The organism is Streptomyces sp. NPDC005485 (assembly GCF_040606085.1).
Taxonomy (GTDB): Bacteria; Actinomycetota; Actinomycetes; order Streptomycetales; family Streptomycetaceae; genus Streptomyces.
The window spans coordinates 1-57,671 of record NZ_JBEXDZ010000030.1 but is presented as its reverse complement, the minus strand read 5'-3'; the positions used below and the strand labels follow the sequence as shown (position 1 = coordinate 57,671).

General features: G+C 71.0%; 47 protein-coding genes, 1 tRNA gene and 1 pseudogene. 12 read left to right on the top strand and 37 right to left on the bottom strand.

Features of this window, described 5'->3' with window-relative positions; genetic code table 11:
• Positions 1-150: 150 nt before the first annotated feature.
• Positions 151-417, bottom strand: a complete 267-nt coding sequence (locus ABZS97_RS13250; RefSeq protein ID WP_356136943.1) for an alpha/beta hydrolase fold domain-containing protein — start codon at positions 415-417, stop codon at positions 151-153.
• Between ABZS97_RS13250 and ABZS97_RS13245 the strand changes: the two genes are divergently transcribed.
• The gene (locus tag ABZS97_RS13245) at positions 362-592 is read left to right on the top strand and encodes a helix-turn-helix domain-containing protein (RefSeq protein ID WP_356136941.1); all 231 of its coding nucleotides are present in this window, start codon (positions 362-364) and stop codon (positions 590-592) included. The genes ABZS97_RS13250 and ABZS97_RS13245 overlap by 56 nt on opposite strands.
• Before the next feature lie 42 nt (positions 593-634).
• Here ABZS97_RS13245 and ABZS97_RS13240 read toward each other — a convergent pair whose 3' ends face one another.
• From ABZS97_RS13240 to ABZS97_RS13195, 10 genes are all read right to left on the bottom strand, one after another.
• The gene (locus ABZS97_RS13240) at positions 635-1,432 is read right to left on the bottom strand and encodes an SGNH/GDSL hydrolase family protein (RefSeq protein WP_356136939.1); all 798 of its coding nucleotides are present in this window, start codon (positions 1,430-1,432) and stop codon (positions 635-637) included.
• 133 nt (positions 1,433-1,565) lie between these two features.
• On the bottom strand, positions 1,566-2,621 hold the full coding sequence (locus tag ABZS97_RS13235; protein ID WP_356136937.1) for an enoyl-CoA hydratase/isomerase family protein: 1,056 nt from the start codon (positions 2,619-2,621) through the stop codon (positions 1,566-1,568).
• Positions 2,622-2,667: 46 nt separating this feature from the next.
• Positions 2,668-3,000: a metalloregulator ArsR/SmtB family transcription factor gene (locus ABZS97_RS13230; RefSeq protein WP_356136935.1), complete on the bottom strand. Its 333-nt coding sequence runs from the start codon at positions 2,998-3,000 to the stop codon at positions 2,668-2,670.
• A gap of 85 nt (positions 3,001-3,085) precedes the next feature.
• A complete protein-coding gene (locus ABZS97_RS13225; protein ID WP_356136933.1) occupies positions 3,086-3,976 on the bottom strand; it encodes a TIGR03620 family F420-dependent LLM class oxidoreductase in 891 nt (296 codons plus the stop codon).
• Between the two features lie 160 nt (positions 3,977-4,136).
• Positions 4,137-4,874, bottom strand: a complete 738-nt coding sequence (locus ABZS97_RS13220; protein ID WP_356136931.1) for a flavodoxin family protein — start codon at positions 4,872-4,874, stop codon at positions 4,137-4,139.
• Positions 4,875-5,127: 253 nt separating this feature from the next.
• Positions 5,128-5,802: an alpha/beta hydrolase gene (locus ABZS97_RS13215; RefSeq protein ID WP_356136929.1), complete on the bottom strand. Its 675-nt coding sequence runs from the start codon at positions 5,800-5,802 to the stop codon at positions 5,128-5,130.
• Between the two features lie 61 nt (positions 5,803-5,863).
• The gene (locus ABZS97_RS13210; RefSeq protein ID WP_356136927.1) at positions 5,864-7,813 is read right to left on the bottom strand and encodes a beta-L-arabinofuranosidase domain-containing protein; all 1,950 of its coding nucleotides are present in this window, start codon (positions 7,811-7,813) and stop codon (positions 5,864-5,866) included.
• Between the two features lie 60 nt (positions 7,814-7,873).
• Positions 7,874-8,695, bottom strand: coding sequence for a carbohydrate ABC transporter permease (locus ABZS97_RS13205; RefSeq protein WP_356136925.1), 822 nt, complete (start codon positions 8,693-8,695; stop codon positions 7,874-7,876).
• A 29-nt stretch (positions 8,696-8,724) separates the two neighbouring features.
• Positions 8,725-9,687 (bottom strand): sugar ABC transporter permease, encoded by a 963-nt coding sequence (locus ABZS97_RS13200; protein WP_356136923.1) that lies wholly within the window; start codon positions 9,685-9,687, stop codon positions 8,725-8,727.
• A 120-nt stretch (positions 9,688-9,807) separates the two neighbouring features.
• A complete protein-coding gene (locus ABZS97_RS13195; protein WP_356136921.1) occupies positions 9,808-11,121 on the bottom strand; it encodes a sugar ABC transporter substrate-binding protein in 1,314 nt (437 codons plus the stop codon).
• Between the two features lie 220 nt (positions 11,122-11,341).
• On the opposite strand from ABZS97_RS13195, the gene ABZS97_RS13190 reads away from it, so the two are divergent.
• The 3 genes from ABZS97_RS13190 (at position 11,342) to ABZS97_RS13180 (ending at position 17,337) form a co-directional block, all read left to right on the top strand.
• Positions 11,342-12,370 carry a LacI family DNA-binding transcriptional regulator gene (locus tag ABZS97_RS13190; RefSeq protein WP_356136919.1) on the top strand — a complete coding sequence of 343 codons (1,029 nt, stop codon included), beginning with the start codon at positions 11,342-11,344 and terminating at the stop codon, positions 12,368-12,370.
• A 165-nt stretch (positions 12,371-12,535) separates the two neighbouring features.
• Complete coding sequence (locus ABZS97_RS13185; protein WP_356136917.1) at positions 12,536-15,826, top strand: hypothetical protein; 3,291 nt, start codon at positions 12,536-12,538, stop codon at positions 15,824-15,826.
• A 14-nt stretch (positions 15,827-15,840) separates the two neighbouring features.
• Positions 15,841-17,337: a family 43 glycosylhydrolase gene (locus ABZS97_RS13180; protein ID WP_356136915.1), complete on the top strand. Its 1,497-nt coding sequence runs from the start codon at positions 15,841-15,843 to the stop codon at positions 17,335-17,337.
• A gap of 63 nt (positions 17,338-17,400) precedes the next feature.
• On the opposite strand, the gene ABZS97_RS13175 is transcribed toward ABZS97_RS13180, so the two are convergent.
• The 8 genes and pseudogenes from ABZS97_RS13175 to ABZS97_RS13140 form a co-directional block, all read right to left on the bottom strand.
• On the bottom strand, positions 17,401-17,982 hold the full coding sequence (locus ABZS97_RS13175) for an isochorismatase family cysteine hydrolase (protein ID WP_356136913.1): 582 nt from the start codon (positions 17,980-17,982) through the stop codon (positions 17,401-17,403).
• A complete protein-coding gene (locus ABZS97_RS13170) occupies positions 17,979-19,475 on the bottom strand; it encodes a cytosine permease (protein ID WP_356136911.1) in 1,497 nt (498 codons plus the stop codon). Before ABZS97_RS13170 ends, ABZS97_RS13175 begins: the two co-directional genes overlap by 4 nt.
• A gap of 54 nt (positions 19,476-19,529) precedes the next feature.
• Complete coding sequence (locus ABZS97_RS13165) at positions 19,530-20,207, bottom strand: Crp/Fnr family transcriptional regulator (protein ID WP_356136967.1); 678 nt, start codon at positions 20,205-20,207, stop codon at positions 19,530-19,532.
• Positions 20,208-22,076: 1,869 nt separating this feature from the next.
• A pseudogene (locus ABZS97_RS13160) lies at positions 22,077-23,513 on the bottom strand (SAV_2336 N-terminal domain-related protein); the annotation flags it as partial.
• 11 nt (positions 23,514-23,524) lie between these two features.
• A complete protein-coding gene (locus ABZS97_RS13155) occupies positions 23,525-24,559 on the bottom strand; it encodes a MoxR family ATPase (protein WP_356136909.1) in 1,035 nt (344 codons plus the stop codon).
• The gene (locus tag ABZS97_RS13150) at positions 24,556-26,535 is read right to left on the bottom strand and encodes a hypothetical protein (RefSeq protein ID WP_356136907.1); all 1,980 of its coding nucleotides are present in this window, start codon (positions 26,533-26,535) and stop codon (positions 24,556-24,558) included. The genes ABZS97_RS13155 and ABZS97_RS13150 overlap by 4 nt, the downstream gene beginning before the upstream one ends.
• Positions 26,532-27,758: a hypothetical protein gene (locus tag ABZS97_RS13145; protein ID WP_356136905.1), complete on the bottom strand. Its 1,227-nt coding sequence runs from the start codon at positions 27,756-27,758 to the stop codon at positions 26,532-26,534. The genes ABZS97_RS13150 and ABZS97_RS13145 overlap by 4 nt, the downstream gene beginning before the upstream one ends.
• A 152-nt stretch (positions 27,759-27,910) precedes the next feature.
• On the bottom strand, positions 27,911-29,725 hold the full coding sequence (locus ABZS97_RS13140; protein WP_356136903.1) for an ABC transporter ATP-binding protein: 1,815 nt from the start codon (positions 29,723-29,725) through the stop codon (positions 27,911-27,913).
• Between the two features lie 334 nt (positions 29,726-30,059).
• Between ABZS97_RS13140 and nadE the strand changes: the two genes are divergently transcribed.
• Positions 30,060-30,890 (top strand): ammonia-dependent NAD(+) synthetase, encoded by an 831-nt coding sequence (nadE, locus tag ABZS97_RS13135; RefSeq protein WP_356136901.1) that lies wholly within the window; start codon positions 30,060-30,062, stop codon positions 30,888-30,890.
• Positions 30,891-30,975: 85 nt separating this feature from the next.
• Here nadE and ABZS97_RS13130 read toward each other — a convergent pair.
• A tRNA-Pro gene (locus ABZS97_RS13130) sits at positions 30,976-31,049 on the bottom strand.
• A gap of 94 nt (positions 31,050-31,143) precedes the next feature.
• Entirely contained in the window at positions 31,144-32,067 is a 924-nt protein-coding gene (locus tag ABZS97_RS13125) for a LysR family transcriptional regulator (RefSeq protein WP_356136899.1), read from the bottom strand.
• A gap of 71 nt (positions 32,068-32,138) precedes the next feature.
• Here ABZS97_RS13125 and ABZS97_RS13120 point away from each other — a divergent pair, with 71 nt between their 5' ends.
• Entirely contained in the window at positions 32,139-33,026 is an 888-nt protein-coding gene (locus ABZS97_RS13120; RefSeq protein ID WP_356136897.1) for an SDR family NAD(P)-dependent oxidoreductase, read from the top strand.
• Positions 33,027-33,184: 158 nt separating this feature from the next.
• Here ABZS97_RS13120 and ABZS97_RS13115 read toward each other — a convergent pair whose 3' ends face one another.
• From ABZS97_RS13115 to ABZS97_RS13085, 7 genes are all read right to left on the bottom strand, one after another.
• Positions 33,185-33,994 (bottom strand): alpha/beta hydrolase, encoded by an 810-nt coding sequence (locus ABZS97_RS13115; protein ID WP_356136895.1) that lies wholly within the window; start codon positions 33,992-33,994, stop codon positions 33,185-33,187.
• 21 nt (positions 33,995-34,015) lie between these two features.
• Positions 34,016-35,131, bottom strand: a complete 1,116-nt coding sequence (gene paaE / locus ABZS97_RS13110; protein WP_356136893.1) for a 1,2-phenylacetyl-CoA epoxidase subunit PaaE — start codon at positions 35,129-35,131, stop codon at positions 34,016-34,018.
• Positions 35,131-35,652 carry a 1,2-phenylacetyl-CoA epoxidase subunit PaaD gene (gene paaD / locus ABZS97_RS13105; RefSeq protein WP_356136891.1) on the bottom strand — a complete coding sequence of 174 codons (522 nt, stop codon included), beginning with the start codon at positions 35,650-35,652 and terminating at the stop codon, positions 35,131-35,133. The genes paaE and paaD overlap by 1 nt, the downstream gene beginning before the upstream one ends.
• Entirely contained in the window at positions 35,646-36,479 is an 834-nt protein-coding gene (gene paaC, locus ABZS97_RS13100) for a 1,2-phenylacetyl-CoA epoxidase subunit PaaC (protein ID WP_356136889.1), read from the bottom strand. The genes paaD and paaC overlap by 7 nt, the downstream gene beginning before the upstream one ends.
• Positions 36,480-36,488: 9 nt before the next feature.
• Positions 36,489-36,830, bottom strand: coding sequence for a 1,2-phenylacetyl-CoA epoxidase subunit PaaB (gene paaB, locus ABZS97_RS13095; RefSeq protein WP_356136886.1), 342 nt, complete (start codon positions 36,828-36,830; stop codon positions 36,489-36,491).
• The gene (gene paaA, locus ABZS97_RS13090; protein WP_356136884.1) at positions 36,827-37,825 is read right to left on the bottom strand and encodes a 1,2-phenylacetyl-CoA epoxidase subunit PaaA; all 999 of its coding nucleotides are present in this window, start codon (positions 37,823-37,825) and stop codon (positions 36,827-36,829) included. The genes paaB and paaA overlap by 4 nt, the downstream gene beginning before the upstream one ends.
• A 103-nt stretch (positions 37,826-37,928) precedes the next feature.
• The gene (locus tag ABZS97_RS13085) at positions 37,929-39,152 is read right to left on the bottom strand and encodes a thiolase family protein (protein WP_356136882.1); all 1,224 of its coding nucleotides are present in this window, start codon (positions 39,150-39,152) and stop codon (positions 37,929-37,931) included.
• 224 nt (positions 39,153-39,376) lie between these two features.
• Here ABZS97_RS13085 and paaI point away from each other — a divergent pair, with 224 nt between their 5' ends.
• From paaI to ABZS97_RS13070, 3 genes are all read left to right on the top strand, one after another.
• A complete protein-coding gene (paaI, locus tag ABZS97_RS13080) occupies positions 39,377-39,811 on the top strand; it encodes a hydroxyphenylacetyl-CoA thioesterase PaaI (RefSeq protein WP_356136965.1) in 435 nt (144 codons plus the stop codon).
• The gene (gene paaK / locus ABZS97_RS13075) at positions 39,808-41,154 is read left to right on the top strand and encodes a phenylacetate--CoA ligase PaaK (RefSeq protein WP_356136880.1); all 1,347 of its coding nucleotides are present in this window, start codon (positions 39,808-39,810) and stop codon (positions 41,152-41,154) included. Before paaI ends, paaK begins: the two co-directional genes overlap by 4 nt.
• Positions 41,155-41,218: 64 nt before the next feature.
• Positions 41,219-41,827: a TetR/AcrR family transcriptional regulator gene (locus ABZS97_RS13070; RefSeq protein ID WP_356136963.1), complete on the top strand. Its 609-nt coding sequence runs from the start codon at positions 41,219-41,221 to the stop codon at positions 41,825-41,827.
• Between the two features lie 66 nt (positions 41,828-41,893).
• On the opposite strand, the gene ABZS97_RS13065 is transcribed toward ABZS97_RS13070, so the two are convergent.
• The gene (locus tag ABZS97_RS13065) at positions 41,894-42,823 is read right to left on the bottom strand and encodes a YceI family protein (RefSeq protein ID WP_356136878.1); all 930 of its coding nucleotides are present in this window, start codon (positions 42,821-42,823) and stop codon (positions 41,894-41,896) included.
• 315 nt (positions 42,824-43,138) lie between these two features.
• Here ABZS97_RS13065 and ABZS97_RS13060 point away from each other — a divergent pair, with 315 nt between their 5' ends.
• Entirely contained in the window at positions 43,139-43,573 is a 435-nt protein-coding gene (locus ABZS97_RS13060; protein ID WP_356136876.1) for an SMI1/KNR4 family protein, read from the top strand.
• Between the two features lie 148 nt (positions 43,574-43,721).
• Entirely contained in the window at positions 43,722-44,264 is a 543-nt protein-coding gene (locus ABZS97_RS13055) for a hypothetical protein (RefSeq protein ID WP_356136874.1), read from the top strand.
• A gap of 149 nt (positions 44,265-44,413) precedes the next feature.
• Here the strand turns inward: ABZS97_RS13055 and ABZS97_RS13050 are convergent, their stop codons facing one another.
• From ABZS97_RS13050 to ABZS97_RS13040, 3 genes are read right to left on the bottom strand one after another with little or no spacing between them, the layout of a single operon-like run.
• Positions 44,414-45,496 carry a maleylacetate reductase gene (locus ABZS97_RS13050; protein WP_356136872.1) on the bottom strand — a complete coding sequence of 361 codons (1,083 nt, stop codon included), beginning with the start codon at positions 45,494-45,496 and terminating at the stop codon, positions 44,414-44,416.
• Positions 45,493-46,488 (bottom strand): intradiol ring-cleavage dioxygenase, encoded by a 996-nt coding sequence (locus ABZS97_RS13045; RefSeq protein WP_356136870.1) that lies wholly within the window; start codon positions 46,486-46,488, stop codon positions 45,493-45,495. The genes ABZS97_RS13050 and ABZS97_RS13045 overlap by 4 nt, the downstream gene beginning before the upstream one ends.
• An 18-nt stretch (positions 46,489-46,506) precedes the next feature.
• A complete protein-coding gene (locus tag ABZS97_RS13040) occupies positions 46,507-48,255 on the bottom strand; it encodes an FAD-dependent monooxygenase (protein ID WP_356136868.1) in 1,749 nt (582 codons plus the stop codon).
• Positions 48,256-48,480: 225 nt separating this feature from the next.
• On the opposite strand from ABZS97_RS13040, the gene ABZS97_RS13035 reads away from it, so the two are divergent.
• Positions 48,481-50,241, top strand: coding sequence for a helix-turn-helix domain-containing protein (locus tag ABZS97_RS13035; RefSeq protein WP_356136866.1), 1,761 nt, complete (start codon positions 48,481-48,483; stop codon positions 50,239-50,241).
• Between the two features lie 61 nt (positions 50,242-50,302).
• Here ABZS97_RS13035 and ABZS97_RS13030 read toward each other — a convergent pair whose 3' ends face one another.
• From ABZS97_RS13030 to ABZS97_RS13010, 5 genes are read right to left on the bottom strand one after another with little or no spacing between them, the layout of a single operon-like run.
• On the bottom strand, positions 50,303-51,586 hold the full coding sequence (locus ABZS97_RS13030) for a type III PLP-dependent enzyme (protein WP_356136865.1): 1,284 nt from the start codon (positions 51,584-51,586) through the stop codon (positions 50,303-50,305).
• The gene (locus ABZS97_RS13025; RefSeq protein ID WP_356136864.1) at positions 51,583-53,373 is read right to left on the bottom strand and encodes an IucA/IucC family protein; all 1,791 of its coding nucleotides are present in this window, start codon (positions 53,371-53,373) and stop codon (positions 51,583-51,585) included. Before ABZS97_RS13025 ends, ABZS97_RS13030 begins: the two co-directional genes overlap by 4 nt.
• Entirely contained in the window at positions 53,373-54,566 is a 1,194-nt protein-coding gene (locus ABZS97_RS13020; protein WP_356136862.1) for an MFS transporter, read from the bottom strand. The genes ABZS97_RS13025 and ABZS97_RS13020 overlap by 1 nt, the downstream gene beginning before the upstream one ends.
• Positions 54,563-56,347, bottom strand: a complete 1,785-nt coding sequence (locus ABZS97_RS13015; protein WP_356136860.1) for an IucA/IucC family protein — start codon at positions 56,345-56,347, stop codon at positions 54,563-54,565. Before ABZS97_RS13015 ends, ABZS97_RS13020 begins: the two co-directional genes overlap by 4 nt.
• A complete protein-coding gene (locus ABZS97_RS13010) occupies positions 56,344-57,534 on the bottom strand; it encodes an ATP-grasp domain-containing protein (protein WP_356136858.1) in 1,191 nt (396 codons plus the stop codon). The genes ABZS97_RS13015 and ABZS97_RS13010 overlap by 4 nt, the downstream gene beginning before the upstream one ends.
• Between the last annotated feature and the right edge of the window lie 137 nt (positions 57,535-57,671).

Here is a 57,671-nt window from a genome sequence, read left to right as displayed (position 1 = left end):
GACGTACTTGGGGCTTTCGGCCGGTGCGGCGAGGGTGCGTGCCGGGCGCCGTGGGTGCTGTGCGGGACCTTCAAAACACCCCCTAGCTCCGACCACCCGTCGTGGTGACGGTCGACTCCGCGGCTGACCATATGGCCGCCCGCGGTGAGCTCACTCGGCCAGAGCGCGGCGCAGGACGGCGCCGAGTTCGGCGAGTTGGCGCTGCGAGACTTCGGCGGACTGGATCGCCAGCGATCCGTGGAAGGTGCCGGGCCACTGGTGCAGTTCGACCGAAACGCCCGCCTGGAGGAGGCGCAGCGCGTAGTCGATGCCTTCGTCACGGTTCGGGTCGAACTCCGCGGTGGCGATGTAGGACGCCGACGTGGCCGCCATCGCCCGAATCGCCGGCAACCCCGAAGACCTGGAGAGGCTGGACACCCACTGCGCCACCGGCTCCCTGCGCCGGGCCGCCCACCTGCTCCACCTGCACCACAGCAGCGTCGCCCGCCGAATCGAACAGATCACGAGGGTCCTGGGCATCGAACTCACCGACCCCACAGGTCTGTTACGCGCCAGGCTCGCCCTCACCGCGTGGCAGCTCCTCGACGACTGACGAACGGCGAACGGCGAAGGGCGAACGTCAGACGCCGTAACTTCAGGAGGACTTCCCGGCCGGCTCGGTCACCGGAAGCAGAGTGGGCCGCTTGGCCAGGCGGCCGTCGCCGGAGGACCGGCCGCGCAGCCGCCGAGCGAGCCAGGGGCCAAGGAAGGCGCCGGCCCAGCGCAGTTCGGCTCGGGTGGACCGCCAGAGCGAAGGGGTGTCAAGGGCGGCGGGCAAGGGCTTTGTCCAACTGTCGTCGCTGCCGGGCAGTTCGAGGGCGTGGGCCACAGCGGCCGCGATGCGCTCGTGGCCCAGTGGGCTCGCGTGCAGCCGGTCCGGGCTCCACAGCCGGGGGTCGGTCACGACCGGGTAGTGGGAGGTCTCGGCCACCACGACGCCGTGCCGCCGACCCGCCTCCCGGATACGGGCGTTGAGCGTCAGGACGCGGGCACTGATCGGCTTGGCCAGCGGGGTGATCCGGGCGACGTCGGGGAAGGTGAGCGTGGCGACGCGGGTGCCCTCGGCGGTGAGCGCGGCGAACATCGCCTCCAGGTGACCGGCCACCTCGTCAGCGTCGAAGCGCGGCCGCAGCAGGTCGTTGACACCGGCGACGACCGTGACAAGGTCGGGCCGCAACTCCAGGGCGGGGCCGAGCTGTTCGGCGTACACCTGCCCGGCCGTGCGTCCCCGTACGGCGAGATTGGCGTACCGGACGCGTGGGCTGTCCGTCGCGATCCGCTCGGCGAGCCGGTCCGCCCACCCGCGCAGGCCCCGGACGTCGTCGCCGTCCCCGAGCCCTTCCGTCTGGCTGTCGCCCAGGGCGACGTACCGCAGGTACCCGTCGACGGACATCGGGACCACCGCCTTTCGTCCTCACCTACGCGACGTCCGACCAGCCCATAGGCCGATCGACAAGCTGATGCACAACTAATGACCTAGTCGCATTGTTGAATATAGCAGGCGGGTCCCGGATGGCAGTCGCCGTTCACACGGCAGAGCTGCTCGCTCCCTCGGCCCAGGGTGCGCGTTGCCACTTCGGGGTGCGGTCCTTGTCGACCAGGGCCGCGCGGACTCCCTCCAGGAAGTCCGGCGTGCGGATGGTGGTGCGAGTGAGCCGGAGGTCGGCGTCGAGGCACTGGCGCAGTGTGCGCCGCCTGCCCGCCGTCAGCAGGTCATGGGTGATCTCCAGGCTCTGCGGGGAGACGGCGTCGAGGACGTCCCGCGTCGCGGCCGCCCATGCGCTGTCCAGACAGTGCAGGCGTTCCCTGATCTCGGTGAGGGTGGCGGCGCCGAAGACGTGGTCGAGCTCGCCGCGCACCTTCGCCAGGCCGCCGCTCCCGACCGGAGGCGGACCGCTGAGACCGCTGAGGAGGGTGCCGATCGGGACGCCTTGGCTGTCGGCCAGGGCATCCATGACCGTGCCGAGCCGGTCCGCGGGGATGAAGTGGGTGGCCAGCCCGGCGTACAGGGCGTCGGCCGCGTCGAGCCGGTGCCCGGTCAGCCCCAGGTACATGCCGATGGCGCCGGGAAGCCGCGGCAGGAAGTAGCTCGCGCCGATGTCAGGGAAGAAACCGATGGCGGTCTCGGGCATCGCCAGCACCGCGTTCTCGGTGACGACGCGGAAGCCGCCGTGCACGGACAGGCCGAGGCCACCGCCCATGCAGAGACCGTCGATCAAGGACACGATCGGGACCGGGTACTCGGCGATCCGGGCGTTGAGCCGGTACTCGGTGGCGAAGAACCTCTCGCTGGCCTCGGCGTCGCCCGCGAGGCTGTTCTCCCGAATCGCGCGGATGTCCCCACCTGCGCAGAACGCCTTCGGGTTCGTGGCGGCCAGCACCACGGCCTTGAGCGGCGTACGTTCCCAGGCGCTCAGGACGTCGTCGATGGCGGCGACCATGGACGTGGTCAGGGCGTTGAGGGCCTTGGGTCGGTTGAGCAGGATCCTGCCGACACCCTGGTGGATGTCGGCGAGGATCTCGTCCGGCGCCGGCGGATCGGTTTCGGTCATGGGGCTGCTGGTCATGGAGATGTCGTTCACGCACGTTTCGGTCGTGGGGATGCCGGACAGGGAAAGTCGGGCCGCTCTACAGCGTCCGCCCGAGCGTGGCGACCAACTGGGCGATGCGCTGCTCGTCACGCTTGTAGTGCGTCCACTTGCCCACGCGCGTCGACCGCACCAGCCCTGCTCGCTGCAGCTCGGCCATGTACGCCGACACCGTCGACTGGGCGAGCCCCGTCTTGGCCTGGAGATGGCTTACGCACACCCCTACCTCCACCGGGTCGGCGATCGCTTCCTCGGCCGGGAAGTGGCGTTCGGGTTCGCGGAGCCACAGCAGCATCTGCAACCGCATGGGGTTCGCCAACGCGCGCAACGCGTCGACCAGCTCAGGATCCGGTGAGGTCGCAGTGTCCGCCATGCGCCCAGGGTAGAGCCACCTACCGATGATTCGGAAAATCTCGATACGGGCGGTTTCGCGCACCGGCTCTCCACAGCACCGCAGCTCAGGCGCTGCCGGCTCCGGGCAGAAGCGCCTCACCGAGCATGCGCCAGTACGGCATCGCGGACTCGCCCGGCCCGATCCCGATCACCTGCACCGCGACGTGATCGGCCCCCGCCTCGACGTGGGCGCGGAGCTTCTCGACGATGGTGTCCAGATCGCCCCAGAACACGAGGTCGTCGACGATGCGGTCGCCGGCCCCGGCGATCTCCTCCTCCGAGTAGCCGAGGCGACGGAACTTCGCGATGTTGTAAGGGGAGTTCAGGTAGATGTGCAGGTGTTCCCGCGCGATGGCCCGGGCCCTGCCGGGGTCGGACTCGAACAGCACCGCGTGCTCGACACCGAGGAACGCGTCCGGCCCGAGGATCTCCCGCGCCTGCGCCGTATGTGCCACGTTGACGTGGTAGGTCTGCGCGCCGGCGGTGCGTCGGCCGGCCAGCTCAAGCATTTTGGGCCCGTACGCGGCCATGATGCGGCGCATCGGAGCCTTCGGCAGGGGGTTGGGCGTCCGGAGCGCGTCCATCTCGTCGAGATAGGCGCTCATGGCGGCCAGGGGCTTGATCCCCGGCCCCTGCCCGCCGCTGAATCCCAGACCGAGCACATGCCGGTCGGGGTAGGCGTCGGCCAGCAGGAGGCCGGCGCCGTAGGCCCACTGGGCTCCGCGTGACCAGATCTGGGCGATGCCGTTGATCACCCGCATCCGATCGGTACAGGACAGCAGGTATCCGGCGTGCGTGAACGCCTCGCGGCCGAGGAGCTCGGGAATCCACAGGGCCCGCCAGCCCTGCTCCTCGAGTTCCTGAGCCGACTCGCGTATCCGCGCCGCCGGTTGGACCTCGAAGTCGAAGGTGTAGACCCCGAACGTTCCGAGTTCCAGACCGTCAATGCTGCCCATCGAACCACTCCTCGTGTCGGCGATCGAGTACAACATATCGAAGTATCGCAGAATTACGATGCGATGTGTTGCGATCGCCGATCCACCGAACACCCGACGGACTGCCCGACTGCCGACCGCCCGACCGCCCGACTGCCCGACCGCCCGACTGCCCGACCGCTCAGCGGTAGTCGGGATTCGGTGCGTCGAAGCGGCAGCCGGCATCCCACTCGGAGCGCTGGTTGCCGTGGGCCGGGATGCCCTTGGCGTGCTTGAGCATGGCGGCCAGGTGCATGAGGTTCCAGGTCATGAACGTGGTGTTGCGATTGGTGAAGTCGTTCTCCGGGCCGCCCGATCCCGGGTCGAGGTACGACGGTCCCGGTCCCGCCGGGCCGATCCAGCCGGCGTCGGCCTGCGGGGGGATCGTGTAGCCGAGGTGCTGGAGGCTGTAGAGGATGTTCATGGCACAGTGCTTCACGCCGTCCTCGTTGCCGGTGATCAGACAGCCGCCCACTCGTCCGTAATAGGCGTACTGGCCCGCGGAGTTGAGCGTTCCCGAGCCGGCGTAGAGCCGCTCGATGACGAGCTTGGTCACCGAGCTGTTGTCGCCCAGCCAGATGGGCCCGGCGAGCACCAGGATGTCGGCCGCCATCACCTGCTCGTACAGTGCGGGCCAGGCGTCGGTGGCGAATCCGTGCTCGGTCATGTCCGGGTAGACGCCCGGCGCGATGTCGTGGTCCACGGCGCGTACGACGTCCGTCGTGACCCCTTGGCCGTCCATGATGGCCCGGCTCTTGTCGAGGAGCCCCTGTGTGTGGCTGAGCTGCGGAGACGGCTTGAGCGTGCAGTTGATGAAGAGGGCGCGCAGGTCGTCGAAGCGGTAGGTGGCGTCGGCGGACGGGACGGGCGAGGCTGCCATGTCGGAATCCCTTGCTGAGACGGCGTACCGAGGCTCGGGCGGCGGTGTTCACGCGCCGCTCCGACGGCAGCGTCTCGCACGGATCGCGGACCGTCCCCTTCCGACGCACCGGTATGCGGCTCTTCGGTCCTGATGGCAGCCCCGAAGCAGGCCCGATGTGAGGGCCGATGTGAGGGCCGATGTGAGGGCCGATGTGAGGGCCGATGTGAGGGCCGATGTGAGGGCCGATGTGAGGGCCGACGGCAGTCCCTTGTCAGTCCAGATACTTGAGCAGCCGGTCGACGAGCTCGACGGGGTACGACAGCGCTGCCAGGTGGCCGCCGGGGACCTCGTCGGCATCGACGCCGAGGCGGTCATGGGCGACCCGGCGCTGGAACTCCACGGGGAAGAACCGGTCCCCGGTGGCGGCGATCACGCGTGTCGGGACGTCCGGCCAGCGTTCTACGGCACAGGGCTGACCGAACGCGACGTCCGCCTCGGGCCCCTCGTGCGCCGCGCCGGCGGCGGCGACGTCATCCGGCACGTCGTGCAGGAAGTAGGTGTCCAGGTCGAACTCCGTCGGATACCCCCCTGCTTCGGCCGCCGCGAGACGCGCCGCCTCCGACCCGGTGTTCACCCACCACTCCCCGGGGGTCTCGCCCGGCAGCGGGACCATCGCGTTGACCAGCACCAGCAGACCGGCCGACGTGCGGGCGCAGGCCATCGGGGCGGTGAAGCCACCCATGGACTGGGCCACCACCACGACGTCCTCGTGATCGCCGATCGCGGCGACCACCGCGTCGGCGTACTCGGGCAGCCCCGCGGACTCGTCGGCGCCGGGCAGCTCGACGGCGACCCCCTCGTGCCCCCTGACCTGCAACTCGGGCACCACACGGTGCCAGAACCAGGCCGCGCCACCGGCTCCGGGAATCAAGACGAACCTGCTCATTCTCGTCCCTCCGTTTCGGTCTCTGAACACTAGGACCGTCGGGAGCGGCGAAAGTCATCGGTCACGGTGTGTACGTGGTCGGCAGCCATACGCGCATCGTCGAGGGTCCGCGATTGGCCCAGGAGTGGTAGGGAACGAGGACGATGCCCGTCCGGTCGGTGGCGGGCGCGGCGGCTCGGCCGGGCGGCCGGTAGGGCCAGGCCGCGTCGTCCGGGTCGCGCGGGACGGTCAGCTCACCGGGCGCCACGACTGTGTCGTCCGGTCCGTCCTGCGGTTCGGTGGACGGATCCACCCGTACGGCGTCGACCTCGTGTCCGCCCGGCAGGTCGACGGACTCGGCGCAGTACACCAGCGGACCGCGCTGGACGGCCACCGATCCGCGCACGGAGTCGATGCGGGGGTCGGGCTCGATCCAGCGGGGTGCCATGGGCAGTTCGAGCCGGATCTCGTCGCCGGGCCGGAAGACCCGGGTGACCGCGGCCGTGCCCGGCGCGACGGCCCGGCGTACCCCGTCCGCATCGACCAGCCATGCGGTGGCACCGTCCGTCCAGGCGGGGACGCGCAGCGAAAGGGTCCACGGGCGGTCCGGGGACCGGGCGATCCGTACGGTCACCGACCCGCCGGAGGGGTAGTCGGTGCGGACGCGCAGGGCGACGCCGTCGCCGTTCGCGAGGGTGGTGGAGATCTCCGCGTCGGCGTACTGGTGCAGTTGGACGCCGTTGTCGTCCGCCGTCGCCAGATACGCGGGCAGCAGGGCCAGGGTCCGCGCCACGTTGGTCGGGCAGCAGGACACCGCGAACCAGGGTGCGCGCAGGCTCGACTCGGCGCGCGGGCTGTCACTGTCCGCCGGGGGGACGGCGCCCCGACGGCGGCGGTGCAGGGTGTTGGCGTAGAAGAAGCTTCGACCGTCCTCGGACGGGGAGGTCGCGACGACGTTGAACAGGGTCCGCTCGGCGAGGTCGGCGAAGCGCGGCTCGCCGGTGGCCAGGAGCAGCCGCCAGCTGAGCATCACGGAGGCGACGCCGGCGCACGTCTCCGAGTAGGCGCGGTCGGGCGGCAGGACGAAGTCGTCGCCGAAGGACTCGTCGCGGTGGTGCGAGCCCATGCCGCCGGTCAGGTACGTCCGCCGGGCGACCGCGGCGTCCCACTGCCGTACGACCGCGGCGAGGAGGGCGTCGTCCCCGGTCTCCACGGCCACGTCGACGGCACCCGCCGCGAGGTAGAGGGCGCGGACGGCGTGTCCGCGCAGGACGGTGGCGTCCCGCACGGGTACGTCGTCCTGGTAGTAGGCGCGGCCGAACTCGATGTCGGCGAGCGTGCCGTGTCCGCGGCGCTCGACGAAGAGGGCGGCCTGGTCGAGATAGCGCTGTTCGCCTGTCAGCCTGGCCAGTTCGACCAGGGCCGTCTCGATCTCCGGGTGTCCGCAGACGCCCTCGATGCCGCCCGGTCCGAACGTGGCGCACACGTGGTCGGCGGCCCGCCGGGCGACTTTCGTGAGCTCGCCCTCGCCCCGGGCCCTGGCCTGGGCCACACCCGCCTGGATCAAGTGGCCGTAGCAGTACAGTTCGTGACCCCATTCGAGGTCGCTGTAACGGGGCTGCTGGCCGGGCCTGCCGAAGGCGGTGTTGAGGTAGCCGTCCGTCTCCTGGGCCGGGGCGATGGTGTCCGTGATGGCGGCGATCTGTGCGTCGAGGGCGGGGTCGGCACTGTCGCCGGCCGCCCAGCTCATGGCTTCGAGCAGCTTGTAGACGTCGGAGTCGGCGAACTCCCGGCCGCGCCGGTCCTGTTCGATGCGCCCCTCGACGGCGGCCCCGAAGTTGCCGATCCAGCCGACGCGTTCCATCCAGTCGCGGCAGTGCCCGAGTATCGCGGTCGTGTTGGTCTCCCGGCGCCGGGCCCAGAAGCCTCCGGTGATCCTGACCTCGTCGAGGCCCAGTGGCCGCAGTCGACCTCGGGCCGGCGCCACCGGCAGGGCGGGTGACCCCTTCGCGTTCTCCTTGTTCTCCTTCACCACTTCATGCCTTCGGTTCGTCCTTCCGGTTGTCCGTCTGGGTCATCCGGCACTGGCGGCTCAGCCCTTGAGCGCGCCCGACATGAACCCCCGTACGTAGTGCCGTTGCAGCAGCAGGAAGACGAGGAGACAGGGCACGGCGAGGACCACCACGCCCGCCTCGGTGGCCCCGTAGTCGACGGCGCCCATGCTCTGCTGCCGCAGGTTCGCGACGGCCAGCGGCAGCGGCGCCTTCTCGCTGTCGGAGATCAGGATCAGCGGTGCGATGAAGTCGTTCCAGGCCGCGAGGAAGGCGAAGAGCCCCACGGTGATCAGGCCGGGTCGCACCGACGGAAGGAGGATCCGGCGCAGCGCGCCCGCCGTGCCGCAGCCGTCGACGAGTGCCGACTCCTCCAGTTCACGCGGCACCGCCTCGAAGGAGATCCGCATCATGAAGGTGGCGAACGGCAGTTGGAACATGGCCAGTACGAGGCTCAGCCCGACCAGCGAGTTCTGCAGGTGCAGCCTGCCGAGCAGCACGTAGAGCGGAATGAGCAGCGTGGCGTACGGAACCATCAGGATGGCCAGCGTCAGCAGGAACAGCAGGTTCTTGCCCGGGAAGTCGAAGCGGGCGAAGGCGTAGCCGCCGAGCAGCGACACCGCGAGGGTCACGGCGACGGTGAGTGCCGAGACGAGGGTGCTGTTGAGGAGGTAGCGCCACAGACCCGCGTCGTAGTCGAGCAGCGTCCGGTAGTTGCCGAAGCCGTAGCCGGACTCCTGTGCGGTGCCGGGCTGTGCGCTGACCGATGCCCAGGCGTTCCACACCAGAGGGAAGAGGAAGATGACGGCCAGACCTCCGGCGACGACGTAGTGCGGTGTCCTGCCGAGGGCGCGGGTGAGCACCGGGTTCTCCCTTCTCCGGGTGGGACGAGTCATGACTCGTCGGCGCGGCGCAGGCCGCGGAACTGGAGGACGTTGAGCAGGAGCAGCGCGGCCAGCACGATGATCGAGAGGGCCGCCGCGGTGCCGAGGTTCAGCCGTTGGAACGCCTCGCGGTAGACCAACTGCACGACGGTGACGGTGCTGTTGTCCGGTCCGCCCTTGGTGAGCACGAAGAACTGGTCGAACGCGAGCAGCGAGCCGGTCACGCACAGCAGCAGGGACAGGGCGAGGGAGGGCCGCAGCAGCGGCAGCGTGATGGAGCGGAAGATCTGGCCGCGGCTCGCGCCGTCCATCCGCGCCGCCTCGTACACCTCGTGGGGGATGCGCTGAAGGCCCACGAGCAGGATCAGCATGTAGAAGCCGGCGAACTTCCAGACGACGAGGAACACCGTCGACAGCAGGGCGGAGTTCGGTGTGCCGAGGAATGACACCGGGTCGTCGGTGACGCCGAGTTTCTCCAGTACGCGGCTGAGCGGTCCGGTGCTGGGGCTGTACAGGCCCCAGAACAGCAGGGAGGCGGAGGCCAGTCCCAGGGCGCCGGGCAGGAAGTAGACCGTGCGGAAGAAGCCCGCGCCGGGGCGGGACTCCTGCACCAGCAGGGCGAGGAGGAGCGCGAGGCCGAGGAGGATCACCGTGACGATCACGGTGTAGAGGAGGGTGAAGCGGACGGCCGGCCAGAACAGGGGGTTGTCGGTGACGTCGGTGTAGTTCTCGGGCGTGTTGCCGCCCTGGTTCCCGACGAGCAGCGGCCAGTCGCTGAGTGACATCTGCCCGACGAGCAGCAGCGGGAGCAGGAAGAATACGGCGACGAACACGACGGTGGGGGCCGCGTAGCCGAGACCCTGGACCCTGCGGGATCGCCACCTGGGCGCGGTGGTGCGGGGTGGGCGGACCCGGCCTTCCGGCCGGGTCCGGGTCGCGGAGGCCGCCGGGTCGGCTGCCTTCACCTGCATGGCTCTCCTCTGCCGGGTGACGTGGGAGGGGGCGTGCGGGAGTGCGGGGTGGGCGGGAGCGCGTGCCTTCAGGTCGTGCGGGAGTGTGTGCCTTCAGGTCGTGCCGCGATGCGGTGCGTTTCAGTCGGCGAGCGAGTCGCTGACCGCCTTGTTGTCCTTCTCGACGGACGATCCGTTGCCGAAGACGGCGTCGCGCATCATGGTCAGCCAGGGCCCGTTGGGGTCGTTGAACGTCTGGCCGAACTTCAGCGCGTACGGCGTGCGGCCGTCCGCCACGAGTTGGTTGATCGTGACCAGCCGGGGGTCCGCCTTGGAGTACTTGTTGGACGCGAGGTCGGTGCGTGCCACCACGTCCTTGTGCGCGGCGACCACCTCGACCTGTGCCTTGTCGCCCAGCGACCAGGCGAGGAAGTTCCAGGCCTGGTCGAGTGACCTGCTGGTGGCGGAGACACCGACGGCGTCACCGCCGACGAAGGTGGACTTGCCGCCGTCGGGTCCGGGAATGGGTGCGACGCCGAGGTCGAGGCCCTTGGGCATCAGACCCAGGGTGGTCGACGGCATGGGCATGACGCCGACCTTCCCCTTCGGGAAGACGCCGGTCCATGTCGTGCCGGTCTCGTCGCGTGCGCCGGGGGCCACGATGCCGTCGCGGACCCACCCCCGGTAGGTCTCGTAGACCTTCTTCGCGGTGTCCGAGTCGAGCTTCGCCTCGGTTCCGTCCTTGTTCAGGACCTCGTCGCCCGCGGCCCAGATGGACGGCCACCAGGTGAAGACGCCGCAACCACCGCAGTTGCCGCCGAAGAACGTGCCGTCGACGCCGCCGCCCAGCGCGTCCACGGCCCGCGCCTGCCGGTCCCACTCGGCCAGCGTGGTGGGCGGCTTCTCGGGGTCGAGCTTCGCGCGCCGGTAGAGCGCCTTGTTGTAGAAGAGCACCGAGAGATCGAGGGTGTGCGGCACGACGTACTTCTTGCCCTCGTACGTACCGGCCTTGATGTGCGACTGGGCCAGGTGGTCGGCGAAGGGCAGGGCGTCGATGCGTGCGGTGAGATCGGCGAAGAGGTGGCTGGAGGTGTAGTTGGGGACGAACACGACGTCGGAGGCGAAGAGGTCGGGAAGATCCTTGGATCCGGCGGCCGCGCCGACCTTGGCCTGGTAGTCGTCGGTGGGGATGACGGTCAGCTTCACCTGGTTCTTGTGGCTCGCGTTGTACGCCTTGACCAGCGCCTCGCTCTGCGGCCGGGTCGCCGCACGCGTCCACATCGTCAACTTGGTGCCGTCGTCGACGCCTTTGGCGTCCGCCTTTCCGCCGCCGCTCCCGCCCGAGCCGCCCTCCCCCGACCCGCACGCCGTGATCAGGCTCGCGGCGGCGAGCAACGCGATCGCACCGGCGACCGAACGGCGTACGGTTCCACGTGGTTCGGCTGTGGTCCCCATGGCGATTCCCCCTCTGCGACGAACGTCCACGACGAGCTCTGGTGCAGAAATGAACCGAAAAGGCTTTCTGAAAGCTAGAACCCGACTGATTGCCCGTCAATCCCCTTGCAGAGACCAGCTGCAGAGGCACAGGCGCAAGACACGGAAACTCCGTGGACCCACCTCGACCGAAACAACTCGCGTACGGTTTACGTACGCGACGGCGACACAGGAGACACCCATGGCACAGGCCACCGGCCCCTCTCGTTCGCAACCCACCACGCTCAGCGACGTCGCACGGCTGGCAGGCGTGTCCATCGCGACCGCCTCCAAGGCCCTCAACGGACGCAGCCAGGTGCGTGCCGAGACCCGGCAGCGGGTGGTCGAGGCCGCCGAGCGGCTGTCGTTCCGGCCCAATCAGGTGGCCCGCGGCCTGCTGGCCGGGCGGACGGGCACCGTCGGTCTGCTCACCAGCGACCTGGAGGGCCGGTTCAGCATCCCGATCCTCATGGGCGCGGAGGACGCCTTCGGCGCGGGCGAGGTGGCGGTCTTCCTGTGCGACGCCCGCGGCGACGCGATCCGCGAGCAGCACCACGTCCGTGCGCTGCTCGGGCGCCGGGTCGACGGTCTCATCGTGGTGGGCAGCCGGACCGATCCCCGGCCGTCCCTGGGCCGCGAGCTGCCCGTGCCCGTCGTCTACGCGTACGCGCCGTCGGACGATCCGGCGGACCTGTCCATCGTCCCGGACAACGTCGACGCCGGCCGGATGGCGGTGAATCACCTGCTCGCCTGCGGCCGTACCCGGATCGCGCACATCACCGGCGACCCCGGCTACCTCGCGGCGCACGAACGGACCGAGGGGGTACGGGACGCGCTCGCCGACGCCGGTCTCACCCTGGTCGGCGAACCACGGTTCGGAGCCTGGTCGGAGGGCTGGGGGCGGGCGGCCACCGCACTCCTGCTCGACCGGCACGCCGACGTCGACGCCGTCCTGTGCGGCAGCGATCAGATCGCCCGTGGCGTCATCGAGGTGCTGCGCGAGCGCGGCCACCGGGTGCCCGAGGACGTGGCGGTCATGGGCTTCGACAACTGGCAGGTCCTGACCTCCGGCTCCCGCCCGCCGCTGACCAGCGTCGACATGAACCTCGAACAGGTCGGCCGCGCGGCCGCGCACGCCCTGTTCACCGCGATCTCGGGAGCGCACCGCTCAGGGGTCGAGACCCTGCCGTGCCGTCTGGAGATCAGGGGATCCACGGCACCGTTGTCCTGAAACCGTGCGTCGGCCAACTCGGGCCTCAGCCACCCCTCTTGACACTTCATCAGCTCGCTTCTACGTTGCGAAAACCTTTTAGGTCGTTTTTCAGCACTCCTCGGGTCATGAACACCGGTGCCATCGCGAGCCAACGCTTGTTGTCAACGGGACAGGGAGTATCCGATGAGCAAACCGCACACCCTCCTGGTACGACGCAGACGGATGAAGTGCCTCCTCATCGCGCTGCTGCTCGTCCTCGGCTCCGGCCTGACCGCGACCCCGGCCGCCGCCGCGCAGACCATCGGGTTCCCCACCTTCGGCGGACCCGCGATCCCGGCACCGCCCGTCGCCTACACACCGGGCGACATGATGCGCAGCATCTACGACGCGGAGAGCTCGGGAACCGACTTCTGGATGGACCGTCTGCTGGCCCGCTCCGGCGACGACCCGGCCGGCCCCTGGCTGATGAGCCGTGGCCGCGCGGTCTTCATGAAGGAGCACGACCCCTCCAAGCTCGGTTTCGCCGGCAAGGTCGCCTACTGGGAGAGCATCAGCGACAACAACGCCTACACCGTCGCGATCACCCCGGGCACCTTCACCGAACAGGTCTCCCAGCGCAGGCAGACGCCCAGCCACTGGAAGAGCGTGCACACCAGCGGCTCCGTCACCGTCGAACAGACCAAGTTCATCACCGACAACAACGTCGCCGTGACCAACCTGTCGATCAAGAACAACGGCAGCAGCTCGACCACCCTGCAATTACGGGCCACTTCGCCGTACGCCACCGCAGGCACCGGCAGCGAGCTGACCGGGCAGGTGAACGCCTACAACAACCTCACCACCATCAAGCCGCGGCTGACCGGCGACGGCTTCAGCGTCTCCAGCGGCGGCCTCAACCGGTCGGTGACGATCGCGGCCGGAGCCACCGTGACCGCCAAGCTGGTGATGGGCTTCGTCACCGACGAGATCCCCGAGTCGCTCACCGATTACAACTCCTACGCCGGCTACTCCAACGCGACCGCGTTCGCCACCCACGTCAGGGCCTACAACCTGTGGTGGGCGCAGAACGTGCCCTACATCGACGTGCCCGAGCCCGCGATCAAGAAGAGCATCTACTACCGCTGGTGGCTGATGCGCTTCAACAACCTCGACGCCGACATCCCCGGTCAGACCTTCCAGTTCCCGACCTCGACCGAGGGCGTCCTCGGCTACAACAACGCGATCGCGCTCACCCAGCCCATGCACATCGACGACCTGAAGTACCTACGCAACCCGGCCTACGCGTACGGGGACTGGCTGAGCGTCGGGCAGATCTCCAAGGGCGGCCGCTTCCTCGACAACCCGGGTGACCCGGAGAACTGGTCCAACAGCTACACCCAGTACATCGCCGAGGCGGCCTGGAAGAGCTACCAGATCCATGGCGGTCAGCCCGCGATCGCCGCCGGCCTGGCCCACTACGCCGAGGGCGACGTCAAGGGTCAACTCGCCACCTACGACCACGACAACAACAAACTCATCGAGTACGACTGGGGCGCCCTGACCGGCAACGACGCCGACGCGGTCTCCTTCCACTGGAAGCCCGGCAACATGGACCGCGCCGAGTCCGCCTACCAGTACAGCGGCGCACTGGCCGCCGCCCAGGCGTACGAGGCGACCGGCAACACGGCCAAGGCCACCGAGATGCGCACCCTGGCGACACAGATCAAGGACGCCATCGTCAACGTGCTGTGGAACCCGAACCGGCAGCTGTTCGAGCACCGCCTCAAGTCGACGAACGAGTGGGTTCCCTGGAAGGAGATCAACAACTACTACCCGTTCTCGGTCGGAGCCGTCCCCAACACCGCGACGTACAAGCAGGCGCTGCGCCTGTTCGACGACCCGGCGCAGTACCCCGTCTTCCCCTTCTACACGGCCAACCAGGTCGACAAGAAGGCGGCGGCCGATGCCGGCAACCCGGGCTCCAACAACTTCTCCACCATCAACTCCACCGTCCAGTTCCGGCTCTACTCCTCGGTGCTGCGCAACTACCCCAACTCCTGGATGACCGCGACCGACTACAAGAAGCTGCTCTACTGGAACACCTGGGCGCAGTACATCGGCGGCAACACCCAGTGGCCCGACGCCAACGAGTTCTGGGCCGACTGGAACGGCAGCTCGATCGACTACCGGTCCTGGATCCACCACAACATCCTGGGCAGCAGCAACTGGACGGTGATCGAGGACGTCGCGGGTCTGCGCCCGCGCAACGACGCCAAGGTCGAGCTCTCGCCGATCGACATCGGCTGGGACCACTTCACCGTGAACAACCTCCGCTACCGGGGTGCCGACCTGTCCATCGTCTGGGACGACCCGGCCGACGGGGTGGTGCGCTACCCCGGCGTCCCGGAGGGATACTCGATCTACGTCAACGGCAGCCGGGCCGCCACCGTCAGCTCGCTGGTGCCCTTCACCTGGGACCCCGCCACCGGCGACGTCACCACCAGCGGCACGGTCACCCACCACACGGCCGTCACAGGGCTGAAGGCCCCCAACCAGGTGGTGCAGAACAGCCCCAGGATGGTCGACATGCTCACCAAGGCCGGGGTCGACCTGACCGCCGACCTGAGCAACCTCGCCTCCGGTGCCACGGTGTCCGCCTCCTACACGGGGTCCGGCAGCAACACCGCCGGCGCCGTGGACGGCTATCCCACCAACGAACCGTTCTGGGGCGCGGCCGGCTCCCCCAACAGCCAGGACTGGTACGAGCTGAACCTCAACACCGCCCGTACGTTCAACGAGGTGCGCGTGTACTTCAAGGACAGCCGCCCCGCCAGTACGACCTACCGGGCGCCGTCGGCGTACACCATCCAGTACTACAACGGCAGTTCCTGGGTGACCGTTCCCGGCCAAGCCAAGACCCCTTCCGCGCCGCGGGCCAACTACAACCTGGTGCAGTTCCCGTCCATCAGCGCCCAGCGCGTACGGATCCTGGCCACCAACTCCTCCGGGGCCAAGACGGGGCTCACCGAGGTCAAGGTCTTCAACCGGGGTGGCGTCCAGCCACCGGCCAACCTGGCGACGTCCGCGACGGCGTCCGCGTCGTACACCTCCCCCTGGGAGAGCGTCACCGCGGTCAACGACGGCATCGACCCGCCGTCCTCCAACGACACCGTGAACCCGCGCTGGGGCACCTGGCCGGAGACCGGACAGCAGTGGGCCGAGCTGACCTGGCCCTCGGCGAAGACCCTCAACCACGCCGAGGTGTACTTCTTCGACGACGACCAGGGCATCGACATGCCCGCCTCCTGGAAGCTCCAGTACTGGAACGGCAGCGCCTACGTCGACGTGCCCGGTGCGAGCACCTACGCACTGGCGAAGAACCAGTACAACACCGTCACCTTCGACGCCGTCGACACCACCCGACTACGGGTGGCCCTCACGGGTAACGGCACCAGCTCCGTCGGCCTCCTCGAAGCGAAGGTCTACGGACCCTGAAGGGATGTGCAGCAGTGACTCGTTCCAGATGCTCCGCCGCGCTCATCGCCGTACTCACCATGGTGGTCGCCTTCCTCGTGGCGCCGTCGCCCGCGTCCGCCGCCGTCGCGTTCACCTCGGCGGGGGTGAACCAGAACGGCGGCAACTGCCTGGACCTGCCGGGCAGTTCGTCGACCAACGGGACCCAACTGCGCGCCTTCACCTGCGGCGCCGGGGCGGCGAACCAGAGCTTCGGCTTCACACAGATCACGGGAACGACCGACACGTACACGATCAGCACCCAGTCCGGCCAGTGCGTGGACGTCTACGGCGCGTCCACCGCGGACAACGCCACGATCATCCAGTGGCCCTGCCACGGAGGCACGAACCAGCAGTGGCGGCTCGTGCCGGTGTCGGTGACCGGCGCCGACAAGACCTTCAACCTGGTCTCCGTGGGCTCCGGCAAGTGCGTGACGCCGAGCGGCGGTTCGTCGGCCTCCGACACCGGCCTGGTGCAGTTGCCGTGCTCCGCCGCCAACGGCAGGGTGTGGCGGCTGGCGGGCTTCAGCGGTGGCGGGACGGGCACGCACACCTTCACCAACCCGCTCTCCCAGCACGGCCCAGACCCCTGGCTGACCTACTACAACGGGTACTACTACCTCGCCACCACGACCTGGAACTCGACGATCACCATGCGCAAGGCCCCCACGCTGGCCGGCCTCGCAACGGCCACCGACCAGGTGATCTTCAACCTGACCCGGCCCAGTGGGGCGGGCACGATGTGGGCCCCGGAGTTCCACCTGCTCGACGGCCCCAACGGGAAGCGCTGGTACTTCTACTACACAGCCGGGCAGGAACCGTACGACCTGGGCACCCAGCGGATCCATGTGCTGGAGAGCGCCGGCCTCGACCCGATGGGGCCCTACAGCTTCAAGGCCGACCTGCTCGACCCGACCCAGGACAACACCTGGGAGCTGGACCCGAGCATCCTGCAACTGAACGGCAACCTGTATCTCCTGGGCACCTTCTACAACGGCTCGCAGCCCATGTTCATCCGGCCGCTGTCGAACCCGTGGACCGCGAGCGGCAGCCGCCGAGTGCTGTCCAGCCCGACGTACAGCTGGGAGACGGTGGGCGGCGCGGTCAATGAAGGCGCCGAGGTCCTCCAGCGCGGCGGCAAGACGTTCATCGTCTACTCCGCCAGCCACTGTTCCACGCCCGACTACAAGCTGGGGATGCTCACCTACAACGGCGGCGACCCGCTCAGCTCCTCTTCCTGGGTCAAGTCGCCGAACCCGGTGTTCCAGCGCTCCAACGCCAACGGCGTGTACGGTCCCGGCCACAACGGCTTCTTCAAGTCGCCCGACGGGACCGAGGACTGGATGGTCTACCACGCCAACAGCTCCGCGAGCGGGGGCTGCGACATGAACCGCAGCACCAGAGCGCAGAAGTTCACGTGGAATGCCGACGGTACGCCGAACTTCGGCACACCGGTGGCCCTGGGAGTTCCGCTGACGTCACCGTCGGGCTAGTAGCAGGTACAGAGCGCCTGCCGAGCCCACCTGCGGTCGGTTTCCGCTTGAGCGGGACCTCGGTCACGCGATCACCGTCCTTCCCGCTTCCGTGAGGACGTCGTCCACGGTGACCACGCGGATGTGCGGCCCGTACAGGCCCATCACCCTCAGGGCCGCCGCATGCGTGTCGTCGTCGACGCCCGCGCAGGCGTCGGCCACCACCCACACCTCGGTCCCGGCGTCCGCGGCGGCGAGGGCGGTGGAGAGCACGCAGCAGTCCGTGCTGACGCCGGCCAGCAGCAACCGGCCCCCGGCGCTGACCCGTTCGGCCAGCTCCGGGGTCCATTTGCCGAAGGTCGTGGCGTCCATGACGTGCGGGGCGCGTGCGGCGAATTCGTCGGTCAGCTCCCAGAGGCGGGAGTGCGGCGGGCGCAGTGCGAAGGGCCACTGCTCGTAGTACGCGCGCCAGATCCCGGCGGGCTTGTCGGGCGCGACGAACCGGGTGAAGGTGACGCGTTCCCCGAAGACCGGCAGCAGACGCCGTACGCCCGCGGCGGCGGCGTCGAAGCGCGGGGTCGCCCAGGGGCTGTCCGGCTCGGCGAACACGCGCTGCATGTCGATGACGGCGAGCAGCCCGTCGGACGGATGTGTGCCGGCGGTCATGCGCCGAGCACCTCCTCGCTCACCGCCGGGCTCGGGTCCTGCTGTTCCTGGGCGCGGACGCGTCCCCGGCTCAGGACCAGTGTGCCGAGGAAGCCGAGCACGAGCGCGGCCAGTACGCCGAGGTTGGCGTACGCCCAGGCGCCCGTCCTGCCGCCCAGGCCGAGCGGCTGGAGCAGGTAGCCCTGCCAGTCCAGCCAGCCGGCGGCGCCGTTGGTGACCAGACCCCAGCCCAGCACGGTGGCGGCGAGGGTGAGCAGCAGCGGTACCACCGCGACGTCGCCGTAGCGACCCTCGCGACGGAACAGGTCACCCTCGTCGTAGTCGCGGCGACGCAGCGCGAGGTCGGCCAGCATCACTCCGCACCAGGCGGCGACAGGGACACCCAGGGTGGTCAGGAAGCCGATGAACTGGCCCAGGAAGTTGTCGCTGAAGAAGACGATGTAGATGGAGCCGGCGGTCATCAGGGCGCCGTCGACGAGCGCGGCCACCGGGCGCGGTACGCGCAGGCCGGCCGCGAGCAGCGCGAGACCGGAGGAGTAGATGTCGAGTACGGCGCCGCCGACCAGCCCAAGGACGGCCGCGGCGGCGAACGGGATGAGGAACCAGGTGGGCAGGATGGTGGTCAGCGCGCCGATCGGGTCCGCGGCGACCGCCTTGTCGAGGTCGCCGGAGGAACCCGCGAGCAGCAGGCCGAAGACCAGCAGGAGCAGCGGGGCGAGGCTGGCCCCGAAGGTGGTCCAGCCGATCACCCCTCGGCCGGAGGAACGGCGCGGCAGATAGCGGGAGTAGTCCGCGGCGGCGTTGACCCAGCCGAGACCGAAGCCGGTCATCATGAACACCAGTGCTCCGATGAACGCCTGTGTGGAGCCCGCCGGTACGGCGTTGACGGTGTGCCAGTGGATGTGGTCGGCCACGAGCGCGATGTAGACGACCGTGAGCACCCCGGTGACCACGGTGATCACCGTCTGCATCTGCATGATCAGGTCGAAGCCCGCCACCCCGCCGGCCACGGTGAGCGCGCCGACCACGATCAGTGCGACCACCTTCGTCTCGGTGCCGCCGCCCCAGCCGAGCCGCCCGAAGACGGTCGCTGTGGCCATGGCTGCGAGCGCGGTGAGCACCGTCTCCCAACCGACGGTGAGCATCCAGGAGATCACCGACGGCAGCCGGTTTCCGCGGACTCCGTACGCGGCGCGGCTGAGCACCATGGTCGGCGCGGATCCCCGCTTGCCGGCGACTGCGACGAAGCCGCACAGGAGGAAGGAGAACACGATGCCGATCACACCGGCGAGCAGCGCCTGCCGGAACGAGATGCCGAAGCCGAGCGCGAACGCCCCGTAACTGAGGCCCAGAATCGAGACGTTGGCCCCGAACCAGGGCCAGAAGAGGGTGCGCGGAGAGCCCTTGCGCTCGGCGTCGCCGATCACGTCGAGGCCGTGTGCCTCCACCTGAACCAGTCGGCCCGAGGATCTGCCGTCCGGAGAAACCACCATTGTCGACCTACTTAATCTGGAGGATCTGGACGTGCTCAGCTGATCATGGTCCGCTCAAGTGTCAAGGGCGTCGCCCGCGATCCTCCGCAGCACGTCGGGACGTTCGATCACCAGGGTTCGTCGGCGCGTCACCACGGCTCCGCGGTCACGCAGCTCCCGGAGGAGGCGTTGGACCATTTCCCGGCTGGCGCCCACCGAGCCGGCCAACTCCTGCTGGGACAGGGGGATGGCCAACTCGATGCCTTCGGTGGTTCGTCGGCCGTGGGTTCTCGCCAGGTCCAGGAGCAACGCCGCGAAACGCTCCCGCACGTGCAACGAGGACAACTCCAGCCTGCGGCGGTCGGCGGCACGCATGTGCTCCGTGACCAATTTCAGCACTTCACGGGCCACTTCGGGGCGTTCGGCCATGAAGCCCCGGAAACGCTCGCCGCTGACGACCACAGCACTCACCGTCTCCAGTGCGGTCACCGTCGCCGCCTGGGGATGTTCGAGAATCGCCGACTCCTCTCCCACGACATCACCCGGTCCGCGTAGAGCGAGCAGTGCCTCATATCCATTGGGCGCGATGGCTGTCACTTTGGTCCACCCGCCTACCAGGCAGAGCACATGCGTGGTCGGCTCCTGCTGGTGCATGAGGATCGTGCGTGGCCGGTATTCCACCTGCGAGCCCAACGACAGGAGTTCCCTGCGGTCCCTCGCCTCCAGTCGGGCCAGCAAGGGGACCCTCCCCAGGGTTCGGCTGCCGCTCTCTCGCGTGGGCGCGCTGTCCCCGGGCCGGCTCTCCACACGGCCGGGCTCAGGTTCAGCAGGGGCCTGTACGGGGTCGGGCCGCTCACTCTGTTCTGCCCGGAACGCCGCCCACATGCTCCCGATCTCCTCGGCCGTCGCCACGAGGAAGACACCGTCGACGACATCGGTCACCAGGCCGGCGACCCTTCCGTCCTCGTCCAGTACCGGGGACCCAAGGAGGCCGTCGACCGCCGGGTTCACCGGCCCCTGCACCTCCAGCCGGTTCTGTCCGCCCACCTGTGTGTCGACGTAGGCGCAATGACCTCCCCCCGTCCGGGGACCAGCGGCGTCGGCCACCACCGTGAATCGTCTGCCCTGGCGCAACTTCACTTGTCCGAGCGTCGCGATGTGACCCGTGGACTGACTTCCCCGGAGCCCCACCCCCCATCGGGAGTCCGTCACCCTCACCAGCGCCAGGTTGCTGTCCGGTCGGACCAGAGAACGCTCGGCCACATACGGGACCGCCTGCCCCTGCAGTCGGGGCAGGACGTGCAGAGGTCCCGAGACTTCACCCAGGAGCCGGGCCGGGGCCACGATGAGGTCGGGAGCGATCACCACCCCCGAGCCCAGTTCGAGGTCACCCGCCAAGAGCGTGACCGTCATCAGATCCGGGTCGGGGGCCAGCCGCCGGGCGAGTCGCTGCGCCGCTTCCGTGAGGCCCAGTTCCCGAACGGACTGGATGACAGCTGCCAGGTCCAGCCTCGACGCATGCTGCTCCAGCGCTTCCCACAAGGTCTCGGGGAACGCGTCGCGCCGGCCCTCCGACAGCAGTTGCAGAACGAAGGCGTCCACCTTGTACGCCTCTCCACTCTTTCGACGGCCGCGTACAAGGAGACCCGTCCCGCCGAGAAGCGGACTGGTAGCTCTCTCCAGAGCCTCGTCGGTCACTTCCGCATCACGTCCACCATCCCTCGCGTAGCCCGTTGCCGCATGCAGCAACAGCTGTGGGGACAAAGGAGATCGATGGCCCAGACGCGTGGCGTCGACGGCCGCGTCGATCACCGCTCGCGTGGTGCGTGGCATGCTGCCGTAGGCCTCCAGGAACACCGGCCGGAGCATCAGCCGCTCCAGAACCCTGCCGTCCGGAGCCTCCACCGCGGCAGAGCCACCGCCCGCCGCCCAGGCCGACCGCGCGCGCTCTCGTTCACTCTCGCTGAAGGCACGCGGCACGTGGATGAGCGTCACCCCGTCCCTGACCCGGTCGGTCAGCTCGTCCAGCGCCCAACGGGCGGATCGCACGGTCGCCAGCACCAGCCCTGGTGTCACTTCCCCGTCGAAGAGCCTCCCCCCGAGGGGGAACCGATCGAGGTCGTCGAGCCAGAGCACCGTGCGCGGGCCCGCCTCGCGCATGCTCTCCAGTGCCTTCGCCTCATCAGCGGGGGCACGAAGCCGCCATTCCGACGGCAGCGTGCGGATCGCCTCCCAGGCCGAACGCGTCTTGCCCGACAGGGAGTGTCCGATCAGGATCACGCACACTCGCTCCCCGGCAGCGGCCCTGCTGACGGCCTCGCGCAGGGGGCCGTCGTGATCGCGCGCGACGTAGGGCGGGATCCCGGGCGGGAACGTGTCCGAGCCCGGCAGGGACATCTGATGCACCCCGAGTTCGATGGCCCCCGCTTCCAGCACGCCCGGCAGCCGGTGCGCGGGCTCGCCCGAGTCGGCGAACGGTAGGGCGCCCTCACGGACCGCCCGGCCCCGCCCGTCGGCTCCTGCTCCGACTGCTCGCCCTTCGGCGCCCGCCCCACCCGTGCGCGTACGCACCGCGGGAAAGTCACCGCCAGAAGTCCCGAGGCGGTTCTCGATGTACTGGGCGACCTCCCGGCGTACCAGGTCCTGCACCGCGGTCACCTCGTGCCGAAGCTGGGCCCCCAGCAGCGCCTCCCGTACGCCGGGAAGGAAGTCGAAGGTGAACCGCGCCATGTCCTGGACCGGCTGCTCGCCCGCCGCCTGCCAGGGAGCGAGGAGTCCCCCGAGGGCGACCTCCGCGAGGTGCCCGTGCTCGGAGCGGGGCAGCATGACGCGGCGCACGAGAGCCATGACGGGCAGCGTCAGCGGGACAGCCGACAGGTATCCGGCGAGTTCCTGGGCGAGCGGCGAGGCGCTCTCCTGGAAGCGGCGCAGCGCCTCGGTGCCGTCGGCGACGTTCCCTCTCGGCGCGGGCGGCGGGTTCGTGCCGGCCTGCGTGCGGCCAATGGTCAGACAGGACATCCGGCGCCAGCGTCCGCCGCCCGCGACAAGCGACGCGAGGGTGCGCAGTCCGGCCGGTGAGACCTCCACGAGGGGGATCGCCGTGCGCCGGCCCGGGTCGTACGGGCCCGGGCCTCGGGACCGCCCGCGCGCAGAGTGCCGTTCCGTGGGCCGGGTCGGAAGCAGGTTCCAGGACACGTTGGGGGCGGCAGGCCGGCCGGCCCGGACGAGGATGCCTTCCGGGGTCAGCGTCGTGCTGCCCCACAGGCGCCGCGGCAGCACGTTCGCGAGGGCGACGGGGCTGTGCGTGGCCCACTGCCGCAGGACGTCGTGCACCTGCCCCTCGCGCCACCCCGCGGCCACCGCGTCCGTCACGACCACGATGAGCCGGTGGCCGGTGGGGTCGGCGACCTCCTGGGGCCTGCGCGGCTCGCCGCCCCGCGCCGAGGCGACGTATGGGGTGCTCGCGCCGTCCGTGCCGCCGAGGAACCAGGTGCGGACGTCGCGGAAGACGCCCGAGCGGGCGAGGGCGTGGCTCAGCTCGGCGACCAGGTCGTGCCAGAGCAGCATGGAGTGGTGGGTGTCGACGACCAGCGCGAGGTCGAGCCAACGGTCGCGGCGTGGCTTCAGGACCGGCGTCATCATGCGCTGCTCGACGCTGGCGGTGACGGTGCGGTCCTCGTCGAGTTCGGTTCCGGTGACTCCGGTGACGGTTCTCCTGCCGAGTGGACGCAGCGCCTTCACCAGCGCGAGGGAGTTGTCCAGCGCCTTGGCCCGGCGCACCCGGACGGCTTCGCCGCGCGCCGTGCCCGCCTCGTCCTCCTCGTCGGCCGCGGGGCTGTAGTGGCGCACGCCGGAGCGGGACGCGCCCGCGTTCGGCGCGCCCTGCCGCGCCGGGAGCGGTGTCTGCTGCTCCCCCGTGGCCGGCTGCCCGTCCCCGGCGCTGCGCGACGGCCCGGCACCGGCGCCGACCCGCTCGGCCAGCCACAGGATGTCGGCGAGTTCCTCCGGGCCGGCCTCGACACCCGACTCCTGCAGTGCGGCGCGCAGTTCCTCCAGCATGGCCGGGCCCTTTAGACGGAGGTCGGGCCGGTGAGCCGCTGGAGAACCGTCTCCAGGAACCGGTCCTGATCGGCGGTGTCGGACCATGCGCCCTTCAGACGGAGTTGTACGGCGTTGAGGAGCTGGTCGGTCGCCAGGTCGCCGTCCAGCCGCCGCTCGACGAAGGCCTCGACAAGATCGCGGTGGCGCTCGCTCTCCTCTTCGCCCAGCCGCAGCCGCCGCCGCACGATCTGCGTCAGTTTCTCCGCGCCCGGCGGCTCCAGGTGCAGCCGGATGCACCGGCGCAGGAACGGCGGCGGGAAGTCCCGTTCCCCGTTGCTGGTGAGGACGACCACGGGGAACGACATGCACCGCACCCGCCCACGGCTCACCAGGGCGCGGGCCTCGGAGTCGTCGTGGGTGCCGATGCGCACCTGCGGCTCCTGCGCCGCGACCCGCGCCAGTTCGGGAATCTCGAAAGCCCCCTCCTCGAACACCGTGAGCAGGTCGCCGGGCAGATCGATGTCGCTCTTGTCGATCTCGTCGACGAGCAGCACCCGGGGCCGCTCCTGCGGGAGCAGTGCGGTCCCCAGGGGACCGAGGCGGAGGTAGGGCGCGAGGGACGGGTCGACCGGAGTCCTGGCCGTCCGCCCCAGGTTGCGCAGGTTGGCGTCGTGGAGGCGGCCGATGGCGTCGTACTGGTAGAGCCCGTCGCGCAGGGTGCTGCGGCTGGTGATGGGCCAGTGCAGCACGGGGCCGAGTTCCAGGTCCGCGGCGATGCTGTACGCGAGCGTGGACTTGCCGACGCCGGGCTTGCCCGTGACCAGCAGCGGGCGGCGCAGGTACAGGGCCGTGTTGACGGCTTCCTGTTCCGCGAGGTCCGGTACGTATCCCGCGCCGCGCCGCCACGACTCCCGCCAGGCGTCGTCGTCGAGCCCCGGAGGCCGGTACTCGGGATCCGGGACTCCCCTGAACTCCCGCCAGGGTGGGGCCTGTTCGGCCAATCTGGCCCTCCTGGACTCGGCACTTCCGGCCCCGTCGTAGATCCACCAGTCCTTCGCCGTCATGACAGCGGCCGCCTCTCGGGTACACGCTCGGGGTCGTCCCACATCAGGGCCAGAGGATAGGGGGACGGACACGCTCCCTCGGCCGAAGCGCCGGGGCGCGGAATTCTCGACTTCCGCAGCAGGGCCGGGAGTTGGCGCACGTCCAGGCCCTTCTTCTCGTCGGCCAGCTCGGCTCCGAGCCCGCCCCGGCCGGGGCCGCGCCGCCGCCACACCGCGATCGGGACGCCCGCGTCGAGCACCGCGTCGAGGGCGTCCAGCAGCCGCTGGCGGGACACGTCGGCCAGCACGCAGACCGGCGGTTCGGTAGCCTGCAGGACCGTACCCAGTGTCTCGGAGACCGCCTCGTCGGCCAGTTCGACGACCGCCTCGGGGTCGTGCCCTCCATGGGCCTTGAACCACTGCCACTTGCGGTGCCAGAGCGCGCCCGCCACACCGTCGCGCTCGTCCGGACAGCGCACCACCACCTCGAAGTGGCAGCCGAGTTCGACCGGCTTGCCGCGCCTGCCGATGGGCAGCCGCCAGCATTCGAACTCCTCCTCGAGGAGCCGGAACGGCAGGTGGAACTCGATGCGTCGCACCTCCTGCGCGGATGCCGTCAGCAGGTACCGGGCCAGCTCCTGCCGTATCTCCACCATCGTCAGCGGCCGCTCCGATTCGGCTACGGCCTCGAAGCGCCCGTCGCGGTGGAGCCACATGCGCGCCCAGTGCACGCCGTCGTGTTCGGCGTCGGGCTCCAGCCTCAGATGCAGGGCTACGACCTCCGGATCCGGCCCCGGCGGTACGGGAACGGGGGCGGCCCCCAGGCGTGAGCGGGTCCTCTCGACCCAGGCAGCCGCCTCTCGCGCCCACTGGGCGTCGGCCGAGCGCCTCGCGAGGAGCTGTACGAAGGGCAGGGTCAAGGGCATGTCCGGTCGGCGGCCCTGCCGTGCGTCGAGGTCGTGGGCGATGCCTGCCAGTCCGCCGGGCGGCAGGCCCCGGTGGGCCGGAAAGGCGCAGCCGGTGATCTCGAAAGCCCATCGGTAGGCGTCGTAGGTGTGGGCGGGGACGTCCGGGGCGCGCAGCAGCGGTGCCAGTTCGTCCCAGGCCGGCTGGTCGAGGCGCGGCGCCCCGGGCCCGGCCGTGTGCGGATCCGTCCAGCGCTCGCCGAGGATGGTGGATCCGCTCCAGTCGCGGTCGATGACGAACTGCGGGTGCTGCCATGCGAGTCCGCGTGCCCGCAGCTCTCGCAGGTCGGCCTGCACGGAGCGGGCGATGCCCACCAGTCCGTGGACGCTCTGCTCCAGCGTGGTCCCCTTCAGCCGGCGCAGAAGCGTGTCGGTGAACTGGCCGGCACCGCGGTCGGCGAGGTTCTGCGCGAGTTCGCCGGCGTGCGAGGCATACAGGGTGAACTGGCGTCGGCGCGGATCGGGCGGTCTGGCCCCGTAGCCGTTGTTTCCGAAGGTGAGTTTCCTGGCGGCTCGGGAGTCGACCCGGCAGGCGTCGCCGATGGCTATCTGCCGGCGGAAGCGGCCGTCGGCCGGGCCTGCCGACTTCCACCAGCGCAGCGTCGCTTCCAGATTGAGATGAGTGGTCCAGTCGCGGGTCGCGTCCGCGTAAGGGAGCAGCATCTGGTGTGTGTGGTCGAGATAGCCGTGCCCGGCCCAGTAGATCCAGAGCAGGTCACCGTCGCAGTCGGGCAGTTCCTTGAAGAGGAGTCGCTCGACCCGGTCCTTGCTGGGTTCGCGGTAGGTCCGGCCTTCCAGATCCGGCCGGGTCCGTTCCAACGGGGCCAGCAGGAGGTGCACTTGATCCTCGGGGACGCCTGTGTCGGCGGTGAGCCAGTCGGCGAAGCGCACGGCGTCCCGTGCCGCTCCGGGCAGGTCCCAGGTGGGGCTGATCCCGTAGGACTCGATGCCGACGACGAGCGCGAACACCCGTCGCGGATCGATCGGATCGGGCACGTCATCGGACACGTCAAACGCGTCGGACGCGCTCACGTCGACGCCTCGGTCTCCTCCACGATCCGGTGGTACACCGCATCGAGCTTCCAGTAGGCGCTGTGGCTGAGCGGGAAGGGCTGCCGGCTGCTGACTTCGTGGTCGGTGACTCTGGGATCGCCGGGGAAGACGGGCTCGGCCCGGTAGGCGAGCAGGTCCTTGCGGTCGTAGATGTTGAGCCAGCGCGGAAAGCCGGGTGGCAGTCCGGCCGAGGGTGGGAGCCCGGTGAGCGCGCCGAGTTCGTGGAGGAAGGGCGCCTGGGAGCCGACCGTCACCAGCAGGTGCGGCCGGGGCGTGGCGGTCTGTCCGATGGCGGCGAGGGCACAGAGGTCCACCAGGGCGATCCCGCCCAGGCTGTGACCGATGACCACCGCGGGTTCGGGGCTCGACGTGATCACGCGTTCCAGGTGGTCGCGCAGCGGCCCGCCTCTCGCCTGGTAGCGCAGGATGTCACCGAGCGCCGGCACCGCACGGGCGGTCAGCGGTGTCCTCCAGTGGTCCAGCGCCGGCTGGGTCGTCAGCCGCAGGGCGAGGGCGCCCAGCACGGCCGCGGCACGGCCGCCGGGGAAGCGTCCGGTGCCGCCGAGCCGGGCGACGACGAGATCGACGAGCTTGTCGCGTTCGTCCCCGGTGCACCACGCTTCGTCGCCCGCCCCGGCGAGCGCGCCGGCGACCACGGCCCGTGCGGTCGCGGAGACGAGTTCACTCAGCCCGGGCGCATCGGCCACGGCGCCGCACGCATCCGCGAACTCGGCGGATACGGCGACCTGTTCGACTGCCGACGGGTAGCTGCCTGCCAGGCCGGTGGCTTCAAACAGCAGCGCGAACTCACCGCTCGGAGCCATGTCGGCTGTCAACTCATCGATCCGCTCCGCGACTTGGCTGCCCACGCCCCTGACGCCGGGCGCCTCCAACTCGTCCTCGGATGCGGCTGCGCACTCGGCCAGTACTCTCAGTTCGCAGAGCGGATCGGCGAGCAGGAGGGCCCAGACGGCGGTCTCCTCGTCGAGCGGGCTGCCGGCACCCTCGGCTCCGCGCACCCGGTCGGCGCCCGGGACGGATGCGCCGCCCGCGCTCAGTTCGGCGCCATGCGCGTCTCCCCAGTAGACCGACTCCAGTTCGGCCTTGGGCAGCCGGGCCCTCAGTCCAGTGGACACCAGGTCGGCCAGCTTCTCGTAGCGCTCGCGCCGCACACCAGTCCCGTGGACGAAGATGAACCGCATGTCGACCTGCCCCCGTCGCGCCAACCACTGGCAGGAGAATACCGTCGTCTCCTGCTCCCCACTGGCTTCTGCCGACAGCCTCCGGACTTCAGGGCCGAGGTGATACACGCTCCCAAGTCCTGGACGCCGCAGGGCCGTTGGGTCCGCCGCGCTCAGTGCAGGTCGGCCCCGGCCGGGCTGTCGTCGAGGAAGCCGCCCGACTGGTGCTGCCATAGCTTCGCGTAGGCGCCGTCCGAGGCGAGGAGTTCCTGATGGGTGCCCTGCTCGATGATGCGTCCGCGGTCGAGGACGACGAGTTGGTCCATGGTGGCGACCGTGCTCAGCCGGTGGGCCACCACCAGCGCGGTCCGCTCGTCCATGAGCCGCCACAGCGCCTCCTGGACGAGGAGCTCGCTCTCGGAGTCCAGGGCGCTGGTCGCCTCGTCGAGGAGCAGGATCGGCGCGTCGCGCAGGATTGCCCGGGCGAGGGCGACCCGCTGACGCTGCCCGCCGGAGAGCTTGATGCCGCGCTCGCCCACCATGGTGTCGAAGCCGTCCGGCAGCGCGTCGGCGAACTCCGAGACATGCGCCGCGTCGGCCGCGCGGCGGATCTCGGCGTCGGTGGCGCCCGGCCGGGCGAACGCGATGTTGTCCCGCAGCGTGCGGTGGAACATCGCCGGGTCCTGCGGCACATAGGCGATCAGGCTGCGCAGGTCGGCCTGGCGCAGCCTGCTGATGTCCTGACCGCCGATCAGGATCCGGCCGGCGTCGATGTCCGTCATCCGCAGCAGCAGCCGGCTCAGTGTGGTCTTGCCCCCGCCGGAACGGCCGACGAGACCGATCCTCGCCCCGCTGGGCACCGCCAGGTCCAGGCCCTCGAAGAGCGGTTCGGCGCCCGCGTGGGCGAAGGTCACCTGCTCGAAGCGGACGTCGGCGGGCCGGGACAGCAGCGGCTCCGGCGACGGCGGGTCGAGGACGCTCGGCGGTGTCAGCAGCAGTTCGGTGAACTGTGCCGCCTCCGTCATAGAGCTCTCCAAGCGTCGGTAGATCTGGTTGAACTCGAACATGATCCGCGTCGCGTTGGTGTAGTACGTGAAGGCGACCACGACCGCCTCCACGCCGTGCTCGCCGCCGCCCAGTGCGACCGCGAGCAGCAGCCCCAGCGCGTTGGTGAGCACGGACAGCGGCGCGACCACCGTGTCGATGCGCAGGTTGCCGTAGTCCCACGACCTGAGCGTGAGCCTCCGCGACGTCGCGACCCGCGAGCGGTGTTCGGCTGCCTCGTGCTGCTCGGCGGCGAACGCCCGGACCGTGTCCATGTTCATGAGGCTGTCGGCCACATGGCCGGACACCCGGGCGATCGCCTCCTCGCGCCGGTCGACGAGTGCCTGGCGGCGGCGGATCAGCGGCACCACGCACAGCGCCGTCAGCGCGATCATCGCCACGAGCCCGAGTACGAGGAGCGGTTCGTAGCGCCACAGCACCACCGACCCGAACACCAGCGGAACGAAGCTGCCCACCACCTGGAAGGCCAGCGTGTCGATGAAGTCCTCGAAGCGGGAGGCGAAGCTGAGCACCCGTTTGGTCAGCGACCCGGCGAAGTTGTCGTGGAAGAACGCGGCGTCCTTGGCGAACAGTTCGTCCATCCCGATCACGTACAGGTGCTCGATCCCGTGGGCGTCGAGACGGTTCAGGAAGTGCAGGCCGATGCGCCACACCGCCTCGGCGAGCAGCAGGACACCGCCGAAACCGAGGACGTACGGCAGTGTCGAAGCGATGCCGACACCGGAGTCGCCGGCGATGCGGCCGACCAGCTTCGCGACCACCAGCGGCGCGATGTAGTTGAGACCGATGTTGCCGAGTGCCGGCAGCAGCATCGCGGGCACCGTAAGACGCCTCAGCCGGGCCAACTCCCGTCCGTAATAACGAAGCGCGAGGAGCACCGAGCCCCGGCCCGGCGAAGCCTCGCGCGCTTCGGGCGATCCCATCCCCCACCCCCCGGTGTCGTCATCCCGACCTGTCGTACGAGAGCCCGCCGCATGCTGTTGCGGGGAGGTCCCGTCGCCTCCGTGACCTCGCGGGCACGGGCAGGCCAGGACTTGCAGTGTCCCGCGGCGACGCCCGCGGCGTCCAAGCGTTTTCCCGCCGACGGCACCTCGGGGCCCCTCCGGCGCGAGAGCGAGATCACGGTGAAGGAGCAGATGGGACGGCCTAGACTCGGCGGCACCGGAGTGCGCATCGGGGCAGGCGTGGCGCCCTTGATACACCGCCGTCCGGGCGCGTTTCACGCTTGCCTGCCACGACCGAGTATGAGGAGCCGCCGTGAGCGATCCCGTGTCCATCGCCGTGCAGCGCGACATCGCCCGGGACCTGCAGGTGTCCGAGACCTTCGACGGCGAGGCGGAGACCCGGCGCAGGGTGGACTTCCTCGCCGAGCGGCTGCTGTCGACGGATCTGCGCTGCCTGGTCCTGGGGATCAGCGGCGGCGTTGACTCCATGACCGCCGGGCGGCTGTGCCAGCTCGCCGTGGAGCAGGCCCGCGCCGCCGGGCACGACGCGACGTTCTACGCCATGCGCCTGCCCTACGGGGTCCAGGCCGACGAGAAGGACGCGCAGCTCGCCCTCGACTTCATCTGCGCCGACCAGGTGCTGACCGTGGACATCAGGCCCGCGAGCGACGCCGCGCTGGAAGCGAGCCGGGCCGGCGGGGTGGTCTTCCGCGACGCCGGGCACGAGGACTTCGTGCACGGCAACATCAAGGCACGGCAGCGGATGATCGCGCAGTACGCCGTCGCGGGCGCGTACAACGGCCTGGTGGTGGGAACCGACCATGCGGCCGAGGCCGTGTCGGGCTTCTTCACCAAGTACGGCGACGGCGCGGCGGATGTCGTACCGCTCGCGGGACTGACCAAGCGCCGGGTGCGGGCCCTGGCCGAACTGCTGGGCGCTCCGGACGAGTTGGTGTGGAAGACCCCCACCGCCGACTTGGAGACCCTCGCCCCGGGCAAGCCCGACGAGGACGTGCTCGGGGTGACGTACGACGACATCGGGGACTTCCTGGAGGGCAGGGAGGTGAGCGAGACGGTCTTCCGGTCGATCGTGCACCGCTACCGGCTCACCGAGCACAAGCGCCAACTGCCGATCGCACCCTGACCTGACTCAGGCGGCCCCGCCAGAACGCCGAAGAGGCTGCTTCAGATCACTCCGAAGCAGCCTCTGTACCTGCGGTTTCCGCAAGTCGGGACGACAGGATTTGAACCTGCGACCCCTTGACCCCCAGTCAAGTGCGCTACCAAGCTGCGCCACGTCCCGGTGCGTTCACCCGCGGTTTCCCGCGTGATCGTGCAGGTGAACCCTACCGCACCTGCGCAGAGGGCTTGCCCACGAGAAGCGGACCTCCTGCTGCCTAGTCCGGCGCGTGCACCTCCGCCGCCGCGGCGCGCAGCGCCTCGGCCAGCCGGGCGGCCGGTTCCGGGAGGGGGCGCGGGAGGCGGGCCAGGACGAGGCGGCGGAGCTCCCTGGGGCCGCCGCGGACGGTCAGGATGCGTACGCCGGACGGGGCGGCGGACACGAGGGAGGCCGGGACCGTGGTCAGGCCGCAGCCGGCCGCGACGAGGTTGAGCTTGGCCAGCCAGTCGCGGGCCGTGTGAGCGATCACGGGCCGCTCGTCGAGGCCGGGCCAGACGCCCATCAGCCGCTCGTCGCCGGAGGAGGCGCCGGCGATCCAGCGTTGGCCACGGAGTTCGGTGACGTCGACGACGTCGTGCGCGGCGAGGGGATGGCCGACGGGCACGGCCAGGCACAGGGTGCGTTCGGCGAGGGTCTGCACGGTCAGTGGCGGCGACTGTGTGTCGAGCGGGCGGAAGGGCGGCATCGACGCCAGCAGCGCGAGGTCCAGCGTGCCCGCGCGCAGCGCACGGATCAGGGCCGGTGTGCTGCCCTCCCGGGTGGTGACGGTGATGGCGGGGTGGCTGCGGCGCAGCGCGGCGACGGCCCGCGGCAGTAGGACGGCGCCCGCGCTGGCGAACCAGCCGAGCCGCACGGTCCCCGCTCCGGCGGGCAGCCCGGCCAGTTCGCGGGCTGTGGCGTCGATCTGGTCGAGCACCGTCACCGCGCGGCGCAGCACGATGTGTCCGGCGTCGGTCAGCCGCACTCCGTCACGGCGTCGCTCCAACAGCGGTGCCCGGGCTGCCCGTTCCAGCGAGGCGATCTGTCGGGACACCGCGGACTGGGTGTACCCGAGTGCCGCAGCGGCCGACGTGAGCGTGCCCCGTTCGGCCACCTCACGGAAGACGCGGAGCGCGACGAGCGAGACATCGGTGAAGTCCATGAGCTTTACGCATACCAGAGGTGAGCAACTTTCGTTGGACGCATGGCCAACCGGTTCCTACCGTGGTGGTCATGACTGTTGCACGCATCGCTCTTGTCACCGGCGCCAACCAGGGTCTGGGCTTCGCTCTCGTCGAGGGGCTGGCGGCCCGGATGGGGCCGGACGACCTGGTCCTGCTCACTGGCCGCGACGCCCGGCGTGTCGCGGACGCCGCGGCACGTGTCGCCGCGGCTCCCACCACCCGAAGCCGCGTCGAGGGCCGGGCGCTCGACGTCTCCGACGCCGACGCGGTGGCCCGGACGGCCGACGAACTCCGGGCGCGTTACGGCGGAGTGGACATCGTGGTGTCCAATGCGAGCGCCATGCTGACGCCCGACCGGCCGCAGGCCGAGCAGGCCGACGCGTTCATCGGCGTCGCCAACGGCGGAGCGCACGCGGTGCTCCGCTCGTTCGGCCCGGTGCTGCGTCCCGGTGGGCGGCTGCTCGTTGTGGCCAGTTCGCTGGGCACCCTCGGCCATCTCGAACCTCCACTGCGGCCCCTGTTCGACGGCGCCTCCCTCGATGAGGTGGAGAAGGTCGTCGAGTCCTGGCGCGCCGCCGTGGAGGCGGGCACGTCCGAGGAGTTGGGCTGGCCGCAGTGGATCAACGTCCCGTCCAAGGTCGCCCAGGTGGCCGCCGTACGGGCGGTCGCGGCCGAGCGCCGGGCCACCGATCTGACCCAGGACACGCTGATCGCGGCGGTGTGCCCCGGGCTCGTGGACACCCCGCTCTCGCGGCCCTGGTTCGCCGACTTCAGCCATGCGCAGACCCCGGCGCGGGCCGCGATTCCCGTGCTCGACCTGCTGCTGTCCGAGCGCGTCGACCCCTCGACGTACGGCGAACTCGTCCGTTTCGGCGAGGTCGTCCCCTGGCACGAGGGGACTCCGCCTCGCCACCAGGAGCGTCTGCTGTCCGACTAGGGGTGTGTTGAAAGTCCTGTGCGGTGCCCGCGGTGTTCGGTGCGTGCCCTCGGCGTGCCGGACGGAGGCCCTCGTACTGGACGTACTTGCAGCTTCGGCCGGTGCGGCGAGGGTGCATGCCGGGCGCCGCGGGTGCTGTGGGGGACTTTCAAGCCCCCCTAGCCGTTCCCTCGGCCGGGTCGGTCCGCTGCCCAGTCGTCGATGAGTTGGATGGTGCGCCGAGGGTGCTCCTCGTGCAGGTAGTGGCCGGTGCCGGGCCAGTGGTCCACGCGCGAGCCGGGCGCGTGCAGGGTGCCGCGCTCCCATCCGGCGGCCTCGGGCGAGGTCCACACCGTGAGCGCGGGCTGCGGGCGGCGGCGCAGGTACGCCTCGCTGTGCGGGCGGACGCCCACCGCGCCGCGGTCGGTGTACATGCCCGCGTACGCCTGGGCGACGACGTGGTCGGGGGTGCCGAGCATGGTGCGGACGTGGGCGGTCCGCAGGCCGGGCGGGGCGTCGGGCGAGAAGGCCCCGTCCACGAAGTCGGCCGCCGCGCGGGCGCCGTGTTCGCGGTACTCGGCGAGCCGGGCGGGGATCCCGTCGACCTCGGTGCCGTGCGCGCCGTGCGCGGGGTCCAGTGCGACGACCGACCGGACCAGCTCCGGGTGATGGACGGCGAGCAGATTCACCACCTGGCCACCCATCGAGTGTCCGACGACGACCGCGGGCCCGGCGCCGAGCGCGGCGAGGAGCGCGGCCAGGTCCCCGGCCATCTCCAGCGGCGTATGGCCGTCCGCCGGGACCTCGGAGCGGCCGTGCCCGCGCAGATCCGGTACGACGACCCGGAACCGCTCAGCCAGCGCCTCGGCGTGCGGCGCCCACTCGCGCCCGTCGCCGCCCCAGCCGTGCACCAGCAGCAGGACAGGCGCGTCGGCCGGGCCGTGGCTGGTGACGAACAGACGGATGCGGCCGGGATCGGTGAGCGTCACGGGCGGTCGTCCTTGTCTCTCTCAGCTGTCGAAGTCGACCGTCAGTGTGTCCGAGACGGGGAAGGTCTGGCAGGTCAGGACGTAACCCGCGTCGACCTCGGCGGGTTCGAGGGCGTAGTTGCGGCGCATGTCGGCCTCGCCCTCGGTGACCAGGGCGCGGCAGGTGCCGCAGACGCCGCCCTTGCAGGCGAAGGGCATGTCCGGGCGGAGGCGGGTGGCGGAGTCGAGGATCGTGGTGGCCCGGGAGAGCGCGGAGGTGGTGGAGCGGCCGTCAAGGGTGAGGGTGACCTGGCTGACGGGGCCGTCCACGGACGCGTCCTTGTGGCGTACGGGCTGCACGGGCTCGTCGTCGGCGTAGAACAGCTCCTGGTGCACCCGGTCGCGGGGCACGCCGAGCCCGGCCAGGAGCGTCTGCGCGTCGCGGACCATGCCGTGCGGGCCGCACAGCCACCAGTGGTCGGCGCTGTCCACGTCGACCAGGCCGTCGATGAGTGCGGCCAGGCGGTCGCTGTCGAGACGGCCGGTGAGCAGCTCGGCCTCGCGCGGTTCGCGGGACAGGACGTGCGCCAGCTGGAACCGGGTGGGGTACTCGTCCTTCAGGTCGGCGAGTTCGTCGGCGAACATCACCGTGTCGGTGCGCCGGTTGCCGTAGAAGAGGGTGACGCGGGAGCGGGAGTCGGCGGCGAGGACGGACTCGGCGATGGACACCATCGGGGTGATGCCGCTGCCGGCCGCGATGAGGACGTGGTGGCCGGGCGTGCTCGGGTCGGGTGTGAACGCGCCGGTGGGGGCCATCACTTCGACACTGTCGCCGGGGCGCACGTCGTGGACCAGCCAGGAGGAGAAGAGGCCGCCGGGAACCACCCTCACTCCGATGCGGGGCTCGGCGCCGGCCGGGGAGCAGATCGAGTACGAGCGCCGCTCGTCGCGCCCGTCGATCTCGCGCCGCAGCGTGAGCGACTGCCCGGGCGCGAAGGCGAACTCCTCGGCCAGTTCGCCGGGCACCTCGAAGCTGACGGCGGCCGCGTCCTCGCACAGCCGCCGCACCGCGGCCACCCGGAGCGTGTGGAAGGCCGGGCGGCGGGTGCGCCGGGCCGCGGCCTGTGCGCGGGCGGCCGGGGCCAGCAGGTCTTCCATCAGATCTCCTTGACGTACTCGAACGGCTCGCGGCAGGTGCGGCAGCGCCACAGGGCCTTGCAGGACGTGGCGGCGAAGCGCGAGGTCTCCTCGGTGTCCGCCGAGCCGCACTGCGGGCAGGGCACCGTACGGCGGGTGGGCGAGAGGTCGAGGGGCACGGGCCCGGACGGGCGCCGGGGCGCGGGGCCGGGCGGTGCGATGCCGTGCTCGGCGAGCCTGCGGCGGCCTTGTGCCGTGATCCAGTCGGTGGTCCACGGCGGGTCGAGGACGGTGCGGATCTCGACGCGGTCGAAGCCGGCCGTCCGCAGCCGCGCCGAGACGTCCGCGCGCATCTCGGCCATCGCCGGGCAGCCGGAGTAGGTGGGGGTCAGGCTCGCGACGACCGTGCCGTCCGCCGTGACCTCGACGTCGCGCAGCACGCCCAGGTCGGCCAGGGTGAGCATGGGCAGCTCGGGGTCGGGCACCTGCTCGGCGATGTGCCGGGCGCGCCGGAGGTCCGTGCGGGGCAGGGCGGTCACCATGTCGCCTCCGGGTGTGCGCGGGCGACGCTCTGCAACTCGGCCAGCAGCGGGGCGAGATGCTCGGTGCGGTCGCCGTTCCTGCCCTGTCCCGGCAGGGTCGTGCTCGTGGGCAGGGGCAGCCCGGCGGCCTCGGTGACCTGGCGCAGGACTGCCGTCACCTCGTCCCGGACGTCGCAGGCGGCGAACAACTCGCCCAGATACGGCGCGACTTGATCGAGTGCGGTCACCATCCGGCGGTGCGACTGGGCCGTGCCGTCACCGAGCCGCACGGCCCACTCGGCGGCGTACTGGCGGTGATACGTCAGTTCCTTGACGCCCTTGGCGGCGATCGCGGCGAGCACCGGGTCGCCGGACGCGGTGAGCCGCTCGAAGTGGGCCAGACGCCAGCTGGACAGCACCAGCAGCCGCACGATCGAGAACGCGAAGTCACCGACCGGGAGTTCGGCCAGGCGGACGTTGCGGAAGTCGGCGGCGTCACGGAAGTAGGCGTACGCGTCCTCGTCGCGGCCGGTGCCGTCGGCCTGGCCGCAGCGTGCGTACAGCAGCCGGGCCTGGCCCAGCAGGTCGAGCCCGATGTTGGCGAGCGCCACCTCCTCCTCCAGCTCCGGCGCCCGTGTGCACCACTCGGCGAGGCGCTGCGCCGAGACCAGGGCGTCGTCGCCGAGCGCCAGGCAGGTCGCGACGAGTTCGGCGGTGTCGATGCCCTCGGGCACGCCGGTGTCGACGCCGTGCAGCGGGTCCTCGAAGCCGGTGCCGAACGCCCATCGGGCGTCGCTGCCGTCGTCGTGCCCCTCGGCGAGGGAGAGGTAGACGTGGTCGTCGCTCATGCCCTGCTCCTAGATGTGGGGGACGTCGTCGGGGATGTCGTAGAACGTGGGGTGGCGGTAGACCTTGTCGGCGCTCGGCGCGAAGAACGGGTCCTTCTCGTCGCGCGTGGAGGCGGCGATGTGCTCCGAGCGCACCGCCCAGATGCTCACGCCCTCGTTGCGCCGCGTGTACAGGTCGCGGGCGTGGGTGAGCGCCATCCGGTCGTCGGCCGCGTGCAGCGAGCCGACGTGGACGTGGTTGAGACCGCGCTTGCCGCGCACGAATATCTCGTACAGCGGCCATTCCTTCTTCGTGCTGTCGGCGCCGGTGCCCTCGGCGCTCTTGGTGTCTCTGCTCTCGGTGTCGCTCATGCCACCGCGCCTTCCTCACGTCGCTTGCTCTGCCTGGCCGCGTGGGCGGTGGCCGCCTCGCGCACCCAGGCGCCTTCCTCGTGCGCGGTCCTGCGCCGCGCGACGCGCTCCGTGTTGCACGGCCCGTCGCCGCTGATCACCCGCTGCAGTTCGGACCAGTCGGGGGTGCCGAAGTCATGGCGGCCGCGCTCCTCGTTCCAGCGCAGCTCCGGGTCGGGCAGCGTCACGCCCAGCTTCGCGGCCTGCGGCACGGTCATGTCGACGAAGCGCTGACGCAGCTCGTCGTTGCTGTGCCGCTTGATCTTCCAGGCCATGGAGCGGGCCGAGTTGGGCGAGTCGCCGTCGGGCGGGCCGAACATCATCAGCGAGGGCCACCACCAGCGGTCGACCGCGTCCTGGACCATGGCGCGCTGGGCTTCGGTGCCGCGCATCATCGTCATCAGCAGCTCGTAGCCCTGGCGCTGGTGGAACGACTCCTCCTTGCAGACGCGCACCATCGCCCGTGCGTAGGGCCCGTACGAGCTGCGGCACAGCGGCACCTGGTTGCAGATCGCCGCGCCGTCGACGAACCAGCCGATCACGCCGACGTCGGCGAAGCTGCGGGTCGGATAGTTGAAGATCGACGAGTACTTCTGCCGGCCCTCGATCAGCCGCTCGGTGAGGTCTGCGCGGTCGGCACCCAGCGTCTCGGCCGCCGAGTACAGGTACAGCCCGTGCCCGGCCTCGTCCTGGACCTTCGCGAACAGGATCGCCTTGCGGCGCAGCGAAGGCGCCCGGGTGATCCAGTCGCCCTCCGGCTGCATGCCGATGATCTCCGAGTGCGCGTGCTGCGCGATCTGTCGTACGAGCGTCTTGCGGTAGCCCTCCGGCATCCAGTCCCGTGGCTCGATCCGCTGGTCCCGCGCGATCGTCGCGTCGAAGTGCTGCTGGAGCTCCGGCTCGGCGTCGTCGGCGGACGGCGCGGAGGGTGACGCACTGGATTGTGTGGTGGCCATCGAAACCAACTTCCCTACCGACCATTCGTTCGGTCAATGATACGACGAGGTCCCCCTGTGCGGGCAAGCCCTCGCCTCCGCGGATCGCTTCCGGGGGGAGGAGTCACACGCGCTCCACTAGCATCGCGACACCCTGTCCGACGCCCACGCACAGGGCCGCGAGTCCGCGTCGGGCGTCCTCGCGCTCCAGTCGCCCCAGCAGGGTGAGCAGGATGCGGGCGCCCGAGCAGCCGAGCGGGTGACCGAGGGCGATGGCGCCACCGTCGGCGTTGACCTTCTCCTCGTCGAGCTTGAGGCGTCGTATGACCGCCAGTGCCTGCGCGGCGAAGGCCTCGTTCAGCTCGATCGCGTCCACGTCGCCGGTCTCCCATCCGGCGCGGGCGAGGGCCTTCTCCGTGGCGGGGACCGGGCCGAGGCCCATCAGGTGGGCCTGGACTCCCGCCGAGGCGGAGGCGACGATCCGCGCACGCGGTGTCAGCCCATGGCGCCTGACGGCCGCCGCGCTCGCCACCACAAGCGCCGCGGCACCGTCGGACAGCGGCGAGGCGGATCCCGCCGTGACGACACCCCCGTCGCGGAAGACGGTGCGCAGCGCTCCCAGCTTCTCCAGGCTCGCGCCCGGGCGGGGGCCCTCGTCGCGGGTGACCTCGCCGCCCTTGACCGGGACCGGCACGATCTCCCGGTCGAAGCGGCCGGCTTCCTGGGCGGCGACGGCCCGCCGGTGGCTGCGCAGTGCGAACGCGTCGCACTCGGTGCGGGTGATGCCGTCCAGCGCGGCGACCTCTTCGGCCGTCTCCCCCATCGACAGGGTCACCTTGGCCGTCTCGCCGCCGGCGTCCGCGGGCACGGCCCGGTCGGCGGCGGTGAAGCGCGGGTTGGTGAAGCGCCAGCCCAGCGAGGTGTCGTGCACCTCTCCCGGCTTGGCCCAGGGAGTGCCGGGCTTGGCCATCACCCAGGGAGCCCGCGTCATGGACTCCACTCCGCCCGCGACCACCAGGTCCGCTTCGCCGCACCGGATCGCCTGCGCAGCGCTCGCCACGGCCGTCAGACCCGAGGCGCAGAGCCGGTTGACGGTGTAGCCGGGGACGGTGTGCGGAAGCCCGGCCAGCAGGGCGGCCAGACGGGCCACGTCCCGGTTGTCCTCTCCCGCCTGGTTGGCGGCGCCCAGGATCACCTCGTCCACGGCGTCGGCCGGTATGCCGGAGCGGCGGACAGCCTCGCCCACGACGAGGGCGGCCAGGTCGTCGGGGCGTACGCCGGCCAGCGCTCCGCCGTAGCGGCCCTGCGGGGTGCGGGCACCGTCGATGAGATAGACCTCGTCAGGCACGGGCGGGCTCCTCGCGAGGCAGGAATTCAGGGCACTCGGGGTAGTCGTCGGGCATGCGGATCCACCTCTTGACAGGCAGTGGTGATGCTGGATTACTTGGCCGTGCCGCACGCTAACCGAATGTTCGGTCGGCTCACAAGGTGGTGAACAGAGTGGCACAGCCCACTGACAGGACGTCCGCTTCCGGGGAGCCGAACCCTCCGGGACCCGGCCCCGCGGAGGCGATGTTCGCTGCCGACAAGGCGTCCCGCGCTCTGGGCATGGAGCTCCTTGAGCACGGCGAGGGGACCGCCGCGCTCCGGATGACGGTGACGCCGGAAATGGTCAACGGCCACGGGATCGCCCACGGCGGTTACGTGTTCCTGCTCGCCGACACCGCCTTCGCCTGTGCCTGCAACAGCCATGGCCCCGTGACGGTCGCGGCCGGAGCCGACATCGAGTTCGTCGCCCCCGCGCACGAGGGCGACGTCCTGGTGGCCACCGCGCGCGTGCGCACCCGGTTCGGCCGCAGCGGCATCTACGACGTGAGCGTCCGACGCGGCGACGAGGTGGTCGCGGAGTTCCGCGGACGCAGCCGTAGCGTCCGAAGCACGCGGACACAGGACACAGGGACAGCGGACATCGGGACAGCGGACACAAGCACAGAGGAGTCGCCATGAGCAGCCACCTGACAGCCCCCGCGGTCCCGGGAGCGCGCCGGGGAGAGCCGCTCCCCGCGGAGCTGCTGGACGACGGCGAGCGGATGACGCCCGAGCAGCTCGGGGGACTCCAGCTGGAGCGGCTGCGGGCGACGCTGCGGCATGCGTACGACAACGTGGAGCACTACCGCAGGAAGTTCGACGAGGCCGGAGTCAAGCCCGACGACTGCCGGACCCTGGAGGACCTGTCCCGGTTCCCCTTCACCACCAAGGCCGACCTGCGCGACACGTACCCCTTCGGCATGTTCGCCGTCCCCATGGCGGACGTCCGCCGCATCCACGCCTCCAGCGGCACCACAGGCCGGCCGACCGTCGTCGGCTACACGGAGAGCGACATTTCCATGTGGGCCGACGTGGTCGCCCGCTCCATCCGCGCCGCAGGCGGCCGCCCGGGCCACAAGGTGCACATCAGTTACGGCTACGGACTGTTCACCGGCGGTCTCGGCGCGCACTACGGCGCCGAGCGGGCCGGGTGCACCGTGATCCCCGCCTCGGGCGGCATGACCGCACGCCAGGTGCAGATCATCCAGGACTTCCGGCCCGAGATCATCATGGTCACCCCCTCCTACATGCTCACCCTCCTCGACGAGTTCGAGCGCCAGGGCGTCGATCCGCGCTCCACCTCCCTGGAGGTCGGCATCTTCGGCGCCGAACCGTGGACCGAGGAGATGCGCCGCGAGATCGAGGAGCGCATGGACATCCACGCCGTCGACATCTACGGCCTGTCCGAGGTGATCGGCCCGGGCGTGGCGCAGGAGTGCGTGGAGGCGAAGGACGGACTGCACGTCTGGGAGGACCACTTCCTCCCCGAGGTCGTCGACCCGTTCACCGGAGAGGTGCTGCCGGGCGGCGAGCACGGAGAGCTGGTCTTCACCTCCCTCACCAAGGAGGCGCTGCCGATCATCCGCTACCGCACCCGGGACCTGACGCGGTTGCTGCCCGGCACCGCGCGGCCCGCGTTCCGCCGTATCGAGAAGATCACCGGCCGCAGCGACGACATGATCATTCTGCGTGGGGTGAACGTCTTCCCCAGTCAGATCGAGGAGATCGTGCTCCGCACGCCCGGCGTCGCCCCGCACTTCCAGCTCCAACTGACGCGGCGCGAGCGGATGGACCACATGACCGTCCGCGTCGAGGCCCGCGCCGACAGCGGCGCCGAGCAGCGCGAGGCCGCGGCCCGGATCATCGCGCAGGGCGTCAAGGACGGCGTCGGCGTGAGCGTGGAGGTCACGATCGTCGACCCGGAGACCCTGGAGCGCTCGCTCGGCAAGCTCCACCGGGTCAAGGACCTGCGCAAGCCGTGATCAACGGCGACCGCGGGGACGGGACTCTCGGCCTTGTCACAATGGTTCTGTGAGTAGAACGCCTGTGCAGGGCCCCGTCGGCCGCCGCGACCGTCCCGCCTACGACCGTGCCTCCCTGCTGGAGGTCGCGGTCGTGGTCTTCAACGAACGCGGCTACGACGGCACCGGCATGGAGGAGCTCGCCCGCCGCCTCGGCCTGAGCAAGTCGAGCATCTACCACCACGTCTCCGGCAAGGAAGAGCTCCTCGGCCTCGCCGTCGGGCGGGCCCTGGACGCCCTGTTCGCCGTGCTCGACGAGGACCCCGGCCCGGACACCACGGCGACCGCCCGCCTGGAGCACGTGGTGCACCGCAGCGTCGACGTACTCGCCGCCGAGCTCCCCTACGTCACCCTGCTGCTGCGTATCCGCGGCAACAGCGCCGTCGAGCAGCATGCCCTTGAACGGCGTCGCGAGTTCGACCACCGGGTCGCCGACCTGGTCACCCGTGCGGCGGCCGAGGGCGGCGTACGCGACGACATCGACCCGCACCTGATCAGCCGGCTCCTGTTCGGCACGGTCAACTCCCTGATCGAGTGGTACCGCCCGGAAGGCGACCTGCCGGTGGCCGCTCTGGCGGACGCGCTGACGGCGGTGCTCTTCGACGGGCTGCGGGGCAGGCGGCCCGGCAGCTGATCCGTGGAGTCGGGCGCGCTCGGCGGCGGCACCCTTCGCCAGCTGCCCCCATGACGTCCCAGGTCGCTACTCCGGCGGCGTCGGAGTGTCGTGTGTGCGGTACATCGCCTGTACGTCCAGTTCCAGTTGGACCGTCGGTCCGACCACTGCGATGCCGCGGGCCAGCATGGAGCGCCAGTTGAGGGTGTAGTCCTCGCGGTGGAGTTCCGCCTTGGCGAGGGCGGCGCAGCGGAGCTCCTCGCCGTAGCCGCCGTTGACCGTGCCGAGGTAGGTGGTGTCCAGGGCTACCGAGCGGCTGACGCCGTGCATGGTGAGGGAGCCCTGGAGGGTCCACTTGGTGCCGCCGCGGTAGGCGAAGCGGGTGCTGTTGAATTCGATGTGCGGGAAGCGTTCGACGTCGAGGAAGTCGGCGGAGCGCAGGTGGTTGTCGCGGGTCATGTTGCCGGTGGTGATGCTCGACGCGTCGATACGGACGTGGACGCGGGTCTGGGCCATGTCCTGGGAGACCTGGATGCCGCCCTGGAAGCGCTCGAAGCGGCCGTGCACACGGGCCATGCCCACATGCTTCGCGATGAAGCGGATCGCCGTGTGCGGAGGGTCGAAGAGCCAGGTGCCGGGCGCCGGAAGCTCCATGACGCGCGCCGGCTGCAGCTGGACGCGCTCCGCGGCGGACGCGGTCCCGGCCACGACGTCCACCGTCTCCTGGTGCGGATGCAGCCCGTCCGCCGCGATCAGGAGGCTGTAGCGGCCGGGGGGCAGCGCCACGAGGAAGAAGCCGTACGGGTCGGTCGTGCCGCGGGCCGTCACGCGGTGCGTGTCCAGGGCCGTGACGGTGACGTCGGCGGCACCCATCGGCGCGCCCGTCGGGTCGATGACTTCGCGGCCGAGCGCGCCCGCGCCTGCCGGGAGGGGGAGCGAGAGGCCCGCCGACTCGGCGGGGGATTCGTCACGTGCGTCGGGGCCGCACGCGAAGGCACCTGGGCACGCGGATCGCACCGTGCCGGCACAGGGCGGGACCCCTTTCCGATCTTGAGGGGTGAGCCGCGGACGTGGGTGTCTCAGAACGAGACACCACCATGACGCGCCTGCCGGGTCGCCGCCCGCCAGGGCCTCGTACGGCGGACAGACTCCCCTAGGGGGTGTTTTGAAAGTCCCGCACAGCACCCACGGCGCCCGGCACGCACCCTCGCCGCACCGGCCGAAGACCCAAGTACGTCCAGTACGAGGACCTTCGACCGGCACGCCGAGGGCACGCACCGAACACCGCGGGCACCGCACAGGACTTTCAACACACCCCCTAGGCTCCGGACCATGTGGAAACAGACAGCCCTGGACGCCTTTCCCGAGGCGGGCTTCCGCGCGCCAGCTCAGGAAGCCGAACTCGCCGAGGCCGAGGTGCGGCTCGGGCAAACCTTGCCGGCGGAGCTCAGGCAGCTGCTTCTTGAGAGCAACGGGGTGATCGGACACGCCCACATGGACACCGTGTGGACCATCGACCGCATCGTCGAGCAGAACAGGTTCTTCTGGTCCGACGCGACTTTCGCCCAGCTGTACATGTCCTTCGACGCCCTCCTGTTCTTCGGGGACAACGGAGGCGGCGACCAGTTCGCCTTCGTGCGCAAGCCGGAGCGTCAGGACGTGTTCGTCTGGGAGCACGAGAGCGACAACCGCAGATGGGTCGCGGGCAACCTGCGGGACTACCTCGGACGTTCACTGCGCACCGAAGACGACGACTGGTACCTGTGAGGGGTGGGCGTTTACCCGGCAGTTCGCCGCAGGCGTCTTACAGCCCGCGGAGGGCGGTGCACCCGTGGGAGTTCCACGTGGCCAACCCCCCATCGCCAGAACGGAAACCAAAGTTGTCAAGATTGATGTCGGTAACTATAGTTGTCGCATGACTTCGATTGAGATCACTCCCGAAGAGCGGGCCGAGCTGGGGAAGGCGCTCACTGATGCCCTCAACCCGCTCGCAACGGCCATTCGCTCCCGCGAGTCGGGGCTGTCCGAGGCCCGCATGTGGGAGGCGGACCCGGTTGATGTGACTCTGTCCGTCCTCGCCGCCTGGAAGGTGGTGGACACGGAGATCAAGCGGCTGACGGCGATCGCGGCGGCGACAGCCGGCTCCTACGGCGCGAGTTACGAGCAGATGGGTGCGGTCTGGGGCATCACCCGGCAGGGCGCGCGCAAGAAGTGGCCCGACGCGGTCCCCCGCCCCGCGGCAGCGCGGACGGGCGCGGCGCTCGAACTATTCGGCGGCACCTCCTCACTGGCACAGGACCCGTCGTCCGGCGGCTGGACGTGGACGGGCGAAGGCGCGGACGAAACGCGCGGCGCCGCCGAGGACGGCACCTGGTACGCGACGAAGGAGGAGGCCGCCGCTCATGCCGGAGCCTTCCTGCGGGAGCACGCGGCCGACCGCGGCCAGGGGATGTTGTGAAAGTCCCGCACAGCACCCACGGCGCCCGGCACACACCCTCGCCGCACCGGCCGAAGCCCCAAGTACGTCCAGTACGAGAGCCTTCGTCCGGCACGCCGAGGGCACGCACCGAACACCGCGGGCACCGCACAGGACCTTCAAAACACCCCCTAGGACACCGGCGCGTGCCCCTCGTACGCCGCCCGCAGCACACCGAGAATGCCGTCCGCGGTGACCTCGCGCGGATTGGCATACGGCTGACTGGCCGCATGAAGCGCAGCAACCTCCAAGTCGTCCTCGGTGACGCCGAGTTCGGCGAGGGAGCCGGGAGCACCCAGGCGGCGGGCGAGGTCGTGCAGGGTGCGGGGGGCGTCGTCGGTGTCCAGGGCGCGGTTGAGGGCAGCGACGGCGTGGGGCGCCTCGGGGGCGTTGTACGCGAGGGCGTACGGAAGGATCACGGTGTGCGTCTCGGCGTGCGGCAGGCCGAAGCTGCCGCCCAGCACATGGCACAGCTTGTGGTGCAGGCCCATGGTGGTGGCACCCAGGCAGGCACCGCACAGCCAGGCGGCGTACAGGGCGCGGGCGCGGGCGTCGAGGTCGTCGGGGGCGACGGCGATCCCGGGAAGGGCGCCGGTCATCGCGCGCACGCCCTCCTGCGCCATCAGCGAGACCAGGGGCGAGCCGTCGGGCGCGTACAGGGCCTCCACGGCGTGCGCGAGCGCGTTGATGCCGCTGGTCACGGAGAGGTCGACGGGCAGCGAGAGGGTCAGGTCGGGGTCGTAGACGACGCTGCGGGGCTGGACGGCGGGGTCACGACCGGTGCGCTTGGCACCGTGCTCGGTGAGGCCCCAGACGGGGGTCATCTCGGACCCGGCGTAGGTGGACGGCACGGCGATCAGCGGCAGGCCGGTGCGCAGCGCGATCGCCTTGCCGAGGCCGATCGCGGAGCCGCCGCCCACCGCGACGCAGCCGTCCGCGCCCGCGGCGCGCGCGACCTCGACAGCCCGCTCGACGATCTCCACGGGCACGTGCATCCGGGCCCCGGCGTGCAGGCCCACGCAGGCGTCGCCCAGCGCGTCGGCGACCGTGCGCGCCGTGGCCTCGCCCCGGCTGCCGCAGACCACCAGCAGTCGGCGCAGGCCCAGTCCCGCGGCCTCGCCCGGGGTCGCGGAGACCGACGCGCCGGGCCGGAAGACCACCCGGACGGGCTGGGTCTCGTAGGAGAAGTCGAGTGTCTCGGGGAAGTCCTTCACGAGCGCTCCAGTGGCTCCTGCCGTCGCGATGGCTCCAACGGCTCCAGTACGAGGTCGAAGCGTGCGTGCCGGAACGGGCTCGGCATGCCGAACTCCCGTGCCAGGGAGGGGTTGTCGGTCTCGGCGAAGTCCTGGACCAGGCTGTCCTTGACGGCGAAGACCGCGTCCGAGTCGAGGTAGTCGCTGCCCGCCACGAAGATGTGCGTGGTGACGGGGTCGTGGCCCTTCGCCGACGCGATGAAGTGGATGTGGGCGGGGCGGTAGGGGTGCCGGGCGGTGGCGCGCAGCAGGTCGCCGACGGGGCCGTCGGTGGGGATCGGGTAGGGGCTCGGCACGCAGCTGCGGAACCAGAAACGGCCCTGGTCGTCGGCCGTGAACAGCCCGCGCCCGTTGCCCGGCGGCTGCACGCCGGGCTGCTGCACGTCGTAGTAGCCCTCGCCGTCCGCCTGCCAGACATCGAGGACCGCCCCGGGCAGCGGGGTGCCGTCCCGGGAGAGCACGCGGCCGCTGACCACGCAGGGTTCGCCCTTGCCCATCAGGTCGATGTTCGCGCCGTTCTCGCGCACCGGTGACTCGGTCATGTGGAAGGGGCCGAGGACCGTCGACTCGGTGGTGGCGCTGTCGCCGCCCTGGCCGTTGATCGTCTCCACGAGCATCGAGACGCCGAGGACGTCCGAGAGGAGGATGAACTCCTGCCGGGTGTCCGTGCACGTCTGTCCCGTCGCCGTGAGGAAGCAGATGGCACGCTCCCACTCCGCCATCGTCGGCCGGGTCTCCCGTACGAAGGCGTGCAGGTGTCGGGTGAGGGCGGCGAGCAGCTCGCGCAGGCGGGGGTCGGCCGCGCCGTGGAGGCTGTCGACGACGGCGTCGGTGAGGGTCGTGGCGAAGCCGGCGCCGGGGCCGGTCCCCGTCGCGACGGCTTCACTGCCGGTGCCGCTGCTGCCGGCGGTGTCGGTATCGGTGTCGGTGTGCGTGGTCGATTCGGTGGTCATCCCGCTCCCCTGGTCCCGTCAGGCATGTCCGAGGATCCGCCGCAGCGCGTCCGTCAGCAACCGCTCGGCGTCCGGCGACGCCGAGGCGTGCCGGAAGGCGACGAACCCGTCGGGTCGTACGAGCAGGGCTCCCGACTCGGGTACCTCGCTGAGCCGAACCCAGTCCCCGTAAGGGTCCTCGTACTGCTGTCCGGGTCCGATGACAACGGTCGCGATGTCGAGTTCCTGGGCCTCGGCCGCCTTGACCCAGCCCTCGCCGCCGATACCGGTGATCAGCGTGAAGCGGCCCTGTCCCACCGTGTCCAGCGTGGAGAGGGTGCGGGTACCCGAGGTGATCCAGGCGTGCGGGAGCCTGGCGCCGGGGCGCGTGGAGGGCTGGTGGTACAACTCGGGGTCGCGCGCGAAGCCCGGGTCCGCCGTGCCGTCGGGGACGATCGCGGTGGAGGCGTCGCAGGAGTAGCGCTGGTTGAGGTCGACGCCGTGCGCGTTGAACTCGTACACCTTGAGCGCGATCGCGTCGCGCAGTGCGGCGCGCTGCTTCTCGGCGGCCTCGGTGGCGTCCTTGCGGGCGGCGATGTTGGCCCACATCTGCTCGGGGGTCCCCGGGGTGAGCCCGTCCAGGGCCTCGAAGACGGGGGCGGTCTCGCCGATGGACTTGTTGGCGCGGGTGACGATCTGCTTGCCGATCGGGGCGCGCTCGGCGGTGTAGGTGTCGAGGAGCTTCGGGGATGCCGTGCCTTCGAGGACGAACTTCAGCTTCCAGGCGAGGTTGTAGGAGTCCTGGATCGACGTGTTGGAGCCGAGGCCGTTGGACGGAGGGTGACGGTGCGTGGCGTCGCCCGCACAGAAGACCCGGCCGCCGGCGTACGTCTCGGCGTACATCTCGTTGACCGTCCATGCCGAGGACGACTTGATGGTCACCGGGATGTCGTCGTCGCCGACGAGCTGCCGTACGACGGACTCGGCGTACTCGGTGGTCAGGTCGGGTGCGCCCGCCGTGACGTCGTACCCCCAGACGATGAGCCACTCGTTCCAGGGCCGCACGTTGCGGACGAGCCCCGCGCCGATGCCGCCGACGGTGGCGCCCGGGGCCAGCACCCAGTACAGGGTGGAGGGCCGGTGCGCGGTGTACCGGGTGAGGTCCGCGTCGAAGACGATGTTGATGCTGCCCGCGACGCCCATCTGGCCGCCCATGGGCAGTCCGGCATCCTCGGCGACCTTGGAGCGACCGCCGTCGGCGCCGATGAGGTACTTGGCGCGGATCTCGTACGTGTCCCCGCGCAGCCGGTCCCGGACGGTGGCTGTCACGCCGTCGGCGTCCTGGGTGTGGGCGAGGTACTCGGTCTCGAAACGCAGTCGCGTGCCGCGGGCGACGGCCGCGTCGACGAGCACCGGTTCCATGAGGTGCTGCGGCATGTCGCACATGCGGGTGGGACTGGCCAGCTCGTGCGCTGCCTGGACGAGCGGGTCGTTGCCCCAGGAGCGGATCCGGCCCAGCTCCTCGCCGGCGAGGCTGGTGCAGAAGGTCGTGTTGCCCATCAAGTGCTGGGGCGTTGCCTGTGCGATGACGTCCTGCTCGACGCCGAGGTCGCGCAGCACCTCCATCGTGCGCTGGTTGGTGATGTGCGCGCGGGGCGTCTCGGCGAGGCTCGCGTAGCGGGTCACGACGATGTTGGGTACGCCGTACGTGCTGAGGGCGAGCGCGGCCGAGGCGCCGGCGGGGCCACTGCCTACGATCAGAACGTCGGTCTCGACGACGGTGTGCACGGGGAACGCTCCTGACGGTGGGAACAGGCACCAAGCATTGATGATCATGGCCGGGTGCCGGGGAGCGCGGGTGTCTCAATTCGAGACATGGTCCGCAGGGGGTCGTCACGAGTCAGTGGGGTGCGGGCTGCTCTCCGCGGCCGTGATCGTTCTTGCGGGCGGGGTGTGCGGTCTGCCGACGCAGCGGTGATTGGTTGATAGTTGGACGATATGGTGGGTGGTGCCGTGACCATCACAGAGCACTCCCCCACCCGGCTCGCCGTCACTCCGCTGCGTGAGGCACGCGAGCGGTTCCTGACGGGGCGCCCGCTGCCCGACGACGTACCGGACGAGGTCGTCGCGGGATGGCGGCGCGCCCGGTTCTACGGTGTGCCGCACGACCTGCGGGAGCCCATGGGGTCCACTGCGGACGCCGCTTCGGAGTCGGTTGCGCACGCCGGGCCCGAGCCGGTCCTCCTGGCCGCGGCCCGGCCCGCACTCGAACGGCTCGCCCCCGCCCTGGGCACCGCTCGGTCCTCGTTCGTGCTCACGGACGAGCGCCTACGGGTGCTGTGGGCGGCCGGGAGCGGGCCCTGGAACGAGCGCTGCGCCGACCTGTCCGAGCAGGAGGTGGGCCACAACAGTGCGGCTCTCGCCCTGCGTTCGCGCCGCCGGGCCGAAGTGCACGGCCCCGAGCACTTCCTCGACCTGTGGCAGGACGTGTCCGCGGTCAGTGTGCCGGTGCTGGCACCGGAGAGCGGGCAGGTGCTCGGCACGGTGACGGTCGCCTCCGGGCTGTGCGCCGAATGCGGGCCGCATCCCGGAGCGGCGCTCGCGGAGGCCGCCGCCGCGGCGGTGGAGGCCGAACTCCTCGCGCGCACAAGGGCGGTGGAGCGGGTGCTGCTCGACACCTATCTCACAGCGGCACGGGGGACGGCACCCGCCGTGATCGCGCTCGACGGGCGCAACCGTCTGATCAGCGAGGCGGCGGAGCGAGTGCTGTCGACCGAGGCCCTGGAGACTCTCGAAAGGGATGCGGCCTTGCTCCTTGGGCAGGATTCCGGCGCTGCCCCGCAGTCCTACGGCATCCAGCTGCCCGAGGGAGCGGGTTGCACCGCGGAGATCACTCCCGTACGTCACCTGGGCTGCGTGATCGGCGTACTCGTCGTCCTCGGACCAGCCGCCGACAAGGCGGTCAGGACCTCAGCGGCCCTGCCGCTGCCCCTCGCCGGACGCTCCGTCCCCTGGCGGCACGCGATCGGCCGCGCGACGGAGCTGGCTGGCCTGCGCGAACCCCTGCTCCTGACGGGCGAACGCGGGACGGGCAAGACCCTGTTGGCGCGGGAGCTGCTGGGCGTGGGCGCGCTGTCCACGGTGGACGCGGCGGAGGGAGACGAGGGTGAACTCGCGCTCGCCTGCACCACGTTGGCAGCCGGTCACCCTTTCCTCCTGCGGCACGCGGAGCGCCTCGCCCCGCCTGACGTCGCCTCCCTGAACTCGCTCCTCGACGCGCACCCGAGCGTGCCCCTGTTGATCACCTATACGCCCGGAACGCCACCCGGCCCCTGCCTCCAGCGGCTCCTGGACTCCCTGGCCGCCCGCTCGGTCACCCTGCCCGCGCTGCGGGAACGCCCGGACGACATCCGGGTGTTGCTGCCCGCCCTGACCCCGAGGCCCGAGCCCGGACGGCCACCGCTCACCTGGACGCTGGACGCGCTGCGGGCCCTGGAGCAGCATCCCTGGCCCGGCAACGTCACGGAACTCGCGCATCTTGTAAGGGCGTTGGCGGAACAGCGTCGGGTGGCGGGGCCGGTGCGGCGGGCCGAGCTGCCGGACCCCGTACGGGAGGGCCCCGCGGCGCGGCACCTCAGCCCGATGGAGCACGCCGAACGTGCCGCCATCCTGGAGGCGCTGCGGCGGCACGGTGGCAACAAGGCGCGCGCGGCGCTCGCCCTGGGGATCGGCCGGGCGACGCTCTACCGAAAACTGCGCGGCTACCGGAACTGAGCGGAGCAACTGAAACCGCGCACGGTCGACCAGCCCCCGTCGCCCCGGCGGCCGCCTCTCTCTACACCCCGGACGTCGCCCCGCGCGCCCGTTGCCCCGGCACCTCCTCGGTCCTGACCTCCGGGCCACTCGGGTCGCCGTCCGCGTCCAGGAAGTGGAAACCGGGCGCCGGGTGCATGAGGAAGTCGTGGTGGGAGATGTTCCAGGCGTAGGCGCCCGCAAGGGAGAACGCCACGCGGTCGCCCGCCCGTAGTCCCGCGGCCGGAACTCCCCGGGCCAGAAGGTCCTTGGGTGTGCACAACTGGCCGGTGAGGGTGACCTGTTCGTGGTGCGCGGTGGGCCGCGGCCAGGGGTGCGGCCAGTCGGCGACCTTCAGGACGGTGCAGGGCTGGTCGTGCCCCTTGGTCGCGGGGGTGCGCAGATGGTGGGTGCCGCCGCGGACCACGGCGAACTCCTCGCCGTGGCTGGCCTTGACGTCCAGGACCTCGGTCGCGTACCAGCCGCAGTACGCCGTCAGCGCCCGACCGGGCTCGATACGGAGCGTCAGTTCTGAGTGTGCAGCGGTCAGTTGGGCGAGACCACTGCCGTATGCGTGCCAGTCGAAGCGGGCCGCCGGATCGGCGTAGTCCACCGCCATGCCGCCCCCGACGTTCACCTCGGCGAGGCGGACCCGGTGGCGGGTCGCGAGGTCCGTGGCCCAGGTGACCACGGCTCCGGCCACCGCCAGTTGTTCGGCCGCCTGCAGACCACTGGCCAAGTGGGCGTGAATTCCCCGGAGTTCGAGATGGGGAAGGCTCCCGTCGGTGAGTCTGCGGATCACCCTGTCGGCGCGCTCCGGGTCCAGACCGAAGGGCGTCGGACGGCCCCCCATGGCCAGAGAACTCCCCGCGAGCGTGCCCTCGGTCACCGGGAGGTTGAAGCGCGGCAGCACCGCCACCCGGCGGCCCGGCGCGACACGAAGGGCCAGGTCGGCGAGTACGCCGAGTTCGTACTCGCTCTCCACGTGGAAGCGCTCCACGCCCCGCTCCAGGGCCCCGGCGATCTCCACCGGAGTCTTCCCCGGGCCGCCGAAGGCGAGCGGACGGCCGGGCACCGCCTTGCCGACGTGGGCGAGTTCGCCGCCCGAGGAGACCTCGTAGCCGTCGACGTACGGCGACAGCGCGGCCAGGATCTCCGGTTCCGGGTTGGCCTTGGCCGCGTAGTACAGCTCGACGCGCTCGGGCAGCGCGGCCCGCACCTCGGCGGCGTGTGCACGCAGCGCCGCCATGTCGTAGACGTAGGCGGGCAGTTCGGTCGAGGGCAGGGACAGGACGCGTTCGCGCACCGCGGGGGTGAGGTCGGTCATCGGGCGCTCCGGGTGGTGTGCCGCAGGATGTCCTCGGCGAGCGGTGAGGGCAGTCGGACGTATCCGGCGTCGCGGTCGGCCTTGCGTTCCCAGCGGGTGAGCAGGTTGGCCTTGGCGGGCAGCGGGACCCCGGCGAGCAGGGCGGCGAGACGCGGCGGGCAGCCGTACCGGTCGGCGTAAGTCTGCAGGCAGGCGCGGACGCGTGCCCACAGGGCGGCCTCGGTGTGCGGGTGCAGGTCGGCGAGCGCGGCGAGGAGTTCGGCGATGTGGTTGACCAGCAGGCAGTAGACGACGCGGTCCCAGCCGCGCTGCGCGTCGTACGCCATCGGGGTCGCGACCTCGGGCGGCAGCGCGGCCAGGGTGTCGGCGTGGTGTTCGGGCACGAGCTTGGTGCCCTCCAGGTCGCGGAAGAGGACCTGGGCCGGCATGCCCTCGCCGTCGACGCAGATCAGCACGTTCTGCAGGTGCGGTTCGAGGACCAGGCCGTGGTCGAAGTAGGCGGCCAGGACGGGGGGAACGAGCAGCTTGAGGTACGCCGTCCACCAGGCGAGCACGGCCTCCGGGCCCGCGCCGTCGAGCAGGCGCGACACATGGGCGGGGCCGGTCGGGTACTCGTCGGCGACAGCGGCCGCGAGCAGGGGGGTGGTGCCGGGCAGGAGCCGTTCGGCGAGGCCTTCGCGGACGATCACGCCGAAGCCCTCCAGCAGGGAGCGGTCGGGTGTGCCGTCGGGGCCGGGCAGGGCGAGGCTGCGGTAGGCGGGCTCGCGGAGCACGGCGCTGCCGGGGAAGCGGTCGGCCAGGTCGGCGAGGGCCGATGCCAGGGCGCGGGTGAGGGCGACCGCTCCGGACAGCTCGTAACTGGCGTTCTTGCGCAGGCAGTTGGTGATGCGGATGTTGAGGCTGAACTTGAGAAATGCCTCCCCGTCGTAGAGCGTCCGCACGGAGGCAGTGGCGGCAAAGGGCCGCCCGCCCTCGCCGAGGTCGAGGATGTCACCGCGTGCGACGGCCGCGCGCAGCGCCGGGTGTTCGCGCAGCATCGCGTACTGCCAGGGGTGCGCGGGCAGCAGCCGGTAGCCGTCGGGGATGTCGGCGCGCTGCCGGTCCAGCGGAGCGGCGGCCCCTGGTCCGGCGGTCTCCTCGGCGATGAGGTGCGCACGGACGGCGAGGTGGCGCAGCGGGAAGGCGGCCCCCGCCTCCGGCGCGTAGGCCTTCCAGGCCGCGGCGTCGCCGGTGCGCGCCTTGGGGGTGGGGTGGAAGCGGTGCCCGAACAGCAGCGACTGCTCGGAGGCGACGTAGGCCGCGAGGCGGTCGCTGCTCCCCTGCCCGCCGGACGTCAGGGGAGAGGCGGACATCGAAGGAGAGCCGGACGCCGCCGACGCAACGGTCAGCGCGGCGGCCACCGCCTGATGGCTGGACTCGATCTGCTCCGCGAACTCCTCGTTGCGGACGCCGGTGCGCAGCGACAGCTCGTCCTGCGTGTAGGCGGCCAGCAGGCGCCAGCCGACCTCTGTCCAACTCCCGTCGGGCTGCTGCTCGTTCACCGGGCCGGTGAAGCGGTGCGCGCCGAGCAGTGACGTGCGGCGCAGGGCGATGCGCAGCAGTGCGCCGCGCCGGGGAAGCCGGAGCAGCAGGTGGCCGTCGGCGACAGCGGTTTGGCGCTCGGGTCCCGAGACCTCGCGCAGCAGGCAGTTGAGAAGCGTGTGGGCCACGGCGTCCTCGGCGGTGGGGAGTTGGGCCGGGGCGGAGGAGGTGGGGGCGCTTCCGGGGGCGTCGGTCAGCGAGGGCATCAGCGGCTCCAGCGGGTGCGGAGAGAGGTGGCGGTGGTCGCGCAGACGGTGGCCAGGGCGACGGCGCTGCCGGTGAGGACGGGTGCGGCCGGGCCGAAGCGGGCGGTGCCCGCAGCCGCGGCCACGCCGGCGGCGACCGCGCCGGCCTTGGAGAAGAACTCCAGCGAGCCGAACAGCCCACCGGGCGCCCGTCCTTGGGCGCAGTCGGCCGCGAGGATCGACAGGCACACCAGGCCGAGCGTCATCCCGGCGCCGAGGACCGTCCGTACGGCGATCAGGGAGGGCAGCGAGTCGGCGATCCCGTGCCCGGCCAGGCCGAGCGCGATCAGCGCGAAGCCGAGGGCGATTCCGGCCCTTGGGCGGGTCCGGAAAGCGGTGTGCACGGCGAGGGCCGACAGCAGATAGCACAGGTGGGGCAGTGCGAAGAGCACGCCGGACAGCGTGGGCGAGGCGCCGGGCAGTCGTTTCTCGACGAGGGAGATCAGATAGGGGAAGGAAATGACGGTGGAGAAGACGAAGGCGAATTCGAGGGCGTACAGGACGCGCAGGGACACGATCGGGGCCGTCGTCCTGGGCAGCGTCTGCTCCGCCTTGAGGGTGGCCGGCGCCTCGGCCGGTTCGGGCAGCGCGGCGAGCAACAGGGCGGCGGTGAGCGGCAGTACGGCGAGCAGCGCGTACTGGCGGTGCGGCGACAGCCAGGGCGACAGCGAGCCGACGACGACGGGGGCGACGACCAGGGCCGCCCGGGCGCTGCCCTGCATCAGGGTGAGGGCCCGCGACAGGTGTGGGCCCTCCAGCGCCGCACCGAGGTATCCGTTGGACGCCGCGAATGTGCCCCCGAGGATCCCCTGGAGCACCAGCGCCGCCGTGAACGTGGTGAGCGAGTCGGCCCACCCGGCGAGGAGGAAGGAGACGGCCAGGCCCAACTGGGCCCGCAGCAGCAGCCGTTTGCGTCCGAAGCGGTCGGCCAGGCGGCCCCACAGCGGGGCTCCGACGGCGCCGAACACGGTGGGGACGACGTACAGCAGGCCGGCCCAGCGAGCCGTGCGGTCGCCGAGTTCGGGAAGGATCTGGGTCAGGTACGGGGGCAGCCCCAGCGCGGCGAAGGACGCGACGAAGTAGCAGCCGGCCACCGCGTGCACCTGCCGGGGTCCGAACGCGGGACGCGGCATCCGCAGGGCCCCGGCGCTCATGCCCTCTCCCCCGTCACGTGGAGGTAGTTGGGGCCGCTGGTGTAGTGCTTGTTGATGTCGGCGGCGCCCGACCGCTGCTTGGTGAGCAGGGTTCCGGCGCTGACCATCGCCTTCACGGGCAGGCGGTCGGCCTCCAGGACCCGGGTGCGCAAGACGGCGCCGGGCTCGCCCGGTCCGGTGCCGAGCCGCTCCACGGCTTCGGCGAGCCGGTCGCGGACGAGCCGGAGCAGCACGGGACGTGAAGCCCGGCCGTGCCGGGCGAGCCCGAACGCGTAGGCGCCCGCGCACAGATGGACGGTGATGGTGGTGAACAGGTCGGCCACCGGCCCGTCGTCGTCGCCGAAGACCCGGGGGTCGTCGAAGTCCGCGGGTCCCGGAGCACCGGCGCCGAGCCGCTCGCGCAGCCGGACGGCGTTGATCCGCGGGCCGTCGTTGTCCTTCAGCAGCAGCCGCAGCCGGGTGCTGCCGTCCGCGTGCCGGTCCAGCACCACGGAGATGTTCTGCTGGTGCGACTCCAGCGCGATGCCGTATCCGAAGAGTGTGGTCTGCCAGTCGAACAGCAGGGTCAGCCAGGCGTCCAGCAGAGCGAGCGGGTCGCCGCCGTAGAAGCGGTCGGCAAGGTGGTCGACGACCAGCCGTCCGCCGGGGGCTTCGGCGAGCAGCGCGGCCAGGGGGACGACGAGCGAGTCGTCGAGCCCGGCCGGGAGGCGGCGGCAGAGCACCGCGAGGGACTCGTGCCCGGCGTGCGCGTACACGGTCTCGTCGGCGTGCAGGACGGTGTCCCGGAAGCGGGGCTCGTGGGCCAGCACCGTCTGCAGCAGGCGCTGCCCGGCGGCGCCGTCGAGGAGGGTGCCGGGCTTGATGGTGCGCCGGTTGCGCAGACCCAACGTCGCGGTGGGCAGCGGGAGTTTGAGGTGCAGGGTCGGGTCGGCGGTCGCCGCCACGGTGCGCATCGACAGGGTCGGTACGACTTCGAGGTGGGCTCGGTCGGCAAGCAGTGCGCTGGGGCCCAGTCCGGTGTCGCGCAGCGCCGCGTCCAGCGGGGCGCCGACGGTCAACGGATGGACGGGCAGGGCCACATGTGTCCGCTCGGCTTGGGGCAGCCCGAGCATGGCGGGCGTGGGCCAGTGGTCCGGCAGCGCGCCCTGCGTCGCGGTGAGCGCCTCCCGGGGCACGGCGAGCCAGCGCAGCACGAATCGGGGATGGAACTCGGGTGCGTAGGACCGCAGTTGCCACTCGGTGAGCCCGGAGCGGCCGCGTGCGGTCGGGTAGACGGGGTGGTCGAGACGGGCGGCGAGGGTGTCGTGGGCCAGAGCGCGGATCGGTCCGGTCCAGGTGGCGGGGTCGCCTCCGTGGCGTGCGGTCAGGCGTACGGCGGTCTCCTCCCGTGTCGCGGCGTGCAGTCGCATGGTGGCCAGCGTCTGGCGGCACTCCTCGGCGAAGGCGTCGAAGCCGTCCCGGTCGGGGGGTTCGGCCACCGCCCGCAGCGCGGCGAGCACGGTGTCGGCGCTGGTCAGCTCGCCCTGCGACTCGCTGACGAGCAGCGGCAGGCGGGCGGCGTAAAGGCTCTGGAATCCGTCCTCGGTCACCGGCATCAGCAGGGCGTCGTCCGTGCCCGCCAGCCGCAGCCAGGGGCCGTCCGGGTGGTGCGTGAGCGTGCTGCGGGTGCGCAGGCCGACGACGTCCTCGCGCAGCAGCGCGCTGAGCACGCGGATGAGCAGCTCGGCCTCGGAGGAGTCGACCCGCGCCTCCGCGGGGTGCGCCACGGTCTGGGCGCTCACGGCTGGATCTCCCAGAGCTGGGCCGCGAGGAATGCGGTGGCGGCCCTGTCCACGGACCGCTGGTCGGTCCCAGTGGCTCTCAGGACCCCGAGGTAGTCGCGGTTGGTGCGGTACAGCTCGTGCCGCTCGCCGTTCTCCCGTAGCGGCCGGTACGTCAACTGCACGCCGTCGACGTTCTGTTCGGTGGCGGCGGGGGCTGAGGTCAGCGTTCCGGCACGCTCCGCGCAGGGGTAGTCGAGACGGGCCGCGCCGTCGCGGCGAGCGCCGAGGTCGGTGGGGAGCGGCTCGCCCAGGTGGGTGCGGAGGATGTGCTCGAAGAGCGGGATCTCCAGCAGCCGGGCGAGCAGCAGGTCGCACTGGTCGCCGATGGCGCGGTAGTTGACCTCGATGATCCGGGCGCGGCCCTCGTGCACCACGAACTCGGTGTGGCAGGCGCCGAATCGGACGTCGAGCGCGTCCAGTTGGGCCAGCACCTGTGCGACGACCGGCTCGGGGTGGTCGGCGACGAAGGTCAGCCGTTCCTCGATGAAGTACGGCGGCTCGGAGAGCTCGGTGTGGAAGCCGCCCAGGACGTGCCGGACGCGGTCGTCCCCGAGGGTTTCCAGGGTGAACAGCTCGCCGGGGAGGTACTCCTCCACGACCAGGACGGCTCCCGGGCGGCGCGCCAGGATCTCCTTGCTGCGCGTGACCAGTTCCTCGGGGCCGTCGACCAGGACGACGTCCTCGCTGGCCACGCCCTCGCGGGGCTTGAGGACACAGGGGTACGGCGCGTCCAGGGCGGCCGGTTCGGAGAGCTCGGCGGACCAGACGGTGTCGACGCCCGCGGCGGTCAGGTGCCGGCGCATCTCGGCCTTGTCCTTGGTCCGCAGCGTGGCCCGCCAGTTCTTGGCGGGCAGCCCGAAGTAGTCGGCGGCCAGGGCGGATTGGGTCTGGAGGTGGTCGCTGTTGGTGAAGACCGCGTCGGGCGTGTGGTGGGTCGATATCCGGGTGATGACGGCACGGAAGTCGCGTACGTCGCACTCCAGCAGCTCGATCGACGCGTGAAGCCCGGAGTCGGCGTACGCGGTCCGGTGGGCGTCCGGCTGGTCGGTGAGGACGGTGACGTCGAGGCCGAGCCGCGCCGCGGCGGGCAGGAACCCTTCGGTGACGGAGTCGGTGGGGTTGAGGGCAAGCAGGTAGAGCCGCATGGGTGTGGGCCAACTTCCGCTCGGAGGTGGGGGGTTGCGGGGCGGGGCCCCCGTTCATGTGGGGCCCCCCCCCCCGCACCGGGAGGTAAATAACCCCCACGGGCACCCCCGCGGGCATGGCCAACGACGCGCGCAAA

What these genes read in the sequence shown, in the direction of transcription:
- ABZS97_RS13240 (WP_356136939.1), bottom strand. Translation starts at nt 1,432, where the DNA reads ATGTCCGTCGACGGGTACCTGCGGTACGTCGCCCTGGGCGACAGCCAG.
- ABZS97_RS13230 (WP_356136935.1), bottom strand. Translation starts at nt 3,000, where the DNA reads ATGGCGGACACTGCGACCTCACCGGATCCTGAGCTGGTCGACGCGTTG.
- ABZS97_RS13225 (WP_356136933.1), bottom strand. Translation starts at nt 3,976, where the DNA reads ATGGGCAGCATTGACGGTCTGGAACTCGGAACGTTCGGGGTCTACACC.
- ABZS97_RS13220 (WP_356136931.1), bottom strand. Translation starts at nt 4,874, where the DNA reads ATGGCAGCCTCGCCCGTCCCGTCCGCCGACGCCACCTACCGCTTCGAC.
- ABZS97_RS13215 (WP_356136929.1), bottom strand. Translation starts at nt 5,802, where the DNA reads ATGAGCAGGTTCGTCTTGATTCCCGGAGCCGGTGGCGCGGCCTGGTTC.
- ABZS97_RS13200 (WP_356136923.1), bottom strand. Translation starts at nt 9,687, where the DNA reads ATGCAGGTGAAGGCAGCCGACCCGGCGGCCTCCGCGACCCGGACCCGG.
- ABZS97_RS13195 (WP_356136921.1), bottom strand. Translation starts at nt 11,121, where the DNA reads ATGGGGACCACAGCCGAACCACGTGGAACCGTACGCCGTTCGGTCGCC.
- ABZS97_RS13190 (WP_356136919.1), top strand. Translation starts at nt 11,342, where the DNA reads ATGGCACAGGCCACCGGCCCCTCTCGTTCGCAACCCACCACGCTCAGC.
- ABZS97_RS13185 (WP_356136917.1), top strand. Translation starts at nt 12,536, where the DNA reads ATGAGCAAACCGCACACCCTCCTGGTACGACGCAGACGGATGAAGTGC.
- ABZS97_RS13175 (WP_356136913.1), bottom strand. Translation starts at nt 17,982, where the DNA reads ATGACCGCCGGCACACATCCGTCCGACGGGCTGCTCGCCGTCATCGAC.
- ABZS97_RS13170 (WP_356136911.1), bottom strand. Translation starts at nt 19,475, where the DNA reads ATGGTGGTTTCTCCGGACGGCAGATCCTCGGGCCGACTGGTTCAGGTG.
- ABZS97_RS13155 (WP_356136909.1), bottom strand. Translation starts at nt 24,559, where the DNA reads ATGACGGCGAAGGACTGGTGGATCTACGACGGGGCCGGAAGTGCCGAG.
- ABZS97_RS13145 (WP_356136905.1), bottom strand. Translation starts at nt 27,758, where the DNA reads ATGCGGTTCATCTTCGTCCACGGGACTGGTGTGCGGCGCGAGCGCTAC.
- ABZS97_RS13140 (WP_356136903.1), bottom strand. Translation starts at nt 29,725, where the DNA reads ATGGGATCGCCCGAAGCGCGCGAGGCTTCGCCGGGCCGGGGCTCGGTG.
- ABZS97_RS13125 (WP_356136899.1), bottom strand. Translation starts at nt 32,067, where the DNA reads ATGGACTTCACCGATGTCTCGCTCGTCGCGCTCCGCGTCTTCCGTGAG.
- ABZS97_RS13120 (WP_356136897.1), top strand. Translation starts at nt 32,139, where the DNA reads ATGACTGTTGCACGCATCGCTCTTGTCACCGGCGCCAACCAGGGTCTG.
- paaE (WP_356136893.1), bottom strand. Translation starts at nt 35,131, where the DNA reads ATGGAAGACCTGCTGGCCCCGGCCGCCCGCGCACAGGCCGCGGCCCGG.
- paaD (WP_356136891.1), bottom strand. Translation starts at nt 35,652, where the DNA reads ATGGTGACCGCCCTGCCCCGCACGGACCTCCGGCGCGCCCGGCACATC.
- paaC (WP_356136889.1), bottom strand. Translation starts at nt 36,479, where the DNA reads ATGAGCGACGACCACGTCTACCTCTCCCTCGCCGAGGGGCACGACGAC.
- paaB (WP_356136886.1), bottom strand. Translation starts at nt 36,830, where the DNA reads ATGAGCGACACCGAGAGCAGAGACACCAAGAGCGCCGAGGGCACCGGC.
- paaA (WP_356136884.1), bottom strand. Translation starts at nt 37,825, where the DNA reads ATGGCCACCACACAATCCAGTGCGTCACCCTCCGCGCCGTCCGCCGAC.
- paaI (WP_356136965.1), top strand. Translation starts at nt 39,377, where the DNA reads ATGTTCGCTGCCGACAAGGCGTCCCGCGCTCTGGGCATGGAGCTCCTT.
- paaK (WP_356136880.1), top strand. Translation starts at nt 39,808, where the DNA reads ATGAGCAGCCACCTGACAGCCCCCGCGGTCCCGGGAGCGCGCCGGGGA.
- ABZS97_RS13060 (WP_356136876.1), top strand. Translation starts at nt 43,139, where the DNA reads ATGTGGAAACAGACAGCCCTGGACGCCTTTCCCGAGGCGGGCTTCCGC.
- ABZS97_RS13055 (WP_356136874.1), top strand. Translation starts at nt 43,722, where the DNA reads ATGACTTCGATTGAGATCACTCCCGAAGAGCGGGCCGAGCTGGGGAAG.
- ABZS97_RS13045 (WP_356136870.1), bottom strand. Translation starts at nt 46,488, where the DNA reads ATGACCACCGAATCGACCACGCACACCGACACCGATACCGACACCGCC.
- ABZS97_RS13030 (WP_356136865.1), bottom strand. Translation starts at nt 51,586, where the DNA reads ATGACCGACCTCACCCCCGCGGTGCGCGAACGCGTCCTGTCCCTGCCC.
- ABZS97_RS13025 (WP_356136864.1), bottom strand. Translation starts at nt 53,373, where the DNA reads ATGCCCTCGCTGACCGACGCCCCCGGAAGCGCCCCCACCTCCTCCGCC.
- ABZS97_RS13020 (WP_356136862.1), bottom strand. Translation starts at nt 54,566, where the DNA reads ATGAGCGCCGGGGCCCTGCGGATGCCGCGTCCCGCGTTCGGACCCCGG.
- ABZS97_RS13010 (WP_356136858.1), bottom strand. Translation starts at nt 57,534, where the DNA reads ATGCGGCTCTACCTGCTTGCCCTCAACCCCACCGACTCCGTCACCGAA.